Genomic DNA, 42,259 nt, shown 5'->3' with positions numbered 1-42,259 from the left:
CGCCATTTGCCCGGTGGCGCCGCCCCATTGCCCCCACCCGGCCGGCCCTTGCAACCGCGTGCAATGGGCCGTCGCCCACACGGCCTCGGCGGCGGCCTTGTCGATGCGGCCGCCGAGCGCCGAGAGCGCGGCTCGGGTCTCGGCGTCGTAGACCGAAAGCCGGCCACCGCGGTGGAAATTATGCTGCCCTGCCGGTGGCCCGTCGGCAGCGTCGATCCGGTAGAGCGCAACCAGAAAGCCGGCCAGCGAACGGGCGAACTCAGTAAGATCGGCAATCAGTCCACCAGCCGCCGGTCTGCCGCCAAGCCAGCGATAGACGGACCAAGGCCATGGATAGCCTTCCCCGGGCGCGCCTTTGGCCAGCGGCACGGGTATCGGCAGAGGCAGGTGAGGCGCCAAGCGGGGCAGCCAGCGATGCTCCTTCTCGACCTGGGCGACATAGGCGGCAGCGCTCGGCAGCCGCACCGACATGCTGTCGCCCAGCCGGAACGTGCGGTTGTCCCAGCCGCCAGGCTCGACCGTCTCTACCGGCAGGTCCGCCCATTTGGGGAACTGCGCGGCAATCAGCCGGCGAACAAGTGCGGCATCTATCGGCATGCCTGGCGTTCGTTCATCGGGCGGCATCGGGCTTGCTCCGGTCTTCTGAATAGCCGGCGGTCCATCTTTTTGTCGTCGCACTCTTGCGGCGCCAGTGATTCCCTTGCCGGCAAATTCTCTAAGCCTTGCGTTCCCAGCGCCGGTCAGGCGTTTGCTGCCAGTAGGTCACGGTGTGGCCGGCCTCCTTCATTGTCTTCCAGTGCGTGCGTGCCGCCTCTAGCTGGGCTGCATCGTGACCGTCGAACAGGAACACGGCGCGCTGGTAGCCGCCAAGCTCCGGCGGCACCGCCCCATCGACCAGGAAGCGTATCTGCGCCTGGTTCGGATTGTCAGGGCCGACGGTCAGAAGCACCGGCTGCTCGGCGGGATGGGCTTCGCGATCCGTTGCGTGGGCCAGGAATGAATCGTCCCGGAAAGTCCACAGATGCTGGTCCAGCGCGTCGCGCCGTTCCTCGGTGCCGGTCTGCACCACGGCACGCCAGCCGCGATCGATACTGCGCTCCAGGAGGCCGGGCAACGCATCCTCCAGCGTCGATTCGGTCAGGTGATAAAACAGAATCTCGGCCATGCGTTCAGTCTACATTGTCGGAGTCCCGCCCCAGCCGCTCATTGCTCGTAATGATCGCGCACCAGCCGGTCGAGCAGCCTGACGCCGAAGCCGGAAGCCCATGACTGGTTGATCTCGTTGGAAGGCGCGCCCATCGCGGTGCCGGCGATGTCGAGATGCGCCCAGGGCGTGTCCTTGACGAAGCGCTGCAGGAACTGCGCGGCGATAATGGCGCCGCCATGGCGGCCGCCGATGTTCTTCATGTCAGCATTCTTGGAATCGATCAGCTTGTCGTATTCGGCACCGAGCGGCATGCGCCACACCCGCTCCTGCGTCGCCTGTCCGGCCGCCGTCAACCGGTCCGCCAACTCGTCATTGTTGGAGAACAGGCCGGCATAATGCTGGCCGAGCGCGACCATGATGGCGCCGGTCAGCGTCGCCAGATTGATCATGAATTTCGGCTGGAAGCGGTCGTTGCAGTACCAGAGCGCATCGGCCAGTACCAGGCGGCCCTCGGCGTCGGTATTGAGCACTTCGATAGTCTGACCCGACATCGAGGTGACAATGTCGCCGGGTCGCTGAGCGTGGCCGTCGACGGCATTTTCAACCAGCCCGACAATGCCGACGACATTGACCTTCGCCTTGCGCGCGGCCAGCGCGTGCATCAGGCCGGTGACGGCAGCAGCGCCGCCCATGTCGCCCTTCATGTCCTCCATGCCCGACGCCGGCTTGATCGAATTGCCGCCGGTGTCGAAGGTGACGCCCTTGCCGACGAAGGCGACCGGGCTTTCCTTGGCCTTGCCGCCGTCCCACCGCATGACCGCGATGCGGGCGCCACGCGGCGAACCCTGCGCTACGCCCAGCAGCGAACCCATGCCGAGCTTCTTCATCTCCTTCTCGGCCAGGATCTCGACCGTGACGCCGAGCGCCTCCAGTTCGGCGATGCGGGCGGCGAATTCCACCGGTCCCAAAACATTGGCCGGTTCATTGACCAAATCGCGCGCCAGCAAGACGCCGTCGATCACCGCCGCTTCATCGGCGAAGGCCTTCTTTGCAGCTGCCGGATCGGCGGTGTGAATAGTCACCTTGACCGGCTTTTTTGGCTCGCGCCTGTCGTCACCATTGTTCTTTTTGGTCTTGTATTTGTCGAAGGAATAGCTGCGCAGCAGGATGCCCGCTGCAAGCTGAACGGCTTGCCTGCCGCTGACGGCCGCACCGGGAAGATCGAGCACGACGGCCACTTCGGTTGCCTTGCGAAAGGATGCGGCAATCGTGCCGCCGAGCTTCAGCCAGGCGTAATCATCGAGATTGGAGCTCTTGCCGGCACCGACCGCCACCAGCCGCTCGATCGATGTCCCTTCCGGTGCCAGCACTTCGACCAGGCTGGCGAATTTGCCGGTGAAGTCGGCGACCGGAAAAGCCCGCTCGAGGGTCTTTGCCGGATCGCAAGCCCTGGCGGCATCGCTGAGGCCGCCCTCGTCGGTCACCAGAACGAAAACGCTGCCTTTTTTGGGCGCGGCGAATTTGGCAAAGGCGATCGAGGGTCTCGAATTCATCATGTCCTGCTTTCGGGGAAGTGAGTTGGATTATTGCGAGAAACGTTCGTCAGTGAGCGGCGGGTTGAAACAGCTCGATAACATTGCCCGATGGATCTTCGAGCAGCGTCTGGGAACCGCCGACGCCCGTTATGATATCGTTGCGAAAGACAAGTCCAGCACTCTTGAGGCGCGCAACCTCTTCTTTCAGGTCCGGCACCACCAACAGGATGCGATTCCAACCTCCCGGCACCGGCTGCCGGCCATCCGGCATCGCCCGTGCACCCGAACTGCCGGGGCCGCTTAGAAGGAGCCGTAAAGCGCCGCGTGTCACGGAAGCAAAAGCCGGTCGCGCGTCCTGTTCAACAGCGAAGCCCAGATGTCCACAGTAGAAGTCGATCGAGGCGGCGACATCATCGACCATGTAGCGAATGCTGACTGGCGTCATGACCATTGACCTTTCGGTTCGAGCACCTTTCAACAAGGCGTGTCTATTGCGGGCGGAACAGTCGGCATAGTCCGGCTCATCATCGCTGCTTGACAATCCGCGCCGCTATCGCTCTGGCCTGAATGCGGGCGTTAGCGAAACAACCGCGAATGCTCGGCCGCATGCCGGTAAACCACAGACCGGGCAATTTCGGATCGGCATCGCCGCCGTTGAAAAGCGGAACGCCCTTGCCGTCGAGAACGCCGAGCTTGCCGAACATCTGCTCCAGACCGGTGCGATAGCCGGTCGCCGCAATGACGATATCGGGCGTGATCGACCTGCCGTCATTCAATACGATGCCGTCGTGGGTAAATTCCCGCAATGGTGGCACCACCACGATCGTGCCTGCCTTTATGGCGCGAACCGCGCCGTCATCGGCTGCGATCGCGGTGTAGTCGGCGCTCAGACGGCTCGCACCGCCTATGGGAGCCGGCGGAAGCCCAAATTTCGTCAGGTCGCCGAAAACCAGGCGCTGGGTTGTCGCCATCACCGCATCGGCCAGCCGCACCGGCAAGCTCGCCATCAACGGTGAAAGCCTGTGGACGGCGACCTTGCCGATGCGTTTCGGCAGCAGCGACGGGCCGTTGCGGGCCGACAGCCAGATGCCTTGGGCATCTGCATTCGCAAGATGGTTGAGTGCGTCGAACCCCGAATTGCCGGCTCCGACGACCAGCACCCTTTTGCCGACGTAGTCCTTCGCCTCGCCAAAATCGGCCGAATGGATAATCCGGCCTGCAAAATCCTTCATGCCTTTCCACGCAGGAATAAACGGCTGCCGATCGCGCCCGGTGGCGACGACGACATGACGCGCCAGACGACGTCCGGCGTTCGTCCGCACGGTCCAGTGATCGCCGTCGAACGTGATCTCTTCAACGGCAACGCCGAATGCGACCGGCAGACCATGCGCCTGGCTGAAATCGTTCAGATGGCGAATGACGGCCGATTTATGCGGAAAAGCCGGGGTGCCTGCGGGATAGCCGATGCCGGGCAGCGTCGAGAGATCGCGATGCGTATTGAGGTGCAGCCGCTGGTGCCGCCGATGCCAGGGTTCAGCAAGCCGGCTCTCCTTTTCCAGGACGAGCGTCGGTACGCCGGCCTTCATCAAGGCGTGGGCGGCGGCAAGGCCGGCCGCGCCGGCGCCGACCACGATCGCGCCGTCAAAGACGGTTTCCCGACCGGTTTGACCGCGCAATTTTTCCGCTTCCATGCTGGGACTCAACAGATCCTGACCCGTCTTATCACGCCGCGGCGGTCGCGACCGGCGCGACATTTGGTCGTTTTGCCGCATTTGACAAGACTTTGGCCGAAATCGCTCCCATATGCGATATCGAACCATCCACGATTCGTCGCGGCACGGCCCCGCTTCCCGCCGCAACCTGTTGTTAACCAACAATGTTCGCCCTTTCTTATCCATTGCCGCCGACACTCCGGCCCAGCGGAATTTGCGATCCGGGACAGAACCCAGATCGAACCGCCAAACTGAGCCAGTTGTGCAGCCGGCGCCGGACGACTACCTTGTTCCAAGGCATGATGCCGTTCGAAATCGCCGAGAAAAGCCTTCATGAAGGTCGTTGAACGTTACATCATGCGCCGTGCTTTCGCGGTATTCGCGCTGGCGCTCGTCTGGACGCTGGCGATCGTCTGGACGACTCAGGTGCTCGCCCGCATCGACCTCGTCACCGATAGCGGTCAGTCGGCCCTCACCTTCTTCGAAGTCGCAGCGCTGATCATCCCGACGATCGTTCCGATCGTCGTGCCGTTCGCCCTGGTGGTCGCGGTCGCCCAGATCCTCAGCGTGATGAATTCGGATTCGGAGCTGGCCGTCATCAATGCCGCCGGCGCTTCACGCTGGACCATCGTCAGGCCGATCATGCTTCTGGCACTTGCAGCCAGCGTTTTTTCCTTCGCCGTCGACAATGGCGTCGACCCTTACGCACGGCAGAAGAACCGCGAGTTGATTGCGTCATCGCGTGCCGATCTGTTGTCGTTGATCATCCAGGAAGGCACCTTCCGCAAGATCGACGACGGCCTGTTCCTGCAGGTTGGCGAACGGCTTCCCGACAACCGCCTCGGCGGCATCTTCGTCGCCGATTCGCGCGAAGAAGGCGTCAATCTCATCTACTACGCCAAGACCGGCAGCATCATCGAACGCGGCGACGAGAAGGTGCTGATGATGAATGACGGCGTCATCCATCGCAAAACCATGACCGGCGACCTCTCGGTGATCCGGTTCACCTCCTACGCCTTCGACTTGTCCGCTTTCATGTCGGCATCATCTGACATCCTGCTTTTGCCGAAGGACCGGACGACCCAGTATCTGCTCAATCCCAGTCCGAACGACAAGATGTACCAGCAAAAGCCGAACAGGTACCTGGCCGAGCTCAACCAGCGTTTTTCCGAGTGGTCCTATTCGCTCGTCTTCGCGCTGATCGCGCTCGCCGTTGCCGGAGATGCGCGCTCGCATCGCGAGGCGCGTGTGCACCCGCTGATCACGGCAATCGCGATCGCGCTGTTCGTGCGCTGGCTCGGGTTCTTTGCCGCCGGCAAGGCCGACAAGGTGCCGCAATATGCCTATATGGTCTACGGCGTCCCGATCGTGGCATCGGCGATCGCCATCTGGTTCATTGTTTCCAACCGGACCATGGAACTGCCGGTTGCCTGGGCCGATTGGATAACCAATCTTGCCGGCCGCTTCAGTGACGGCTGGAGCGCCATCAAGCTCCGTTTTGCCGGGCGTGGCGCATCCGGACAGGGAGCCGGCTGATGGGCTGGACTCTGGGTCGGTACTTCTTCTTTCGCTATGTGACGATCACCATCTGGTTCTTCATCGGCCTCTTGGCGCTGGTGTTCCTGATCGATTTCACCGAGCTTTCCGGCCGCACGACCGGCGTGCCGGGCTTCACCTACGCAACTGCGTTCGCCATTTCGGGGCTCAGGATGCCGATGATCATGCTGCAGACGGTGCCGTTCGTCGGCCTGTTCTCGGCGATGGCGACGTTGGTGTCGCTCAACCGCAAATACGAATTGGTCATTGCCCGTTCCGCCGGGGTTTCCGCATGGCAATTCCTGCTGCCGTGCTGCATCGGGGCGCTGCTGTTTGGAGCCTTGTCGGTCGGCGTCATCAATCCGGTAGCCGCGCACGCCTATTCCTGGTCCGAGGAGATCGAGACCCAGCTCCGTTCGGGCAAGTCGAACAGCGTCTCGGCCGATGCTGCGCCCTGGATCAGGCAGAAAACCAACGCCGGCGACACCATCATCGGCGCGCGCGCCATTCTCAATCAAGGCCTGGAGATGGCCGACGCGGTCTTCTTCAGCTTCAGCCCGCAAGGCGACATCATCGAGCGCAAGGATGCGGCGCGCGCCTTTTTGCGGGACGGCTACTGGGAATTGCAGGACGTCAAGGTGTTCCGGGACGGTACCATCCAGTCGTTACCCAGCGATCGGCTGCCGACCAATCTCAAGCCGGAATTCGTGCAAGAGCGGTTGGCGCGCCCTGAGACCATTCCCTTCTACGATCTGCCCGGCAAGATCGAAGTGGCCCGCTCCTTCGGCCTCAAGGCAAATGCCTTCGCCATGCAGTTCAATTCCCTGATTGCGCTGCCCTTCCTGCTTGTCGCGATGACGCTGATTGCGGCAACGGTATCAATGCGATTTGCGAGGATGGGGCAGTCGGCAACGATGATTCTGGGTGGCATCGTGGCCGGGTTTCTGCTTTATGTCGTTTCGGTGCTGGTCAAGGCATTCGGCGTAGCGGGATTCGTACCCACGGCCGTAGCGGCTTGGGTCCCGGTTGTCGTGGCTATGTTCTTCGGGGTGACATTCCTGCTATACAAGGAAGACGGCTAGTGAGGGAGGCGGTTTTGCGCAGCCATAGGCACGCCGGTTTGGCACGCCTCTCTGCGGCGAGCGCCTTGGCATGCCTGCTTGCCAGCGCCGCCCCGGTTGCTCCGGCTTTCGCCCAGGACGTCAGTGAGCTGGCAACGAAGGTTCCGAGCGGCACGCAGATGCTGTTGGCAGCCGATACGCTGGTCTACGACAACGACAAGCAGACAGTGACGGCCGTCGGTGGCGTCCAGATCGACTACGGCGGCAACCGTCTCGTCGCCCAGCGGGTCGAATACAACCGCAACACCAAACGCCTCGTCGCCAGCGGCAATGTCGAACTCGTCAATAGCGACGGCACCAAAATCTATTCGCAACATGCCGACATCACTGACGATTTCGCCGACGGCTTCGTCAACGCGCTGCGGGTCGAGACCATAGACAAGGCGTATTTCGCCGCCGAAAGCGCGGAGCGCATGGGCGGCGTGCTGACGACGTTCCACAATGGCGTCTACACCGCCTGCGAGCCGTGCGAGGACAAGCCCGACAAAGCGCCGACCTGGCGTATCAAGGCCAGGAAGATCATCTGGAACGGCGAGAAGAAGACGGTTCGCTTCGAGAACTCGAATTTCGAGTTCTTCGGCTTTCCGCTGGCCTATCTGCCGGCTTTCGAGATCGCCGACCCAACGGTCAAGCGCAAGAGCGGCTTCCTGATCCCCGGCGTCGCCTACAAGAGCGATCTCGGCGTCGGTGTTAAAGTCCCCTATTATTTCGCGCTCTCGCCGACCTACGATCTCACTGTCACTGGCAGCGGCTATACCAAGCAAGGTTTCCTCGGTGAGGCCGAGTGGAGGCAGCGCTTCAACAACGGTCAGTACAGCCTGAAGATTGCGGGCATCCGGCAGGAGAATCCCGACGCCTTCATCGACGACAATGGCCACAACGTGAATTCGGGTACCGAAGGCGACCCGAACAGGTTCCGCGGCATGATGGGCACCCAGGGCCAGTTCGCCATCAACCCGCGCTGGGACTTCGGCTGGGACATCCTGCTGCAGAGCGACAAGAATTTCGCGCGCACCTACGACATCGATGGCTTCAACGATAGCGTGCACCGCTCCGAGGTGTACCTGACGGGGCTCAACGATCGCAATTACTTCGACGTGCGCGCCATGCACTTCGAGGTTCAGGAAGACACGCTCGCCAGCGATCCGACTGCACGCGCCGCCAAGCAGCCCTGGGTGCTACCCTCGCTCGACTACGCCTATATCCCCGACATGCCGGTGGCCGGCGGGCAGCTGTCGTTCGACGTCAACGCGCGGGTCATTGACCGCGACAGGCTCGATACGGCTCTTGCAAATTCGGGCATCCCTTCGTCCGTCAACAACGTTCGCGGCATCGACGGTCAATCCGGGCGCCTTACCGCGGAAGCCGAATGGAAGCGCACCTTCACCACCGATGGCGGGCTGCTGCTGACACCGCTCCTGGCGCTGCGGGGCGACGCCGGCTACGTCAACGCCTCCTCGGCCTCGCTCGACGCCGTCAACCAGATGGCGACCAATCTCGGCGTCGAGGACGATATGCGTTCATCGCTTGCCCGCTACATGGCGACCGCCGGCCTTGAGATGCGCTGGCCGGTGCTGTTTTCGATGACCAGTTCCAGCCATGTCTTCGAACCGATGGCGCAGGTATTCATGCGTCCGAACGAGCAATATGTCGGCGGGCTGGCGGTCCCCAACGAGGACGCCCAGAGCTTCGTCTTCGACGCCACGACGCTGTTCGAGCGCGACAAATTCTCGGGCTATGACCGCATGGAAGGCGGCACACGCGCCAATGTCGGGCTGCGCTATTCCGGCGCATATGACAATGGCTGGGGCACCAATGCGGTGTTCGGCCAATCCTACCAGCTGGGCGGCCAGAACTCGTTCGGCACGCCGGACCTGGTCAATGTCGGCGCCTATTCAGGCCTTGAAACTGCAACCTCCGACTATGTCGGCCTTGTCGGCTTCAACAGCCCCAGCGGGTTTTCCGGCTCGGTCAGCGGCCGTTTCGACGAGCAAAGCTTCGAGATCCGCCGCGCTGAGGTAAAGGCCGCCTTTTCAGGCCTGCCGGTATCGCTGAGCGCCAAATACGCCTTCATCCAGGCGCAGCCACTCTATGGCTTCTCAACCGATCGCCATGAGGTTACGCTCGGCGCCTCGACACATCTTGCCGAGAATTGGCGCGTCTTTGGCACCGGCACATATGATCTGGAGCAGAGCGTTCTGGTCAAGGACGGGGTCGGCTTTGCCTATAGTGATTCGTGCTTTACCTATTTGATGACGTTTTCGGAAAGACGTGACCTGAACACCAAGGAAGTATCGCAGAACGTCGGCTTCAACCTGTCGTTCCGCACGCTCGGCGATTTCGGCTCGTCGCAACGCTCCATCGACACCATTCAATAACGGGCAGCGGTCGGCAACGGGGCGGCTGGCGGACGACATTGTTTCGCCGCATAGAGCAGGCACGAATTTTGACGGCCTGAACTGGGATAGGTTCGGCTGAATCGGGATGGAATTGGGATGCTTTCGATGAGGAAATACCTCTTTTCGGCAGGGTTCGCGCTGCTGGTGGCGTTCTCGACCACCGCGGTGACACGGCCAGTTTTCGCCACCGAGATCAAATACGTCGTCAACAATATACCGATCACCACCGGCGACATCCAGCATCGGGCCGCTTTCCTGCGCCTGCAGCACAGAAAGGGCGATGCCGGCCAGGAAATGATCGACCAGACGCTGCGCCTGGCCGAAGCCCGGCGGCTCGGCATCCGCATCAGCGACGAGCAGGTCGATGCCGCTTATCAGCGTTTCGCCACCAGCAACAAGATGCCGCTCAAGCAGCTTGACGGCGCGATGGCGCAATCCGGCGTCACCAAGGAGCATTTCAAGGACTTTATCCGGGCGCAGATGGCCTGGAACCAGGCGCTGACGGCGCGTCACCGTTCTAGCGACGGCGGCGGCGCCATGAGCGAGCAGGACCTCGTCAAGCGCATGCTCGAAAAAGGCGGCAGCAAACCGAGCGCCACAGAGTACATGCTGCAGCAGGTCATCTTCGTGGTGCCGGCGGCCGAGCGCAGCGCGACGCTGGCCAAGCGCAAACGCGAAGCCGACGCTATGCGCGCCCGCTTCAACGGCTGCAACACCACGCGCGAATTCGCCAAGGGCCTGATCGATGTCACCGTTCGCGATCTCGGCCGGGTGCTGGCGCCGCAATTGCCGGCGGACTGGGCCGAGCAGATAAAGGCTACAAAGGTCGGCGGCGCCACCACGACGCGCGAAACCGACCGCGGTGTCGAATTCATCGGCATCTGCTCGTCGCGCGAAGTGTCAGACGACAAAGCCGCGCAGATGGTGTTCCAGAGTGAAGGTTCGAGCGACAAGAACGCCGACGAACTCTCGAAGAAATATGTCGAGGAGTTGCGGAAGAAAGCCCGCATAATCGAGCGCTGAAGTCGACGCGCCGTGGCTGACGCAGAGCTTCCGCTGGCGTTGAGCGTCGGCGATCCGTCCGGCGTGGGGCCGGACATCGCCATCGCTGCTTGGCAGGCCCGCGAAAGCGCTGGCGTTCCGTCATTTTATCTCCTTGCCGATCCGGCACTGATTGCCGCGCGAGCGCACAGGCTCGGCACCGATATCGCGATTGCCGAGACGACGCCGGCGTTAGCGCCGGGGGTGTTTTCGCGCGCGCTGCCGGTGGTGGCGCTTGCTGCCCGTTTCGTCGACAGTCCCGGCCGCCCGGATCCAGCCAACGCCGCCGGCATCATCGAGGCGATCGACCGCGCAGTTGCCGACTGCCTGGCCGGCCGCGCCGCCGCAGTCGTCACCTGCCCCATTGCCAAGAAGCCGCTCTACGACGCCGGCTTTCGCTTTCCCGGCCACACCGAATATCTGGCGCATCTGGCATCGCTTCACACCGGCACCGAAGTGATACCGGTGATGCTGCTTGCCGGACCGGACCTGCGCACCGTGCCGGTCACCATCCACATCGCGCTGGCCGAGGTGCCGAAAGCGCTGACCACGGACCTTATCGTCGCCACCGGCCGCATCACCGCCGCCGACCTTGCGAACCGCTTCGGAATTGCCAAGCCGCGGCTCGCCATTGCCGGCCTCAACCCGCATGCCGGCGAAGGCGGCACCATGGGCACCGAAGACGAGCGGATCGTGCGCCCGGCGGTCGACCGGCTGAGGCAGGAAGGGATCGACGCCTTCGGGCCGTTGCCGGCCGACACGCTGTTTCATGCTCGCGCCCGCGCCGGCTACGACGTGGCGCTCTGTATGTATCACGACCAGGCGCTGATCCCGGCCAAGGCGCTGGCGTTTGACGAGGCGGTCAACGTCACGCTCGGCCTGCCCTTCGTCCGCACCTCGCCCGACCACGGCACCGCCTTCGATATCGCCGGCAAGGGCATCGCCCGTGCCGGCAGCCTGATTGCAGCGCTGAAACTCGCTCGCGTTCTTGCCGATACCGGGAAAAGGCCGTAGGCCCTGAGCCCAATCAGCCAAATTCGACGGCCTTAACCGATGAGCCCGCCTGATGAGCCCAGCCCGATGAGCATAGACGGCCTGCCGCCACTGCGCGAGGTGATCGAGCGCCATGGGCTGCAGGCGAAAAAGGCGCTGGGCCAGAATTTTCTGCTCGACCTTAACCTGACAAGCAAGATTGCGCGAACCGCCGGCGACCTGAGCGACGTTACGGTTATCGAGGTCGGTCCCGGTCCGGGCGGGCTGACCCGGGCCCTGCTCCTCAACGGCGCCCGGCGGGTCGTCGCCATCGAGCGCGACGAGCGCTGCCTGGCGGCCCTGGCCGAGATCTCGAACCACTATCCGGGCCGGCTAGAGATCGTAGCCGGCGATGCGCTGAAAACCGATTTTGCAGCGCTTGCTAAAGGGGAAAGCGGCGGGCCGACGAAAATCGTCGCCAACCTGCCCTACAATATCGGCACCGAATTGCTGATCCGCTGGCTGACCGTCACCGAGTGGCCGCCCTTCTACACATCGATGACACTGATGTTCCAGCGCGAGGTCGCCGAACGCATTGCAGCCAGCCCCGGAAGCGATGCCTATGGTCGGCTCGGCGTGCTGGCAGGCTGGCGGACGGAGGCGAGGATTGCCTTCGACGTGCCGCCGCAGGCGTTCACGCCGCCACCCAAGGTGACGTCCTCGGTGGTGCATCTGGTGCCGCGCGCCAGCCCCTTGCCGGCAGAGGTGAAACGGCTCAGCCGCGTCACCGAAGCGGCGTTTGGCCAGCGCCGGAAAATGCTGCGGCAGAGCGTGAAAAGCCTCGGCGGCGAGGCGCTGCTTGCCCATGCCGGCATCGATCCGACCAGGCGCGCCGAGACGCTGAGCGTCGAGGAGTTCGTTCGCCTGACCAACGCGGTGTGATGCCGGGACGCGTCTGCGTGGAATTTCCGCTCTCACGGCATAGATAGCCGGACAAACCTGCCCGGAGACAAGCAATGGCCGCCTATGTCATTTCCGACGTCACGATCCGCGACGCAGAGGCGATCGAAGCTTATCGCATCCGCGCGGCTGCCCCCATCGCCCAGCACGGCGGGCGCTATCTGGTACGCGGTGGCAAGGTGGAAATGTTGGAAGGCGACTGGTCTCCCGGGCCGCTGATCATCGTCGAATTCCCCGACATGGACACGGCGCGGCGCTGGTATCGCTCGGCCGAATACGCCGCTGCATTGGAGCTGCGCGACGCCGCGCTCAGCCGCAATCTGATCCTGGTCGAGGGGATAGCGCGTTGATCAATCCGTCTTCTCGTCGAGCAGCCCCGAGACGAAATCGAACAGGCCGGGCCGGCGATCGCGTCTGAGCCGTTCGGCGGTGACGATGCCGCGCACCTCGGCGAAAGCGCGGTCGAGATCGTCGTTGACGATGACGAAATCATATTCCTTCCAGTGCTCGATCTCGTTGCGGGCGTTCTTGAGCCGCGTCTCGATCACCGCTTCCTGGTCCTCGGCGCGACGCTTCAGCCGCGCCTTCAATTCCTTCATCGATGGCGGCAGGATGAATATCGAGACGATGTCGGCGCGCATCTTCTCCTTGAGCTGCTGAGCGCCTTGCCAGTCGATGTCGAACAGCATGTCGCGGCCTTCGGCCAGCGCCTGTTCAGCCGGCTCGCGCGGCGTCGCGTAGCAATTGCCGTGCACCTCCGCCCATTCGAGCAGCGCATCGGAATCGCGCAGCCGCTCGAACTCGCGCATGGTACGGAAATGGTAATGGACGCCCTCGATCTCGCTGCCGCGGCGTGGCCGCGTGGTGACCGAGACCGACAATTCCAGGCTGGAATCGCTCTCCAGCAGATTGCGCGCAATCGTCGACTTGCCGGCGCCTGACGGCGACGACAAGACCAGCATCAGCCCGCGGCGCCGAATGCGGGAACCCACATCCCTAGCGGTCATGGGGCTTGGCAGTCATGTGGCTTGGCATCGGGATCATTCCAGATTCTGGACCTGTTCGCGAAACTGGTCGACGACCGCCTTCAGTTCCAGCCCGATGGCGGTGACCGCGGCAGCATTCGACTTGGAACACAGCGTATTCGATTCGCGGTTGAATTCCTGTGCCAAGAAATCGAGCTTGCGGCCGATGGCGCCGCCGCCGCCGAGCAGCGCCCGGCCTGACGCCACATGTGTCTTCAGCCGGTCGATCTCCTCGCGTATGTCGGCCTTGGTGGCCAGGAACGCCGCTTCCATATGCAGCCGGCTGGCGTCCAGGTTGGCAGACGCGTCCATCAACAGGCGGATCTGCTCGGCGAGCCTTTCGCGGATCGTGGCCGGTTCGCGTGATGGATCGGCCTCGGCCCGCAGCGTCAGCGCCTCGATGGCATCGATATGGCCGGACAGCAGGGAACGAAGTGCCGCACCTTCGCCCTGGCGCGCCTGGTGCAGCCCGTTCAGTGCTGCTTCCAGCGCCGACAGTATTGCGGTATCGAGCGCACTGCGCGCCTCTTCGGTTTCGATGGTTTCGGGAATGTCGAGGACGCCGCGCAGCGCAAGCAGGCCGTCGGCCGCCGCAGGGGCTACTCCGAACTGCTCCTGCAGCCGCTTGGCCAAGCCCGCCAGATCCTTCAGGAAAGCCTCGTTGACCACGGGTTGCGCTTGCGCGCCGGCGGCGCGGCCAATGGTCAGCGTCATCTGGAAATTGCCGCGCGCAAAACGCTTCTGCACCGTCTGCCGGACGGCCGGCTCCAACCGGTCGAAACCTTGCGGCAGCCGCAGCCTGACCTCGACGCTTTTGCCGTTGACGGACTTGGCTTCCCAGGCAATCGAAGTGCCGTCGTGTTCGGCGACACTGCGCGCAAAACCGGTCATGCTCTGCAAGTTCATGTAGCCGTGCGTCCCTTTGCCGAATGCCCCTCAAGCCGGAGCGATTTTCTCCGGACAGGACCATGTGAATTTCAATGCCATGGCAGCCCTTGCACATCCACCCGGATATGCACAGGGCCAAACTGATGGCGTCCGGCCCTACTGGGCGGCGGTGGGGCCTGCATCGTCAACGATGGCTCCCGCCGGCGTGTCGGCTCCGGTATTGGTTGCTCCGGCCTTGGCGGCGTCCTGCGCCTGCTTTTTCAGCAGTGCCCGGTAGCGAGCGACATTCTCGTTATGCTCATCGAGCGTCGAGGCAAAGACGTGCCCGCCGCTGCCGTCGGCGACGAAGTAGAGATCGCTGGTCTTCGACGGATTGGCGACAGCCTCCAGCGCCGCACGGCCGGGATTGGCGATCGGCGTCGGCGGTAACCCGTTGATCAGATAGGTGTTGTAGGGCGTCGGCTTCTGGATGTCCGACTGATAGATCGGGCGGTCGATGGGTTTGCCTTTGCCGCCGAACAGGCCGTAGATGATGGTCGGGTCCGACTGCAGCCGCATACCCTTGGCCAGCCGGTTGAGGAAGACGGCGGCTACGCGCGAGCGTTCATCGCCCTTGCCGGTCTCCTTCTCGACGATAGAGGCCAGGGTGACAAAATCCTCAACGTTGGCGATCGGCAGATCCGGCGCTCGGCGTTGCCAGACCTCGTCGACCAGCTTCTTCTGGTCGGCCAGAAGCTTGTCGACCATCTGCTGGCGTGTTGCGCCGCGGGTGAAACGCAGCGTGTCGGTGGCGAGGCTGCCCTCAGGTGGAGTGGTCGACGGCATATCGCCGGTCAGCGCGTCCTGCTCGGCGATCCGTTGCAGCGCCTGCTCGACCGTCAGCCCCTCGGGGATGGTCAGCGAATACATCACCGACTTGCCGCTCTTCAGCAGTTCCATGATATCGTGCATCGACGCCTGCGGCTTGATCTCGTATTCGCCGGCCTTCAGGGCGGAATCATTGCCGAAGGCGCGCACGCCAAGGCGGAAAATGCGGGCGTCGCTGATCAGCCCTCGCCGCTCAAGCTGGTCGGCGATCTCCTGGACGCCGCTATTCGGCTTGACCAGGAAAGTGTCGCCATTGGCCGACGGGCCGGGCTCGTTGAACTCCTGCTTGCCGAAATACAGCGCAACGCCTGCCGCCAGCACCATCAGCATCACCGAAGAGATGACGAAGTTCATGAACACGACGAACTGGCTGCGCGAGGCACGCGAGCGCTTCGGCGGCGGCGTGCCGGCCTCGGGCCGCAACGCCTCGCTGGCCGTCTTCGGCACGATCGGGCCGGGCGTGGGCGTTGCTGGCCGTTGCCCGAATTCCCCGTTATCGGCCGGATTTGTGTTCATAGCGCCCTACCATTTGATCTTGCGACGAATCCCCTCGGGCAGAGTAGGGGCGAATATGGCAAAATTGACGGCAGACGGAAACCGGCAGAGCGGTCAGCCATTGTAGCGCTGGAAGACGAGCGAGGCGTTGGTGCCACCGAAGCCGAAGGAGTTGGACAGCGCCACGTCTATCTGCCGGGCCCGCGGCTTGTGCGGCACCAGGTCGATCGCCGTTTCGCGCTCCGGATTGTCAAGATTGATGGTCGGCGGCGCGATGTTGTCGCGAATGGCGAGGATCGAAAAGATCGCCTCGGCAGCACCAGCCGCGCCCAGCAGGTGGCCAATCGACGATTTGGTCGACGACATCGATATCTTCGAGGCGGCGTTGCCGACCAGCCGCTCGACGGCGCCGAGTTCGATCGTATCGGCCATGGTCGAGGTGCCGTGCGCGTTGATGTAGTCGACATCGGCCGGCGTCAGCTTCGCCCGGTTCAGCGCCGCGGTCATGCAACGGAAAGCGCCGTCGCCGTCCTCGGCAGGCGCGGTGATGTGATAGGCGTCGCCGGTCAGACCGTAGCCGGTGACCTCGGCATAGATCTTGGCGCCGCGGGCCTTGGCGTGTTCGAGCTCCTCGAGCACGACAACACCGGCGCCCTCGCCCATGACGAAGCCGTCGCGATCGCGATCATAGGGGCGTGAGGCCGTTTGTGGCGCATCGTTGCGCTCGGTGGAGAGCGCGCGGCAAGCGGCGAACCCGGCGACCGACAGTCTCGTCACCGGCGCTTCGGCGCCGCCTGCGACCATAACGTCGGCATCGCCCCAGATGATCAGCCGGGCGGCATCGCCGATGGCGTGCGCACCGGTCGAGCAAGCGGTGACGACGGCATGGTTGGGGCCTTTCAGCCCATGCCGGATCGAGACCTGACCGGAGACGAGGTTGATGATCTGGCCAGGGATGAAGAATGGGCTGATGCGGCGCGGACCGCGTTCCTTGAGGATCATCGCATTCTCGGCGATGCCTTCGATGCCGCCGATGCCCGAACCGATCAGCACGCCGGTGGCGCACTGTTCCTCATGCGTCTTCGGCTGCCAGCCGGAATCCTTGAGTGCTTCGTCGGCGGCCGCGATCCCGTACAGAATGAAGTCGCCGATCTTGCGCAGTTCCTTCGGCTCGAGAACGGCTTCAGGATTGAAAGTGGCATTGGAGCCGTCACCGCGCGGAATGACGTGGGCGACCTTGCAGGCAAGGTCTTCCACCTCGAATTCGGTGATGCGCTTGGCTGCGCTGCGGCCGGTCAGAAGCTCCTTCCAGCTGTGCTCGAAGCCCATGCCGAACGGCGAAAGCAGCCCAAGGCCCGTGACGACGACACGCCTCATCGCAGGTCCTCCCCGGTGATGACTGCAAATAGCGTCAGGCGGAGGCCTTGTCGATGTATTTCACCGCATCGCCAACAGTCAGGATGGTCTCGGCGGCGTCGTCCGGGATTTCGACACCGAACTCTTCTTCGAACGCCATGACAAGTTCGACCGTGTCGAGGCTGTCCGCGCCCAGATCATCGATGAAGCTCGCCTGCTCCGTCACCTTGTCGGCATCGACGCCAAGGTGCTCGATGACGATCTTCTTGACGCGCTCTGCGGTGTCACTCATTTGGGCATCCTCGTCTTTTGGTTGTCTGTCTTCGTTAGCGGGCAGAATGCCGCTAATCAAGCTGAAAGATGGTCCTGCCGGAAACGCAGCGGAACAGGACCGGTTTTTGCCCGAACCGCCGGGTTGCGGGCGGCATTACACGAAAAATCCCGTGCATCCAAGACGGAATGAAGCGTTTTCCCAAGTGTTAGATCATTGCCATGCCGCCATTCACATGAATGGTCTGGCCGGTGACGTAGGCTGCCTCGTTGGAAGCTAGGTAGGCGACGGCAGAGGCGACTTCGGCGCCCGTGCCCATGCGCCGGGTCGGGATCGCCGCCATGATCGCCTCTTTCTGCTTGTCGTTGAGCTTGGCGGTCATCGCCGATTCGATGAAGCCCGGGGCGACGCAGTTGACGGTGATATTGCGGGTGGCGATCTCCTGCGCCAGCGATTTGGAAAAGCCGATCATACCGGCTTTGGAGGCGCAATAGTTGGTCTGGCCGGGATTACCCATGACGCCAACCACTGAAGTGATGTTGATGATGCGGCCATGGCGGCGCCGCATCATCGGATGGGTAAGCTCGCGGGTCAGCCGGAACACGGCGGTCAGGTTGACCTCGAGCACGCTATCCCAGTCGGCGTCAGCCATGCGCACGAACAACCCGTCCTTGGTGATGCCGGCATTGTTGACGAGGATGTCGACGCCTTCGAGGTCAGCTTCCGCCTTCTGGCCGAGCGCCTTGACGTCGTCGCGGTTGGAAAGATTGGCCGGGAAAAGCTTGACCCGGTCGCCCAGTTCGGCGGCCAGCGCCTCCAATTTCTCGATACGTGTGCCATGCAGGCCGACGATGGCGCCCTGGCCGTACAGCACGCGGGCGATCGCCTCGCCTATACCTCCCGATGCGCCGGTGACGAGCGCCTTGCGGCCGGTCAATTCGAACATGCTTTATCCTCTTCCCAAATCGTACTGGCCAATCATACGGGCCGGTGAGTTCGGCTATCTGTAAACGTTGCCGCGGTGGCCTATGGTTACCACCAGAATGACGAGCCGGTTATCCTGCACATCGCAAATGATGCGATAATCCCCGACGCGATATCTCCAAAAGGTTGCGAGCGGGCCCTTCAGCGGTTTGCCGAGTTCACGCGGGTTGTCGAGAACGGCAATGCGGTTTTCAATAAAATCACGGATACGGTGACGTGTCTGCGGATCCAGTTTTTCGACAAATTTTCGCGCCGAGTGGGCGTATTCAAGCGTCCAGGCCACGCCAGAAGTCCTCGGCTCTCATGACGTCTTCTTCACCACGCCTGATCCGCTCAACGACTTCGGCAGCCAGGTAGTAATCCTCCAAGTCCTCCAGACCACGTTCAATGAGCTCGCGCAGATAGTAGGCCTTGCTGCGACCAGTCTTGGCCGCGAGAAAATCCAGGCGCTGCTCGACTTCAGGAGAAAGGCGGATCGATGTGGGCATGCCGCACCTTGTTGCGATACATGTATTCATGTAGCGGCAAGCACTGATGAATTCAAGCTACGTGGTCACCCAAGGCGGCAAGTGCCGTCTCGACCTCCGCCGCCGATCCGATGCTGCTGGTGGCAATGTCGCGGTTGATGCGGCGGGCCAGCCCCGACAGCACCTTGCCGGCGCCCACTTCGTAAAGCGTCACAACGCCGTTGCTGCCGAACCACTCCACCGTTTCGCGCCAGCGCACGCGCCCGATCACCTGTTCGACGAGTCGGCGGGCGATCTCGTCGGGATCGCTCGTCGGGGTCACCGTAACATTGGAGACCAGCGGCACGACCGGCGCACTCTTCGTCACGGCGGCCAGCGCCTCCCGCATGATCTCGGCCGCAGGCTTCATCAATGCCGAATGGAAGGGCGCCGAGACCTGCAGCATCAGCGCCCGCTTGGCGCCCTTCTCCGTGCATAGCCTCGCCGCCAGTTCGACCGCTGGCCTGGCGCCGGAGATCACCAGCTGGCCGCCGCCATTGTCATTGGCGATCTGGCAAACCAAGGCTTGTGCGGGATCTTTGGCGGCGCCCTGGGCGGCCTCTGCGCAAGCGGCTTCGACGTCGGCCTGTTCCAGCCCGATGATCGCCGCCATGGCGCCCTCGCCGGCCGGCACAGCCGCCTGCATGGCATTGCCGCGGATGCGCAACAGCCGGGCGGCGTCGGCGACCGAAACGAAACCTGCGGCCGCAAGTGCCGAATATTCGCCGAGCGAGTGGCCGGCGACATAGGTGACCTTGCCGTTCAGGGAGAAGCCGCGCGCCTCCAGCGCCCGGATTGCGGCAAGCGACACCGCCATCAGCGCCGGCTGGGCGTTGGCGGTCAGCGTCAGCGTCTCTTCCGGGCCTTCCCAGATCAGCTTCGATAGGTTTTCGCCGAGCGCGTCGTCAACTTCCTCGAAGATCCGCCGCGATTCCACAAAGATATCGGCGAGGTCCTTGCCCATGCCGACAGCCTGGCTGCCCTGCCCCGGAAAGGTGAATGCGATGGCCATCGGCGGCTCCCAGCTGCTGGTTCACGTTGCCTGTGACGCAAGGCGTGCGGCCAAGTCAAGTCCAACCTTGATCGCGTAATATCGGCCGAGTGCCTGTTTCGGCAGGCTTTTTGGCGATCACTCATGATGAAAACCGCTCACGATTTGTTTGCTGGCTCTTCTTATTTCCGCCACAGGCGCTAGGCTTTGCGTGACAGTTCGATGACAATCGAGTGACGCTTTTGTTGCGGGCCGGGGAACTATTGAAGTGGCAAAGACCAAGCAGAGCGCAGCCGAGGCGGCGCCCCAGTTTCTTGAAGGCGATCCGTCGACCGGCTATCTGCCGGCGCGCAAATGGCCTGTCATCCGCTATGGCCTTATCAGCTTGCTGGCTGCGGCCATCCTTGTGTTTGCCATCGAACTGATCGTGCGCGGCAACTTTGCCGGCACCATTGATTTCTTTCTGCAGCCTTTCAAACCCGGCTGGACCACGATCATCATTTTTGCGCTGATCCTCATCGGCCTCGACGCCGTGCTCGGCCGCAGTCATCAGAGCCTGATGATCGTCGCGCCGCTGACATTGTCGCTGGCGTTCGTCGGCCACCAGAAGTCGCTGTATCTCGGCGATCCGCTCTATCCGACCGATTTCCTTTATTCCCGGCAGATCGTGGCACTGATGCCGCTTCTGGTACGCGATCGCCCGGGAACCGCCATTGCCCTGGCGATCGGCATCGTCGGCGGGCTGTCGCTGCTCGTCTATGGCTGGCGGCTATGGCGCCGCCGCGTTCCGGCGCTCAGCCACAAGGGCCGCCTTGCCCGGCTGACGCTGACAGTACCGCTGATCGCCTTCTTCGTTTCCATCATGGACTATGCCACTTTCTCGTGGACGCGCGACCGGCTGCAGATCATCCCGATCATGTGGGACCAGAAGGAAAACTATGCCTCAAACGGTTTTGCGCTCGCCTTCGCGCTTAACGTTCCGATGGCGCATGTCTCGGCGCCGCCCGGCTATTCCGACAAGGCGATCGAAGCGATCGGCAAACCGCAGGTGACCGCCTCGGTACCTGCCGAGAAGCCCGACATCATCGTCGTCATGAGCGAATCCTTCTGGGATCCGACCAAGCTGCCTGGCGTCACCATCACACCCGACCCTATCCCCAATGTGCGGGCACTGCGCACGGGTTACATGTTCTCGCCCGAGTTCGGCGGCATGACGGCCAACATCGAGTTCGAGGCCCTGACCGGCTTTTCCAACGCCTTCCTGCCGGCGGGCAGCATTCCCTACCAGCAATATGTGCGGACACCGACTCCCTCGCTGGCGACCTTCCTGAAAAGTCAGGGCTACCGGGCGCGCGCCATCCATCCCGGCACCAATTGGTTCTGGAACCGGGGGGCCGTCTATGCCGATTTCGGCTTCAACGACTTCAAGTCCGAGGAGACGTTGCCGCCCATGCAGAAGCGCGGACCGCTCGCGTCGGACGCTGCGATGACCGACGAGATCATCCACGAAGCCGATACCAGCGCCGAGCCGGTGTTCTTTTTCGCCGTCAGCCTGCAGAACCACGGGCCGTATGAGCCGTATCGCTATAACAATCCGACCCACAAGGTGCAGGCGCCGATCAGCCAATGGGCGCGTGAATCGCTGTTGAGCTATGCCGAAGGCTCTTCCGACGCGGACCGCGGCCTCGAGCGGCTGATCGAATGGGCGAAGAAACGCGAGCGGCCGACCGTCATCGCGTTCTTCGGCGACCATCTGCCGCCGCTTGGGCCGGTCTACGTCGAGACCGGCTTCCTGAAGGACAATGTTGCGCCGCGCAAGGAGGCGGCCGACCAGATGCTGCTGCACCACCAGACGCCGCTGATCGTCTGGTCGAATCGCAGCGGCCCGGCCGAGGATCTAGGCGCCGTCAGCCCGTCCTTCCTGCCCTACCATATCCTGAAGACAGCCGGCATCAGCCATCCCTATTACACCGGCTTCCTCGGACAGTTGCGAGAGCGCTACCGCGTTATCGACCGCAATTTGCTTTTGGCACCGGGGGGCGACGCCACCCCCGATTGGTCGCGTCAGAAAGAGATCGATCCGGCAATCCGCGACTTCCGTCTGCTGCAATACGACATGATGTTCGGCAAGCGCCATGCGGCGCCCGATTTCTTCCCCGAAACCACAGGCAAAGTGCCTGCACACACGAGTTGAGCAGCGGCGGCGGGAGAGCGGCCGACGTCGTTCAGTTCGTCAAGTGCAGCTGCGAAATCGAGCTTCCGATTTTCAGGAAGACGCTTTCGAGCTGACTGACGTCGTTGGTCGGGTAATAATCCGACGGCGACGATGCGCAGGCCTCGTAGAGCTTGCGGTTGGCTGCGGTGTCGGCCTGCAGCAGCACTGTGAAGATCTGCACGTCCTGCTTCTTCAATGTGTTGCATACATTGGTTGTCCAATCGTCGACATTGCGCGCAGCCGCGGTCTGGTCGCTGGATCCAAACCGACCCGAGGCCAGGAATCCGTAGGAGCCATAGTCCGACTTCTGCGGCGTATCCTTCGCGCCATAGACAACATTCTCGCCGTCGGTGAGCAGCAGCACCGTTTTGGTCGTGCCTGACGCCCTGAACGGCGCGCCGTCGCTGTAAGGCGGTTCCGGCGAGAGCACCCGCATCCCCCATGACAAGCCTTCCGAAACATTGGTCCCCGAGCCGTTCCATTCGATCATCTCACCGACGGCCTTCCGCAATTTGTCGAAATCATCGGTCAGCGGCACTATCGGCGTCGGACAGGCCCGGTTTGGGCCGATAGTCAGTGGGCCTCTCTTGTCGTTGATCAGCTTCATCGTCGAAACACTGTACTTCGCCATGTCGCTGGTGAGGCCGGGAAGCAGGGTGACGACGGTATCGTCGAGATAGGAATTGTTGTAGCCGGTCGCTGAATTGCCGTAGGAGCTGTTTGGATTTCTAGCGTTACCTGGATCGTCCGGCGCGAAATAAGGTACGAACAGGGTGTCCGGTTTGTTTTGGTCGGGCGAAATGTCGGAAACATTGTTGGTTCCTGGCCGCGCTTCGACGCAGCCTCTCCACTCGACGCCCAATTGCTTGAACAGATCCATATGGTTGACGCGCTTGCCGCCGACCGAGGGGAAATTGGCGCCGTTGTTCGGCGATTTGCCGGCCATGTCGATCCAGGCCGGATCGTAGTCCTCGCCCTTGACGTTGACCGCGGTGACGAACGGCACCACCGCGACACGTACGCTGCGCGTCGGCGACTTCGCCGCTTCGAGCATATCGATCAGGGCCGTCGCCGCCGTCCGCAATGCGCCGATGCGATCGTTGCTGGCCATCGACCCGGTATTGTCGAGCACCAGCACGACTTCGAGCTGATTGGTCGATTCGACGGCGCTGGCATCGACGGTGATGCGCTTGTCGTTGCCGAACAGGAAGGCGAAGTTCAAATTGACGTCCGCCGTGGCGACAGCCTTGGTCTGGATGTAATTGAGGCCCCTTTCCACGGTAAGCGTCGCTTCGGCGTTCCTCAACTCGCTGTGGCCGGCGACATTGGTCTGGAAGTAGCGGTCGAAGACGTCCTTGCGCGAAGCCTCGATGTCGCCGAGATGCGAAGATGCAAGGTTCGCGGAATCGAGCGCATTCTGCAAGCTGACCTTGGCCCTCATCAAGGTGGACACGTCCACGGCAAAGGCGACGGCGGTCAGAACCGCAGGCAGCCCGAACGCCAGCATCAGGGCAAAGTTGCCGCTCTTCGAACGGCAGAATTTGTCGAAAAGCATTTTTGTCCCCAAACCGCCTTGGTGCCGAACTCGCGCAGACTGTTTGCTTTTGCATCCGCATGATGAACGACGGGTTGCCGCCACGCCCGCCGATGCTGGAACTTCGCATGGTGGTTAAGGTCCGGTTTCAGGAGATCCGTAAGCCTTGCCGTCGAGGCCCGTGGCGCTCTGGGACGTTAGGGCCGTTTGCTCCGTGGTTTGGCCTTGCTTTGCGGTCAAATTCCTGTATAGACGCCCGCAATCTGCCGGTCCTTGCTGGGGGCTGAACGGAGGGCCGGAGGTTTTTCGAAACCTTCGCGTGAAGCCAGAAGCGCTTCCGCCTCCCGTGTCTCCGCTCTCGACCGTCTCGTCATGCTCCTTTCTTCCCCGCCTTCGCAAGGATTGCGGGTCAGAGAAGTTGCAGAGGCTTTTGCCGCCGGGAACCGGGAGAGAAACGAAGAAAGGCACAAACACTATGGCTCTATACGAACATGTGTTTCTTGCCCGGCAGGACCTCTCGCAGCAGCAGGTCGATGCGCTTGTCGAACAGTACAAGGGCGTCATCACCGCGAATGGCGGGTCCGTCGGCCGGGTCGAGAACTGGGGACTGAAGTCCCTCACCTACCGGGTCAACAAGAACCGGAAGGCATATTATACACTCATGGACATCACCTGCCCGCCGGCCGCGCTCAATGAAATGGAGCGCCAGATGGGCCTGTCCGAGGACGTGCTGCGTTTCCTGACCATCAAGGTCGATGCGCATGAGGAAGGTCCGTCGGCAATGATGCAGAAGCGCGAAGAGCGCTCGGAACGCGGCGGCTTCGGCGACCGCGACCGTGGCGATCGTGGCCCGCGCTCATTCGGCGACCGCGATCGCGGTGACCGTGGTGATCGTCCGCCGCGCAGCTTCGGCGATGGCGGTGCCGATCGTGGCCCGCGCCGTCCGCGCGAAGGCTTTGAAGGAGCCGCAGAATAATGGTCGACATCAACCAGATCCCAACCCGGCGCCCCTTCCACCGTCGCCGCAAGACTTGCCCGTTCTCCGGCGCCAACGCGCCGAAGATCGACTACAAGGACGTGCGGCTTCTGCAGCGCTACATCTCCGAGCGCGGCAAGATCGTGCCATCGCGTATCACCGCCGTCAGCCAGAAGAAGCAGCGCGAACTCGCCAAGGCGATCAAGCGCGCCCGCTTCCTCGGCCTGCTGCCCTACGTGGTCCGCTAACACTGATTAGTTGACCATGATCTTATCCGAAAACCGGTTTCCACTTTTCGGGATCATGGTCTAGCCAGCGGGCGGTTCGCCGCCCGCTTTTCACCGGCCACGACGGGCGTAGCCGGATCGAACACCAAATCCCGGGTTGGATTTCGACAAGAGATCCTAACTGCCGCGACAGGCAGGACAGCGACACAGGCGGCGACGCCCCAGCTTCCTGACCTGTTCCAGACAACTCGGCGCCGATCCTGAGGATAGCGCCCAAGCGAAGGAACAAAACCATGGAAGTCATTCTTCTCGAACGCGTTTCCCGCCTCGGCCAGATGGGCGATACCGTCAAGGTCAAGGACGGGTTCGCCCGCAATTTCCTGCTGCCGCAAGGCAAGGCGCTGCGCGCCAACGAAGCTAACAAGAAGAAGTTCGAGGGACAGAGGGCCCAGCTTGAAGCCCGCAACCTGGAGCGCAAGTCCGAAGCCGCGCAGATTGCAGAAAAGCTCGACGGCAAGAGCTTCATCGCCGTGCGCTCGGCCGGCGAAACCGGTCAGCTTTATGGTTCGGTCTCGACGCGCGACATCGCCGAGCTGGTGACGGCGGAAGGTTTTTCGGTCAACCGCAACCAGATCCTGCTCAACCAGCCAATCAAGACCATCGGCGTCACCAATGTGGCGATCGCGCTGCACCCGGAAGTCGAGGTTACCATCACGCTCAACATTGCCCGCACGGCCGACGAAGCCGAGCGCCAGGCCAAGGGCGAAACACTGACCACCGCCGAAGCCATCTACGGCGAGGACATCAACGATAATGCGCGGCCGGAAAACTTCTTCGATCCGAATGCGGAGTTCGAAGGCGGCGAAGACAACGGCTGATCGTCATTCGTCGGCATTCGCCGGCTAATCGCTATTCTGGACCAATGCCCGGGCCTCGTACCCGGGCATTTTTATGCCAAATGGAACTTTTCGAACCCCTATATCTTGATGCAGAATAGGACAGCATGTCTGGCCGAGAGGGGACAATTGGTCATGAATATTCTGCTGAAACGCGTTCTCGACCGCCTGGTCCGCACAGGCAATCTCAAGGTGACAGGGCCGCAAGGCTCGATGGTGACTTTCGGTGACGGCAGCGGCGAGCCGGTGCACATGCACATCAAGACAAGGCATGCCGAGCGCGCAATAACCTTCGATCCGATGCTGGCGGTGCCGGAAGCCTACATGGACGGTGAACTCGACATTCTCGAGGGCGGCGTGCTGGGGGTGATGCGGATTGCCTTCCAGAACATGGGCAGCGGCGGTATCGATGCCACCTGGTCGAAGGCGATCGAAGGTCTGCGCCACGCCTTCCGGCGCCTGCAGCAGATCAACACGGCGTCGCGGGCGCGCCGCAACGTGCAGCGCCATTACGATCTGTCGGGCGACCTCTACCGCCTCTTCCTCGATGAGGACATGCAATATTCCTGCGCCTATTTCGAGCAGCCGGACATGACGCTCGACGAGGCCCAAGCAGCCAAGAAGCGCCATATCGCCGCCAAGCTCAGGCTGAAGGCGGGCCAGACGGTTCTTGATATCGGCTCCGGCTGGGGTGGGCTTGGGCTCTATCTAGCCAAGGCGTTCGACGTCGACGTACAGGGCGTGACGCTGTCGACCGAGCAGCACGGCGTCGCCACCGACCGCGCCCATGCGCAAGGCCTGCAAAACCGGGTGCATTTCGACATCAAGGACTATCGCGAACTCAATGAACGTTTCGACCGCATCGTCTCGGTCGGCATGTTCGAGCATGTCGGGGTCAATCATTTCCGCACCTTCTTCGACAAGTCGGCGACGCTGCTGAAGCCGGACGGCGTCATGCTGCTGCACACGATCGGCCGCTCCGGCGTGCCGTGGGCAACCAGCGCCTTCATCCGCAAGTACATCTTCCCGGGCGGCTACATCCCGTCGCTATCCGAAGTGATGCCGGCCATCGAAAAATCGGGGCTCGTCGTCACCGACATCGAGGTTCTGCGGCTGCATTATGCCGAGACGCTGAAGCATTGGGGCGAGCGCTTCGCGGCCAACCGCGACAAGGCCAGGGCGATTTATGACGAGCGCTTCTGCCGCATGTGGGAGTTCTATCTTGCCGCCTCGGAAGCTGCCTTCCGCTGGCAGGATCTGGTGATCTTCCAGATCCAGATTGCCAAGAAGAACGACACGCTGCCGATGACGCGCGACTACATGGCCAGTTGCGAGAAGGCGCTGGAGATGCGCGATCTTGGACGTCGCGAAAAGGCTCCGGTTGCCAAGCCCACTCGCCGCCGCAAGGTGGCGGATCCGGAGTAGACTGCCGGCATCACGCCATCGCCACTTGCCATTGCCGGCCGGCACTCTGAAAAGGGTCCCGTCAAACGCGGGACCCTTTTTCATGACCTACCTCCTCTACGTCGCCGCCGCACTTGCCGAGATCGCCGGCTGCTTTTCGTTCTGGGCGTGGTGGCGGCTGGACAAGTCGCCGCTGTGGTTGGCGCCCGGTCTCGTCTCGCTCGTGCTATTCGCGTGGCTGCTGGCGCTGGTCGACACCAGCGCGGCGGGCCGGGCCTACGCCGCCTATGGCGGCATCTACATTGCCGCCTCGCTGGCCTGGCTGTGGCTGGCGGAAGGCGTGCACCCCGACCGCTGGGATCTTGCCGGTGCCGCGATCTGCATCGTTGGCGCCTCGGTCATTCTGCTCGCACCTCGGACTGCCTAAGCGATGGAACTGCCCGTCCCGCTTAGACAAGGCGTCGACCGCCTTCTCGAACAGGTGCCTTTGCCGATGCTTAAGCAAGCGGCAAAGACGCTGTCGGACCGCTACCGCGCAGAGTTGCGCGACGGTCGCCTGCACATGGCCGAAGACATGGCGGTGAAGGCCTATCTGGCAACGCGGCTACCGGCGACCTATGCGGCCGTTCGCGCCAGCCTCGATGCGGTGGGCGAGTCTCGGCCCGACTATGCTCCGAAGACCTTGCTCGATGTCGGCGCCGGCCCTGGCACGGTGCTTTGGGCCACAATCAATCTCTGGCCGGATCTCGAACAGGCGGTGCTGCTCGAGGCCGGCGCCGCGGTACGAAGGGTCGGCGAAGCACTTGCCGCGGATGCGATCACGGCCAGGACCGCCTGGCGGACCGGCGACATCACCATCGACCTGGTCGATCTGGAGCCGGCCCAGCTGGTGACTTCAGCCTATGTGCTGGATGAGATCGCGCCGGCATCGCTGGCAAAACTCGTCGACCGGCTCTGGCAGCTGACCGCAGACACGCTGCTGGTGGTCGAGCCGGGCACGCCGGCCGGCTGGCAGCGTATTCTTGCCGTGCGGCGGCAGTTGATCGAGGCGGGCGCGCACGTGCTTGCGCCCTGCCCGCATGAGGCGCCCTGCCCGCTCGTTGCCCCCGACTGGTGCCATTTCGCCCGCCGCGTCGCCCGCTCGCGCCTGCACCGTCTGGCCAAGGATGCCGAGGTGCCGTGGGAGGACGAGAAATTCATCTTTGTCGCGGCCTCCCGCCATCCGGCCGCTCCGCCTCGAGCGCGAGTGATCGCACCGCCGAAGTCGGGGTCCGGCAAGGTCTTGCTGAAGCTTTGCGAACAGGATGGGGGTGCTGCCGAGCGACTGTTCACCAAGCGCGACGGCGAGACGTTCAAGGCCGCGCGGCGACTGGATTGGGGTGATGCCTTGCCGGAATGACCGGCAGCTATTTTCCTGTTTTGTTCTCGCCCGAGAACGGCTAGGCTCGCCATCTTGATTCGAGTCAATCGAGATTCTTTCCACCGAAAGATCCTGGCTGTGAATCGCGGGCATCAAAGTTGGTTGGTTGGGGACTGATGCAGATAAGTCATCACCGACTTGTCTCGTTCTGATATCGAGAGACGGGGATCAGGACCGGGGACATCATGGCAGAGGCAGCACGAAAATTCGGCGTGGCGGAAACACCGCTCTATCGCGAGGCGCCGAACAATATCGAGGCCGAGCAGGCGCTGCTCGGCGCCATACTGGTCAACAACGATGCCTTCTACCGCGTCTCCGACTTCCTGAAGCCCGGCCATTTCTACGAGCCGCTGCATAGAAAGATCTTCGAGGTCGCTGCCGAGCTCATCCGCATGGGCAAGATCGCGACGCCGATCACGCTGAAGACCTTCCTGCCGGCCGACGAGAAGGTCGGCGACATGACGGTGGCGCAATATGTCGTGCGGTTGGCGGTCGAGGCCGTCACCGTCGTCAACGCCACCGACTATGGCCGCGCCATCTACGATCTGGCGACGCGGCGCGCGCTAATCACTGTCGGCGAGGACATGGTCAACATCGCCTATGACGCGCCGGTCGACATGTCGCCCTCCGACCAGATCGAGGATGCCGAGCGGCGCCTGTTCGAATTGGCCGAAACCGGCCGCTACGATGGCGGCTTCGAGAGCTTCACCGATGCCGTCAAGACCGCCGTCGACATGGCCAATGCGGCTTATATGCGCGACGGGCATTTGTCGGGCGTTGCTACCGGCTTGCGCGATCTCGACCGCCGCATGGGCGGCCTGCAGTCGTCCGACCTGATCATCATTGCCGGCCGCCCCGGCATGGGCAAGACCTCGCTCGCCACCAATATCGCCTTCAACATCGCCGAGGCCTATGTCCCGGCGCAGCAGGCGGACGGCTCGTTCAAGGCGGCCAATGGCGGCGTCGTCGGCTTCTTTTCGCTCGAAATGTCATCCGAACAGCTGGCCACCCGCATTATTTCCGAACAGACGGAAATCCCGTCGTCGAAAATCCGGCGCGGCGAGATCAGCGAGATGGATTTCGAAAAGCTGGTCGCCTGCTCGCAGACAATGCAGAAAATCCCGCTGTTCATCGACCAGACCGGCGGCATTTCCATCGCTCAGCTGTCGGCCCGCGCGCGTCGCCTGAAGCGCCAGCGCGGCCTCGACGTCATCGTTATCGACTATATCCAGCTGATGCAGGGATCGAGCGCGAAATCCTCGCAAAACCGCGTCCAGGAAATCACCGAGATCACCACCGGCCTCAAGGCACTAGCCAAGGAGCTGGCGGTGCCGATCATCGCGCTGTCGCAGCTGTCGCGCCAGGTCGAGAGCCGCGACGACAAGCGCCCGCAGCTTTCGGATCTGCGCGAATCGGGCTCCATCGAGCAGGACGCCGACGTGGTGCTGTTCGTCTACCGCGAGGAATATTATCTGAAGAACCGCGAGCCGAAGCCGGGCACCGACGAATACATCAAATGGGAACACGAGATGAACGAGATGCGCGGCAAGGCCGAGGTCATCGTCGCCAAACAGCGCCACGGCCCAACGGGATCGGTCAGCCTCGCCTTCCAGGGCGAATTCACCCGCTTCTCGGACCTCGCCGAGGAGCATCATTTGCCGGACCGGTTCGAGTAGGCATTGTCGCGGAGCAGCCGATTGGACTTTAGCGATATCTACCAAAGGATAAAATTCGAAGAGTATGACATCTCCGAGGATGAACGCGCGCAACTCACTGAATATTTGAGATCTGCCGGGTCAATTTCTCGCACGGAATCGCACGCCGGTTTGCTGGTGTTCTGCTACTCAAGCGAACCGACGCCCGAGAACGTTGAATTGGTGAGGAAATTCCTTGCCAAGCATGTCGAAGACTATTCGCGAAGCGCGGCAGTGACCGGCCTCTATCGGATTTGGAAGCTGGGAACGACTCGCGACATCGATAATCTTCTGGGCCTTTTGGCACTTTGGTCAGGGGACTCTCGGCAGAGTACGTCTGTCGCTGCGATCGGGTGTGCATTCCTTCTCATGCATCGGCTTCAGGACCGCCGCCTCTCGTTAGCGCTCAGGCGATTGTTCGAAACGCTGCATGAAGCAGTCAGGCGAGACAATGATTTGGCGGTAAATTTGTTCATCTATGCATGTTGGTCGGCATACGACAATTGGGCTCAGAGCAACGGCCAGCGCCGCACTCATTTCGATACAGTCGAAAATGCTTTGCCGATTTACTGGGATCGTTCCAAATACCTCTTGGAACCAATAAACTGATGGCCAAATCCCGTATCCAGTTCATCTGCCAGAATTGCGGTTCGGTGCATCAGCGCTGGGCCGGCAAATGCGATGCCTGCGGCGAGTGGAACACGCTGGTCGAGGAAGGCACGTCAGGCGGCATAGGTTCCGGCCCGGCCAATACGCGCAATGCACGCAAGGGCCGCGCGGTGGTGCTGACCAGCCTCTCCGGCGACATCGAGGACGCGCCGCGCATCGTCTCCGGCATCGGCGAACTCGACCGCGCCACCGGCGGCGGCTTCGTGCGCGGCTCGGCGCTGCTGGTCGGCGGCGATCCCGGCATCGGCAAGTCGACGCTGCTCACCCAGGCCGCGGCCGCGCTAGCGGCAAAGGGCCACCGCATCGTCTATGTCTCGGGCGAAGAGGCGGTCGCGCAGATCAGGCTGCGCGCCCAGCGGCTCGGCGTCGCCGACACCCCGGTCGAACTCGCCGCCGAAACCAATGTCGAGGACATCCTCGCCACCATCGCCGATGGCAAGCGGCCGGATCTTGTCATTCTCGATTCGATCCAGACGCTGTGGACCGATATGGCCGATTCGGCGCCCGGCACGGTGACCCAGGTGCGTGCCGCCGCCCAGGCGATGATCCGCTACGCAAAATCCACAGGGGCGGCGATCGTTCTGGTCGGCCACGTCACCAAGGAGGGCCAGATCGCCGGACCGCGCGTCGTCGAGCACATGGTCGACGCGGTGCTCTATTTCGAGGGCGAAGGCGGCCACCACTACCGCATCCTGCGCACGGTCAAGAATCGCTTCGGGCCAACCGATGAGATCGGTGTCTTCGAAATGTCGGATAAGGGCTTGCGGGAAGTCGCCAATCCGTCCGAGCTTTTCCTCGGTGAGCGCCATGCGAAGTCGCCCGGTGCCGCGGTTTTCGCCGGCATGGAAGGCACACGGCCGGTGCTGGTCGAGATCCAGGCGCTGGTGGCGCCATCGACGCTGGGCACACCGCGCCGCGCCGTCGTCGGCTGGGACGGTGCCCGGCTGTCGATGATCCTGGCGGTTCTGGAAGCCCATTGCGGCGTCCGCTTCGGCACGCACGACGTCTATCTCAACGTTGCCGGCGGCTACCGCATTTCGGAGCCGGCGGCCGACCTGGCAGTGGCGGCGGCACTGGTTTCCTCGCTCACCGGTCTTGCCCTTCCCGCCGATTGCGTCTATTTCGGCGAAATCAGCCTGTCGGGTGCGGTGAGGCCGGTTGCGCATGCGCAGCAGCGCCTCAAGGAAGCCGAAAAGCTGGGTTTCGGACGCGCGGTTCTGCCCTTGGGCAGCGAGGAACTTGTTGGTGGTAATGCGGTCGGGGGGATCGGAGCCAGCGCTTTCCAGCCCACCGAGCTTGCCGATCTCGTGGCGCGAATAGCCGGCTCTAGGCGCAGCCGCGCCGACGAGCAAGAGTGATGCGGCTCGTCGGGCCGTGAAAAAGAGATCGGAGTGGGGCGAAAAACATGCCGATTACGCTGCTTGACGGAATTCTCGTCGGCTTCACCCTGGTCTCGGCGATGCTCGCTATGGTTCGCGGCTTTTCTCGCGAGATCCTGTCGATCATCTCCTGGGCAGCCGCCGCGGCCGCCGCCTTCTTCTTCTACAAGCCGGTGCTGCCTTACATTCAGCCCTATGTTGACAACGAAAAGGCCGCCATGGCGGCGGCCGCCGGTATCGTCTTCATTGTCGCGCTGATCGTCGTTTCGGTCATCACCATGAAGCTCGCCGACTGGATCATCGATTCCAGGATCGGCGCGCTCGATCGTACACTTGGCTTCCTCTATGGCGCGGCGCGCGGCATCCTGGTCGTCGCTGTCGCGCTGCTTTTCTTCAATTGGCTGGCCGGCGCCAAGGCTCCAGGCTGGATTGCCAACGCCAAGTCAAAGCCATTGCTCGAATCGATCGGCGCCAAGCTCGAAAGCCTGCTGCCCGAGGATCCGGAAAATGCCATCCTCAACAAGCTCAATCCGAATCAGCCGGCCACCGAGACGCCTCTGGCCCCCGACGCGCCTGCAGCGGAAGCCCCTGCCGCCGGCGACGACGCCACTGCTCCGGCACCCGACGACAGCGATGCGCCGCCGGCCGACAATGCGCCCGCGACGCCGGCACCTGCAAACCCGGCGCCGGCAAACTGATTTCGACGGACTTGCCAGGCTCAAGACTGTCGATCATGTGAACGCCGCACGACGTGCGTTGCTTTCGATGCGCTATGACCTTATATGGCGACTTTAGCGGAGCTTGAGCCCCAATGGCAGCCTCAGTGGCAGACGCAGACGACGTGCTTTCCGCCGAAGCCGATGACCATTTCCACGACGAATGCGGCGTGTTCGGCATTTTCGGCCGGCAGGACGCCGCAGCCATCGTAACGCTCGGTCTGCATGCGTTGCAGCATCGAGGCCAGGAAGCGGCCGGCATCGTTTCCTATGACGGCACCCAATTCCATGTCGAACGCCATGTCGGCCTGATCGGCGACACCTTTACTAAGCAGCGTGTCATCGACAGCCTGCAAGGCAACCGTGCTATCGGCCACACACGCTATGCCACCACCGGCGGCGCCGGTCTGCGCAATATCCAGCCTTTCTTCGCCGAACTTGCCGATGGCGGCTTTGCCGTCGCCCATAACGGCAATCTCACCAACGCCATGACCGTTCAGCGCGCCCTGCAGAAGCAAGGCGCCATCTTCTCTTCCACCTCCGACACCGAAACGCTCCTGCACCTGGTTGCCACCAGCAAGGAGCGCGACCTGAATTCGCGCTTCATCGATGCGGTGCGCCAAGTCGAAGGCGCCTTCTCGCTGGTGGCGATGACGTCCAAGAAGATGATCGGGTGCCGCGACCCGCTCGGCATCCGCCCGCTGGTGCTCGGCGATCTCGACGGCGCCTGGATTCTCGCCTCCGAGACCTGCGCGCTCGATATTATCGGTGCGCGTTTCGTGCGCGACCTGAAGCCCGGCGAAATGGTCGTCGTCACCAGCAAGGGCATCGAAAGCCTTTTCCCGTTCGAGCCGCAGAAGACCCGCTTCTGCATCTTCGAATATGTCTATTTCGCGCGACCGGATTCGTCGGTCGAAGGCCGCAACGTCTATGAAGTGCGCAAGCGCATCGGCGCCGAGCTGGCGCAGGAAAGTCCGGTCGAGGCCGACATCGTCGTGCCGGTGCCGGATTCGGGTACGCCGGCGGCGATCGGCTTTTCGCAGGCCGCGGGCATTCCGTTCGAGCTCGGCATCATCCGCAATCACTATGTTGGCCGCACCTTCATCCAGCCCGGCGATTCGATCCGCCACATGGGTGTCAAGCTCAAGCACAACGCCAACCGCCGCATGATCGAAGGCAAGCGCGTGGTGCTGGTGGACGATTCGATCGTGCGCGGCACCACCAGCCAGAAGATCGTCCAGATGGTGCGCGATGCCGGCGCCAAGGAAGTGCATATGCGCATCGCTTCGCCGCCGACGCGCGCCTCCTGCTTTTACGGCGTCGACACACCGGAAAAGTCGAAGCTGCTGGCGTCGCGAATGTCGGTGGAGGAGATGGCCGAGTTCATCCGCGTCGATTCGCTCGGCTTCCTGTCGATCGACGGGCTCTACCGCGCCGTCGGCGAGGCCGGCCGCGACAACGAGCAGCCGCAATTCTGCGACGCCTGCTTCACCGGCCAGTATCCGACCCGGCTTGCCGACTTCGAAGGCTCCGACAATGTGCGCACGCTGTCACTGTTAGCGGCCGGCGGGTCGTAGGCCTTGCCGGTCCGTTTGTCTGCCTCCCCTTAGCCCCTCACGGCGGTTTCACCTTGCCTGTCGGAATCCATCGTATGAGCCTTGACCTCTCCGGCCGCGTTGCGGTCGTCACCGGCGCCTCGCGCGGCATCGGCTATTTCATCGCCAGGGAGCTTGCCGCGGCCGGTGCGCATGTGATTGCGGTTGCCCGCACCGTCGGCGGGTTGGAAGAACTCGACGACCAGATCAAGGCAGGTGGCGGACAGGCGACGCTGGTACCGCTCGATCTTGCCGACATGGCGGGGATCGACCGGCTGGGCGGCGCCATCCACGAGCGCTGGGGCAAGCTCGACATACTGGTCGCCAACGCCGCCGTGCTCGGCGTCATCGCCCCGATCGGCCATGTCGAGGCCAAGACCTTCGAGAAGGTGATGACCATCAACGTCACAGCAACATGGCGGCTGATCCGCTCGGTCGACCCGCTGCTCAGGCTTTCCGATGCCGGCCGTGCTATCGTGCTGAGCTCCAGCCTTGCCCACTCCGCACGCGCCTTCTGGGCGCCTTATGCGGCGTCGAAGGCGGCGGTCGAGGCCATGACGCGTTCATGGGCGCATGAGACCGAAAACCTGCCGCTCAGGGTCAATGCCGCCGATCCCGGGGCAACGCGCACCGCGATGCGGGCGCAGGCCGTACCCGGCGAGGATCCTGAAACACTGCCGCACCCTTCGGAGATCGCCAAGCGAATCGTGCCGCTGGCCAGCCCTACGCTCAACGAGACCGGGCTGATCTTCCAGGCCAAGCACAATCGCTTTGTCGCCTACCGGCAGCCGGAGTAGCCACACATCGCATTTTGCCGGAAGAATTGCGCCGGCACCAACGTTGTTCGGGTGCCACAATTCGAGAAACGGAGGACCAAATGCGGAGACTGCTTCTCTTGACTGCCACCGCGCTGCTTGCAGTGATCGGCGCCGCGTCGTCGCAGGAGGCAACGATGAGCTTTTTCGTCACCAGCGTCGGCTCCGGCAAAGGCGCCGATCTCGGCGGTCTCGCCGGCGCCGACGCCCATTGTAGTTCACTGGCCGAAGCCGCGGGCGTTACCGGCAAGACATGGCGCGCCTATCTCTCGACCAGCGATACCGATGCACGCGACCGTATCGGCAAAGGCCCGTGGTTCAACGCCAAGGGCGTCAAGATCGCCGATGATGTCGCTTCCCTGCATAGCGATGCCAACGCCATCACCAAACAGACGGCACTCGACGAAAAGGGCCAAATGGTCAACGGCCGCGGCGACACGCCCAACCGGCACGACGTGTTGACCGGCTCCAAGCCGGATGGCACGAAAATAGCCGACCAGACCTGCGGCGACTGGACGCTGAGCGGAGCAGAAGGTGTGGCGATGATGGGTCATCACGATCGTACCGGCCTCGATGATTCGGCAGCCGCCAAATCGTGGAATTCCTCGCATGCGTCACGCGGTGGCTGCAGCCAGGAAGCGCTGAAGGGCACCGGCGGCGACGGCCTGTTCTATTGTTTTGCGGCGAACTGAACCAAAAAAACGACCCGACATCACGTGGCTGTGATACCGTGGCTTAACGCCGCGCTTTGGCCCAGCTTTCGCCCCTGGGCCGGAGTTGCTAGGATCGTGCGACTCCCAAAACAAGCAGAGCGAGGAAATACTCATGGCGGCACCGAGCGTAGCGTTAGTCTGGTATCTGGTGATCGCCGGCCCGCAAGGCGGCATGGTCGTGCTGCCCAGCACATTCGACACCCGCGAACAGTGCGCCTTCGCCATAACCGAATACCAGAAGCAACCGACGCCGGCCGGCTGGTCGGTGCAGTGCGTGCCGAGCGCCTCGCCCTTCGCCGACGAGGGCGACGCCGAGGAGCCGTCGGCGCAGTAGGACAGCGTGATCTCCCCACTTGAGGGGGAGATCGTCAGCGTCGCGCGCTTACCGTCAGCTCCGGCTTCTGGCTGATGGTCTGCAACACGACGCAGTAGCGCTCGGTCAGCTTGAGCAGCGCATCGATGCGCTCCTGCGGCTCGTCGGTGTCGAGGCTAAATGTCAGCCGGATGGCGCGGAAGCCAACCGGCGCATCCTTTGCCACGCCAAGCGTGCCGCGAAAGTCCAGGTCGCCTTCGGCTTCCACCGTGGCGGCCCCAAGCTTGAATTCCAGCGCCGTCGCTACCGCCTTCAGCGTGACGCCGGCGCAAGCCACCAGTGCCTCCAGCAGCATGTCGCCGGAGCAGAGTTCGAGCCCGGTGCCGCCGGTCGCCGGATGCAGCCCGGCAATGGCGATCGCCCTGCCTGTCTCGACCTTGCAGGCGATCGATTGGTCGTCGATCGAGCCTTTGGCGCGGAGAGTAATCAGCGCGCGCGAGGCGTCGTCGCGATAGGCCACCTTCAGCGGCGCCTGCATGGCCTTCAATGCGATCGCGTCCATTTCGTTTCTCTCCCATAGTTGCCTGGCTTCGCTGCCTAAGGCGATGCCGCCTGCCCAAACGCAAGTCCCCGCTGGCGTAGCGCTTGGCAGGGTTTCGCCGGTATAGCCTGACGATACGGGGAGCATCCAACGCCATCACACCGTCTCTCGCAACACATTCGTAAGGCCGCCGGACATATGGCCGATATCGCCATCGTGAAAACCCGCGAACGGGCTCTTGCCGGAATCCTGTTCACCGGGGCTGCCTACCTGCTGTTTTCGATGCAGGACGCCTCAAGCTGACACTATGGTGTCAGGAAGGGCAGCGTAGGCTGGTGAGATGACGGGATCGCTGGACATGCCATGCACAGTGGAAAGCGCCCGCGAGCGTACCCTCGGCATCATCCTGGTCTCGGCATCGGCGGCCGTCTTCGGCCTCACCGGCGTGCTGACCAAATTGATCCATGCCGACCCCCTGACCATTACCTGCTGGCGCGGCTTCGTCGGCTCGATCCTGATCAGCCTCTATGTCCTATGGCGCCGCCAGCGCTCCGGCGGTCGCGACAGCTTGCGGCTCGGCTGGCGAGGCTGGCTGCTGGCGATCGAGGGCGCGCTCGCAAGCATCGCCTTTATCTCGGCGTTCAAGTTCACCTTTGTCGCCAATGTCGCGATCATCTATGCCACGGCCCCGTTCGTCACCGCGCTGCTGGCCCTCCTGTTGGTCCGCGAGCCGTTCCGGCTGCAGACGCTTGCCGCCGCCGCTGTGTCATTATGCGGTGTGGCAATCATGGTCTGGTCCGGCTTCGGCACCGGCCATTTGTTCGGCGACGGGCTGGCGCTGCTGATGACGATCGGCAGCGCGCTCTACATGATCATGGTGCGCGCCTTCCGCGACACGCCGGTGGTGTGGGCGGGTGCGGTGTCGGCATTCGTTTTGTTCGTGCTCGGCTGGTTCGTCGCCGATCCGCTGGCTGTCTCGGCCAGGGACGCTGTGCTTCTGGCCACCTTCGGCGCCTCGTTCGCGCTGGCTTCGATCCTGTGGACGGAGGGCACCCGGCTTATTCCGGCGGCCGAGTCCGGATTGCTGGGTTCAGCTGAAGTGCCATTCGCGATTCTGTTTGCCTTCCTGTTCCTGGCGGAGATCCCGCCGGCAGCCAGCATGGTCGGTGGCGCCATCGTGCTTTGCGCGGTGTTCGCTCACGCCGGCCGCGACTGGCTGATGGCCAGGCAGCGCGCAGCGGATGCATGACCAATCCTCGCCGCGTCCGAGCGCGAGTTGGTGGTCCGATCACGAGAAATCCGGTCCTGAAAATTAATTTGAAAAGTCATGGAACCATCATAGGGCTCAGGCATTATGGCTGCGACGGGCCACCCCAAGTCCCCCCAAACCCCTCGGCCCGTCCTACTCAGAAGCCGACCGCAAGGTCGGCTTTTTCTTTGCTGGCTCAATTGGCCAAGGCCAGGTTGCCGCTGAACAACGCTGCCAGATCCTGCGCCGGCCGGTCGGCATCCTCACGCAAGCGGACGGCGAATTCGGCGACCGGCACCGGCGGCAGATCAAGATCGCGCGGCGCCTCGGCGATGCCGGAATGAGCGAAGCGCGCCGTCCTCAACGTCAAGGCGATGCCGGCGTGCACCGCCGTGCGCAGGCCGGCAAGGCTGGCACTGCCGGCAGCAATGCGGTAGCGACGGCCGGCCGCATCGAGTGCACTGGTCGCCGCTTCGCGAAACCCGCAATGGGGATCGAGCAACGCCAAGGGCAGTTCGTCGTGGCGGGTGGCCAGCCCGTTCTGTGAGCAAAGCCAGATCATTGGTTCCTTGAGCACACCGACTTCGTCCCGTGTCGGCACCTGCCGCATGGCAATGGCCAGATCAAGGGTGCCGGCCTGCAAAGCCTGCGCCAGTTCGGCGGAACGGCCGACGCGCAGTTCGATCCTGACGCGCGGATGGCTGACAGCAAAAGCCCTGAGAAGCTGCGGCAAGCCGCTGTCGGCGAAATCCTGCGTGGTGCCGATGGCGACGCGCCCGTCGGCGTGCGCGCCTTTGAGGGCCAGCCACGCCTCGCGGTGCGCGGCAAGGATGCGACGCGCGTGAACGATCAGATCCTCGCCTGCCGGCGTCAGGCCGCGCCCTCGCCCCTGCGGCACCAGCAGCGGTTCGCCGACAACATCCTCCAGCCGCTGCATCTGCGCGGTCACTGCGGACGGCGAGCGACCGACGATCGACGCGGCCCGCGCCAGGGAACCGCCATCGACGAAAGCGAGGAAAGTCTTGAGGAGGTCGGGATCGAACAACTGCATAATTCGATGCTATCAAAGTGTTTATCAAAAACAATTCTATTTTTTTGATCAAAGGACGATGGCATGATTTTCTCGACGGCGAAGAGGCGCCGCTTGAAACCGAGGAGAAGAAACATGCCGATCATCAATGTCAGCGTTACCGGCAAGCCCGATGCCGCTTTGTCCGCCGCCATTGCCAGGGAAGTGACCGAACTGACAGCCACGCATCTGCGCAAGGACGCCACGATCACAGCTGTTGCCATTTCCTATCGCGACCCCGAGCACTGGTTCGCCGGCGGCAAGTCGCTGGCCGAGCATGGCACCAACACGGCCTGGCTCGACATCAAGGTTGTCGACGGTACCAACACCAAGCTCGAACTGGAGGCGTATCTGCAGGCAATTTTCGCGGCATTCGGCCGGCTGCTGGGTAAGGTGCATGAGGAAAGCTACGCCCTCGTGCATGAAGTGCCTGCGGCCGCCTATGGCTTTGGCGGCAAGACGCAGGAATTCCGCTTCATCAGCGGAAGGATGAAAGCGGCGTAGCTGCGATAAGCAGCCGAGCCGAATCAACATAGGCGAATCAAACATAGGAGAGAGGGAAAAATGGAGCCGCATTGACGTTGATCCAACTTCGGCTAGGTTCTCACCCGAAGCGGCCGGTGAAGAGCCGCGACGTGAGATCGTTGGGAGATGCGGCGATGATCCTGACACTGGCGCTGCTTGCGGGTCTTGTCGCGGCCTGGCTGCTGATCGGCGTGGTGGAGAAGTTCCGCCTCGGCCTGCGTTTGAGCCAGGCGCTGCTCTACGTGCCGTTCAAGCTCGCCTACCGGATCAGCGACGACCGCATCAAGATTGCGCGCAGGTCGGTGGCCCCGGTCATCTATGTCATCTGGCATCAGTCACGCATCGAGCCGGCGCTGATGCTGTCGCTGCTGCCGGAGGATACGCTGCACATCCTCGACCAGGCTTCGGCCAGATCGCCGTGGCTGGAGCCGTGGCGCGAGCTCGGCCGCACCATCGCCTTCAACGCCGAGCATGTCTTCGTCAGCCGCAGATTGGTGCGGGTGCTGAAGGGCAAGGGCCGGCTCGCCGTTTACCTGCCGGATGCGGTCGAGCCAGACGTCAAGTCGTTTCGGTTGTTTCGCGCCATCACCCGTATCGCCATGCAGGCCGACGCCCGTATCGTGCCGGTCTTCGTTGCCGGCGCACGCAGCCTGCCGGCCTCGCTGACGCCGGCGGACAAGGCGCCGCGCCATTGGTTTCCGCAGCTGTCGATCAGCGCGCTGGAGCCGATGACCATCGCCGAGCTGGTGGCGCGGAACCCAGATCAGGCCTCCAACACCAATGCGCTGTTTGATCGCTTCGCCGAGGCCAGGCTTTTCGGCAGTGATCTCGACCGAGGGCTGTTCCTCGCCATGCGCGATGCGGCCGACCGTGTTGGCGCTTCGCACCCAATAATCGAGGACGTCATTAGCGGTGCCCTGAGCTACCGGAAAGTGTTCATCGGCGCCAGGGTTTTGGGCCGACGGTTCGAGGCAATAACAGCGCCGGGCGAAGCGGTTGGGCTGCTCCTGCCCAACGCCAATGGCGTCGTGCTGTCGTTCGTCGGACTTTTGTCGGCTGCGCGGGTGGCAGCAATGATCAACTATACCGCCGGCCCGGCCAGCGTCACCGCCGCCGTCCGCACGGCGATGATCCGAACCGTGGTCTCCTCACGCGCCTTTGTCGAAAAGGCCAACCTCGCCGACATCGTCGAGGCGGTGGAAAAGGGCGGGGCGAAACTGCTGTGGCTGGAGGATGTCCGCGCAAGCGTGACCGTGCTGGACAAGGCCGCAGCCGCCTTGCTGTGGCGCTGGCCGTTGCAGCGCCAGGACGCAGCCAAGCCGGCGGTGATCCTGTTCACCTCCGGCTCGGAAGGCACGCCCAAGGCCGTGGTGCTGTCGCACCGGAACCTTCTTGCCAATGCGATGCAGGCGGAAGCTCGCATCACCATCTCGCCGGCCGATATCCTGCTCAACGTGCTGCCGGTGTTCCACTCGTTCGGGCTGACCGGCGGCACCATCCTGCCGCTGGTCACCGGAGTAAAGCTGTTCCTCTACCCGTCACCGCTCCACTACAAACTTATTCCGGAGGTGGCGCGCAAGGTCCGGCCGACGGTGATGTTCGGCACCGACACGTTCCTCGCCAACTATGCCCGCACCGCCAAGGACGGCGATTTTTCCAGCCTGCGCTTCGTCGTGGCCGGTGCCGAGGCGGTGAAGCCGGAGACGCGCCGGGTTTACCGCGAGCGCTTCCAGGCCGAGATCATCGAAGGTTTTGGTTTGACCGAGGCCGCACCAGTGGTTGCCGTCAACACCGCCATCCACGGCCGCGACGGAACGGTCGGGCGGCTGCTGCCGGCCATGCGCATGAAACTCGAACCGGTCGAAGGCATCAGCGACGCCGGCCGGCTGTGGCTCGACGGGCCGAACCTGATGATGGGCTACATGACCGGCGACCGGCCGGGCGAGTTGCAGCCGCTCGAAGGCTGGCACGATACCGGCGATATCGTTTCGGTCGATCGCGAAGGCTTCATCACCATTCGCGGCCGCGCCAAGCGCTTCGCCAAGATAGCCGGCGAGATGGTATCGCTTGGCGCGGTCGAGATGCTGGTGCAGTCGCTGTGGCCGGAAGAGCATCACGCCGTGGTGGCAGTGCCGGACAAGCGGCGCGGCGAGCGCCTCGTTCTGGTCACCACGGCCGACAATGCCGATCCCGACGAATTGCGCGAATTCGGCAAAAGAGCCGGGGCGGCCGAACTGATGGTGCCGAACGACATCGTCAAGGTCGAGGAGATCCCGGTACTGGGCTCCGGCAAGACCGACTATGTCTCGACTAGAAAGCTGGCGCTCGAGAGGCTGGGACTGAGCGCAGCCGCCTGAGGCTTGCTGTCGAAAATTCTAAAGCGCGTCGCGTTCGACCGGCCTTGTGCGACGCGCTTTAGATTCTTGTTTTTATGCATGTCGTTATCGCAAAACCGCTGCACACTTTTGCGCGAATGCATTAGAGGACTACCACCGACAACAGC

General features: G+C 62.9%; 43 protein-coding genes (1 of these 43 running past the window's edge). 25 read left to right on the top strand and 18 right to left on the bottom strand.

Annotated features, from left to right (window positions below; all coding sequences use genetic code 11):
• The 5 genes from NKI41_RS19560 to NKI41_RS19540 form a co-directional block, all read right to left on the bottom strand.
• A partial coding sequence (locus NKI41_RS19560; RefSeq protein ID WP_352684619.1) for a phosphotransferase occupies positions 1 to 624 on the bottom strand: 624 nt, incomplete at its 3' end.
• 91 nt (positions 625 to 715) lie between these two features.
• Positions 716 to 1,165 carry a DNA polymerase III subunit chi gene (locus NKI41_RS19555; RefSeq protein ID WP_023719810.1) on the bottom strand — a complete coding sequence of 150 codons (450 nt, stop codon included), beginning with the start codon at positions 1,163 to 1,165 and terminating at the stop codon, positions 716 to 718.
• A 38-nt stretch (positions 1,166 to 1,203) separates the two neighbouring features.
• On the bottom strand, positions 1,204 to 2,700 hold the full coding sequence (locus NKI41_RS19550; RefSeq protein ID WP_352567432.1) for a leucyl aminopeptidase: 1,497 nt from the start codon (positions 2,698 to 2,700) through the stop codon (positions 1,204 to 1,206).
• A gap of 49 nt (positions 2,701 to 2,749) precedes the next feature.
• Positions 2,750 to 3,133, bottom strand: coding sequence for a VOC family protein (locus NKI41_RS19545; protein ID WP_352471101.1), 384 nt, complete (start codon positions 3,131 to 3,133; stop codon positions 2,750 to 2,752).
• Between the two features lie 73 nt (positions 3,134 to 3,206).
• Positions 3,207 to 4,373, bottom strand: coding sequence for a flavin-containing monooxygenase (locus NKI41_RS19540; RefSeq protein WP_352684618.1), 1,167 nt, complete (start codon positions 4,371 to 4,373; stop codon positions 3,207 to 3,209).
• Between the two features lie 354 nt (positions 4,374 to 4,727).
• Here NKI41_RS19540 and lptF point away from each other — a divergent pair, with 354 nt between their 5' ends.
• The 7 genes from lptF to NKI41_RS19505 all read left to right on the top strand — a co-directional run bounded on the left by lptF (position 4,728) and on the right by NKI41_RS19505 (position 12,773).
• Positions 4,728 to 5,930, top strand: a complete 1,203-nt coding sequence (gene lptF, locus NKI41_RS19535; RefSeq protein WP_352471099.1) for an LPS export ABC transporter permease LptF — start codon at positions 4,728 to 4,730, stop codon at positions 5,928 to 5,930.
• The gene (gene lptG, locus NKI41_RS19530; RefSeq protein WP_023677695.1) at positions 5,927 to 7,012 is read left to right on the top strand and encodes an LPS export ABC transporter permease LptG; all 1,086 of its coding nucleotides are present in this window, start codon (positions 5,927 to 5,929) and stop codon (positions 7,010 to 7,012) included. The genes lptF and lptG overlap by 4 nt, the downstream gene beginning before the upstream one ends.
• Positions 7,012 to 9,429, top strand: a complete 2,418-nt coding sequence (locus NKI41_RS19525; protein ID WP_352542725.1) for an LPS-assembly protein LptD — start codon at positions 7,012 to 7,014, stop codon at positions 9,427 to 9,429. Before lptG ends, NKI41_RS19525 begins: the two co-directional genes overlap by 1 nt.
• A 117-nt stretch (positions 9,430 to 9,546) precedes the next feature.
• Complete coding sequence (locus NKI41_RS19520) at positions 9,547 to 10,473, top strand: peptidylprolyl isomerase (RefSeq protein ID WP_352453231.1); 927 nt, start codon at positions 9,547 to 9,549, stop codon at positions 10,471 to 10,473.
• 12 nt (positions 10,474 to 10,485) lie between these two features.
• On the top strand, positions 10,486 to 11,505 hold the full coding sequence (gene pdxA, locus NKI41_RS19515) for a 4-hydroxythreonine-4-phosphate dehydrogenase PdxA (RefSeq protein WP_352471098.1): 1,020 nt from the start codon (positions 10,486 to 10,488) through the stop codon (positions 11,503 to 11,505).
• Positions 11,506 to 11,571: 66 nt separating this feature from the next.
• A complete protein-coding gene (rsmA, locus tag NKI41_RS19510) occupies positions 11,572 to 12,405 on the top strand; it encodes a 16S rRNA (adenine(1518)-N(6)/adenine(1519)-N(6))-dimethyltransferase RsmA (protein ID WP_352684615.1) in 834 nt (277 codons plus the stop codon).
• Between the two features lie 74 nt (positions 12,406 to 12,479).
• Positions 12,480 to 12,773, top strand: coding sequence for a DUF1330 domain-containing protein (locus tag NKI41_RS19505; RefSeq protein ID WP_352471096.1), 294 nt, complete (start codon positions 12,480 to 12,482; stop codon positions 12,771 to 12,773).
• Here NKI41_RS19505 and gmk read toward each other — a convergent pair whose 3' ends face one another.
• The 9 genes from gmk to fabD form a co-directional block, all read right to left on the bottom strand.
• Positions 12,774 to 13,430: a guanylate kinase gene (gene gmk, locus NKI41_RS19500; protein WP_023677701.1), complete on the bottom strand. Its 657-nt coding sequence runs from the start codon at positions 13,428 to 13,430 to the stop codon at positions 12,774 to 12,776.
• Positions 13,431 to 13,463: 33 nt separating this feature from the next.
• The gene (locus NKI41_RS19495; RefSeq protein WP_352471095.1) at positions 13,464 to 14,354 is read right to left on the bottom strand and encodes a YicC/YloC family endoribonuclease; all 891 of its coding nucleotides are present in this window, start codon (positions 14,352 to 14,354) and stop codon (positions 13,464 to 13,466) included.
• Between the two features lie 138 nt (positions 14,355 to 14,492).
• Entirely contained in the window at positions 14,493 to 15,719 is a 1,227-nt protein-coding gene (gene mltG / locus NKI41_RS19490; protein ID WP_352471094.1) for an endolytic transglycosylase MltG, read from the bottom strand.
• A 93-nt stretch (positions 15,720 to 15,812) separates the two neighbouring features.
• Entirely contained in the window at positions 15,813 to 17,075 is a 1,263-nt protein-coding gene (gene fabF / locus NKI41_RS19485; RefSeq protein ID WP_352454402.1) for a beta-ketoacyl-ACP synthase II, read from the bottom strand.
• Between the two features lie 34 nt (positions 17,076 to 17,109).
• Positions 17,110 to 17,346: an acyl carrier protein gene (locus NKI41_RS19480; RefSeq protein WP_006203723.1), complete on the bottom strand. Its 237-nt coding sequence runs from the start codon at positions 17,344 to 17,346 to the stop codon at positions 17,110 to 17,112.
• Positions 17,347 to 17,533: 187 nt separating this feature from the next.
• A complete protein-coding gene (gene fabG / locus NKI41_RS19475) occupies positions 17,534 to 18,271 on the bottom strand; it encodes a 3-oxoacyl-[acyl-carrier-protein] reductase (protein ID WP_352684612.1) in 738 nt (245 codons plus the stop codon).
• Positions 18,272 to 18,325: 54 nt separating this feature from the next.
• Positions 18,326 to 18,592 (bottom strand): type II toxin-antitoxin system RelE family toxin, encoded by a 267-nt coding sequence (locus tag NKI41_RS19470; RefSeq protein ID WP_352471092.1) that lies wholly within the window; start codon positions 18,590 to 18,592, stop codon positions 18,326 to 18,328.
• Positions 18,576 to 18,797 (bottom strand): type II toxin-antitoxin system RelB family antitoxin, encoded by a 222-nt coding sequence (gene relB, locus NKI41_RS19465; protein ID WP_352467166.1) that lies wholly within the window; start codon positions 18,795 to 18,797, stop codon positions 18,576 to 18,578. The genes NKI41_RS19470 and relB overlap by 17 nt, the downstream gene beginning before the upstream one ends.
• A 52-nt stretch (positions 18,798 to 18,849) precedes the next feature.
• Positions 18,850 to 19,827, bottom strand: coding sequence for an ACP S-malonyltransferase (gene fabD, locus NKI41_RS19460; protein ID WP_352684610.1), 978 nt, complete (start codon positions 19,825 to 19,827; stop codon positions 18,850 to 18,852).
• Positions 19,828 to 20,074: 247 nt separating this feature from the next.
• Here fabD and NKI41_RS19455 point away from each other — a divergent pair, with 247 nt between their 5' ends.
• A complete protein-coding gene (locus tag NKI41_RS19455; protein WP_352684608.1) occupies positions 20,075 to 22,000 on the top strand; it encodes an LTA synthase family protein in 1,926 nt (641 codons plus the stop codon).
• 31 nt (positions 22,001 to 22,031) lie between these two features.
• Here NKI41_RS19455 and NKI41_RS19450 read toward each other — a convergent pair whose 3' ends face one another.
• On the bottom strand, positions 22,032 to 23,576 hold the full coding sequence (locus NKI41_RS19450; protein WP_352684606.1) for a pilus assembly protein TadG-related protein: 1,545 nt from the start codon (positions 23,574 to 23,576) through the stop codon (positions 22,032 to 22,034).
• A gap of 454 nt (positions 23,577 to 24,030) precedes the next feature.
• Here NKI41_RS19450 and rpsF point away from each other — a divergent pair, with 454 nt between their 5' ends.
• The 14 genes from rpsF (at position 24,031) to NKI41_RS19380 (ending at position 36,393) form a co-directional block, all read left to right on the top strand.
• A complete protein-coding gene (rpsF, locus tag NKI41_RS19445; protein WP_292663863.1) occupies positions 24,031 to 24,531 on the top strand; it encodes a 30S ribosomal protein S6 in 501 nt (166 codons plus the stop codon).
• Positions 24,531 to 24,779: a 30S ribosomal protein S18 gene (gene rpsR / locus NKI41_RS19440; protein ID WP_006203718.1), complete on the top strand. Its 249-nt coding sequence runs from the start codon at positions 24,531 to 24,533 to the stop codon at positions 24,777 to 24,779. Before rpsF ends, rpsR begins: the two co-directional genes overlap by 1 nt.
• A gap of 272 nt (positions 24,780 to 25,051) precedes the next feature.
• Positions 25,052 to 25,636, top strand: a complete 585-nt coding sequence (gene rplI, locus NKI41_RS19435) for a 50S ribosomal protein L9 (RefSeq protein ID WP_254820243.1) — start codon at positions 25,052 to 25,054, stop codon at positions 25,634 to 25,636.
• 153 nt (positions 25,637 to 25,789) lie between these two features.
• A complete protein-coding gene (locus tag NKI41_RS19430; protein WP_352471088.1) occupies positions 25,790 to 27,079 on the top strand; it encodes a cyclopropane fatty acid synthase in 1,290 nt (429 codons plus the stop codon).
• Between the two features lie 82 nt (positions 27,080 to 27,161).
• Positions 27,162 to 27,485 carry a YnfA family protein gene (locus NKI41_RS19425; protein ID WP_352467171.1) on the top strand — a complete coding sequence of 108 codons (324 nt, stop codon included), beginning with the start codon at positions 27,162 to 27,164 and terminating at the stop codon, positions 27,483 to 27,485.
• Between the two features lie 3 nt (positions 27,486 to 27,488).
• Positions 27,489 to 28,457 carry a small ribosomal subunit Rsm22 family protein gene (locus tag NKI41_RS19420; protein ID WP_352684603.1) on the top strand — a complete coding sequence of 323 codons (969 nt, stop codon included), beginning with the start codon at positions 27,489 to 27,491 and terminating at the stop codon, positions 28,455 to 28,457.
• Between the two features lie 206 nt (positions 28,458 to 28,663).
• The gene (locus NKI41_RS19415; protein WP_023677714.1) at positions 28,664 to 30,154 is read left to right on the top strand and encodes a replicative DNA helicase; all 1,491 of its coding nucleotides are present in this window, start codon (positions 28,664 to 28,666) and stop codon (positions 30,152 to 30,154) included.
• A gap of 21 nt (positions 30,155 to 30,175) precedes the next feature.
• Positions 30,176 to 30,781, top strand: coding sequence for a hypothetical protein (locus tag NKI41_RS19410; RefSeq protein ID WP_352453217.1), 606 nt, complete (start codon positions 30,176 to 30,178; stop codon positions 30,779 to 30,781).
• Positions 30,781 to 32,199 carry a DNA repair protein RadA gene (radA, locus tag NKI41_RS19405; protein ID WP_352471084.1) on the top strand — a complete coding sequence of 473 codons (1,419 nt, stop codon included), beginning with the start codon at positions 30,781 to 30,783 and terminating at the stop codon, positions 32,197 to 32,199. Before NKI41_RS19410 ends, radA begins: the two co-directional genes overlap by 1 nt.
• A gap of 47 nt (positions 32,200 to 32,246) precedes the next feature.
• Complete coding sequence (locus tag NKI41_RS19400; protein ID WP_023677716.1) at positions 32,247 to 32,918, top strand: CvpA family protein; 672 nt, start codon at positions 32,247 to 32,249, stop codon at positions 32,916 to 32,918.
• Between the two features lie 125 nt (positions 32,919 to 33,043).
• Entirely contained in the window at positions 33,044 to 34,513 is a 1,470-nt protein-coding gene (purF, locus tag NKI41_RS19395; RefSeq protein ID WP_023677717.1) for an amidophosphoribosyltransferase, read from the top strand.
• Positions 34,514 to 34,587: 74 nt separating this feature from the next.
• Positions 34,588 to 35,328 (top strand): SDR family NAD(P)-dependent oxidoreductase, encoded by a 741-nt coding sequence (locus NKI41_RS19390; protein ID WP_352684599.1) that lies wholly within the window; start codon positions 34,588 to 34,590, stop codon positions 35,326 to 35,328.
• Between the two features lie 80 nt (positions 35,329 to 35,408).
• Positions 35,409 to 36,038, top strand: coding sequence for a hypothetical protein (locus NKI41_RS19385; RefSeq protein ID WP_352684597.1), 630 nt, complete (start codon positions 35,409 to 35,411; stop codon positions 36,036 to 36,038).
• 133 nt (positions 36,039 to 36,171) lie between these two features.
• Positions 36,172 to 36,393 carry a hypothetical protein gene (locus tag NKI41_RS19380; RefSeq protein WP_254820234.1) on the top strand — a complete coding sequence of 74 codons (222 nt, stop codon included), beginning with the start codon at positions 36,172 to 36,174 and terminating at the stop codon, positions 36,391 to 36,393.
• Between the two features lie 34 nt (positions 36,394 to 36,427).
• On the opposite strand, the gene NKI41_RS19375 is transcribed toward NKI41_RS19380, so the two are convergent.
• Positions 36,428 to 36,934, bottom strand: a complete 507-nt coding sequence (locus NKI41_RS19375; RefSeq protein WP_352684594.1) for an OsmC family protein — start codon at positions 36,932 to 36,934, stop codon at positions 36,428 to 36,430.
• Between the two features lie 319 nt (positions 36,935 to 37,253).
• Here NKI41_RS19375 and NKI41_RS19370 point away from each other — a divergent pair, with 319 nt between their 5' ends.
• Positions 37,254 to 38,162: a DMT family transporter gene (locus tag NKI41_RS19370; protein WP_502901220.1), complete on the top strand. Its 909-nt coding sequence runs from the start codon at positions 37,254 to 37,256 to the stop codon at positions 38,160 to 38,162.
• Between the two features lie 196 nt (positions 38,163 to 38,358).
• Here the strand turns inward: NKI41_RS19370 and NKI41_RS19365 are convergent, their stop codons facing one another.
• Positions 38,359 to 39,213: a LysR substrate-binding domain-containing protein gene (locus NKI41_RS19365; RefSeq protein ID WP_352684592.1), complete on the bottom strand. Its 855-nt coding sequence runs from the start codon at positions 39,211 to 39,213 to the stop codon at positions 38,359 to 38,361.
• A 114-nt stretch (positions 39,214 to 39,327) separates the two neighbouring features.
• Here NKI41_RS19365 and NKI41_RS19360 point away from each other — a divergent pair, with 114 nt between their 5' ends.
• Together NKI41_RS19360 and NKI41_RS19355 are read left to right on the top strand one after the other, a co-directional pair.
• Complete coding sequence (locus NKI41_RS19360) at positions 39,328 to 39,735, top strand: tautomerase family protein (protein WP_352684590.1); 408 nt, start codon at positions 39,328 to 39,330, stop codon at positions 39,733 to 39,735.
• A 155-nt stretch (positions 39,736 to 39,890) separates the two neighbouring features.
• Complete coding sequence (locus tag NKI41_RS19355) at positions 39,891 to 42,113, top strand: AMP-binding protein (protein ID WP_352684588.1); 2,223 nt, start codon at positions 39,891 to 39,893, stop codon at positions 42,111 to 42,113.
• 121 nt (positions 42,114 to 42,234) lie between these two features.
• On the opposite strand, the gene NKI41_RS19350 is transcribed toward NKI41_RS19355, so the two are convergent.
• Positions 42,235 to 42,259: the 3' end of a hypothetical protein gene (locus NKI41_RS19350; RefSeq protein ID WP_352471079.1), read on the bottom strand. The gene runs 239 nt beyond the window's last position; only the last 25 of its 264 coding nucleotides appear in the window; its start codon lies beyond the right edge, outside the window — the gene reads right to left on this strand; the stop codon is at positions 42,235 to 42,237.

This window comes from Mesorhizobium sp. M0601, from assembly GCF_040320845.1.
In the GTDB taxonomy this organism is placed as follows: Bacteria; Pseudomonadota; Alphaproteobacteria; order Rhizobiales; family Rhizobiaceae; genus Mesorhizobium.
Note: the sequence above shows the minus strand (reverse complement) of the source record. Positions and strands in the feature narration are given on the sequence as shown.

What these genes read in the sequence shown, in the direction of transcription:
- rpsF (WP_292663863.1), top strand. Translation starts at nt 24,031, where the DNA reads ATGGCTCTATACGAACATGTGTTTCTTGCCCGGCAGGACCTCTCGCAG.
- NKI41_RS19375 (WP_352684594.1), bottom strand. Translation starts at nt 36,934, where the DNA reads ATGGACGCGATCGCATTGAAGGCCATGCAGGCGCCGCTGAAGGTGGCC.
- NKI41_RS19360 (WP_352684590.1), top strand. Translation starts at nt 39,328, where the DNA reads ATGCCGATCATCAATGTCAGCGTTACCGGCAAGCCCGATGCCGCTTTG.
- NKI41_RS19480 (WP_006203723.1), bottom strand. Translation starts at nt 17,346, where the DNA reads ATGAGTGACACCGCAGAGCGCGTCAAGAAGATCGTCATCGAGCACCTT.
- mltG (WP_352471094.1), bottom strand. Translation starts at nt 15,719, where the DNA reads ATGAACACAAATCCGGCCGATAACGGGGAATTCGGGCAACGGCCAGCA.
- fabF (WP_352454402.1), bottom strand. Translation starts at nt 17,075, where the DNA reads ATGAGGCGTGTCGTCGTCACGGGCCTTGGGCTGCTTTCGCCGTTCGGC.
- NKI41_RS19550 (WP_352567432.1), bottom strand. Translation starts at nt 2,700, where the DNA reads ATGAATTCGAGACCCTCGATCGCCTTTGCCAAATTCGCCGCGCCCAAA.
- NKI41_RS19520 (WP_352453231.1), top strand. Translation starts at nt 9,547, where the DNA reads ATGCTTTCGATGAGGAAATACCTCTTTTCGGCAGGGTTCGCGCTGCTG.
- NKI41_RS19385 (WP_352684597.1), top strand. Translation starts at nt 35,409, where the DNA reads ATGCGGAGACTGCTTCTCTTGACTGCCACCGCGCTGCTTGCAGTGATC.
- NKI41_RS19540 (WP_352684618.1), bottom strand. Translation starts at nt 4,373, where the DNA reads ATGGAAGCGGAAAAATTGCGCGGTCAAACCGGTCGGGAAACCGTCTTT.
- NKI41_RS19390 (WP_352684599.1), top strand. Translation starts at nt 34,588, where the DNA reads ATGAGCCTTGACCTCTCCGGCCGCGTTGCGGTCGTCACCGGCGCCTCG.
- gmk (WP_023677701.1), bottom strand. Translation starts at nt 13,430, where the DNA reads ATGACCGCTAGGGATGTGGGTTCCCGCATTCGGCGCCGCGGGCTGATG.
- NKI41_RS19555 (WP_023719810.1), bottom strand. Translation starts at nt 1,165, where the DNA reads ATGGCCGAGATTCTGTTTTATCACCTGACCGAATCGACGCTGGAGGAT.
- NKI41_RS19505 (WP_352471096.1), top strand. Translation starts at nt 12,480, where the DNA reads ATGGCCGCCTATGTCATTTCCGACGTCACGATCCGCGACGCAGAGGCG.
- relB (WP_352467166.1), bottom strand. Translation starts at nt 18,797, where the DNA reads ATGCCCACATCGATCCGCCTTTCTCCTGAAGTCGAGCAGCGCCTGGAT.
- NKI41_RS19370 (WP_502901220.1), top strand. Translation starts at nt 37,254, where the DNA reads ATGACGGGATCGCTGGACATGCCATGCACAGTGGAAAGCGCCCGCGAG.
- NKI41_RS19545 (WP_352471101.1), bottom strand. Translation starts at nt 3,133, where the DNA reads ATGGTCATGACGCCAGTCAGCATTCGCTACATGGTCGATGATGTCGCC.
- fabG (WP_352684612.1), bottom strand. Translation starts at nt 18,271, where the DNA reads ATGTTCGAATTGACCGGCCGCAAGGCGCTCGTCACCGGCGCATCGGGA.
- NKI41_RS19365 (WP_352684592.1), bottom strand. Translation starts at nt 39,213, where the DNA reads ATGCAGTTGTTCGATCCCGACCTCCTCAAGACTTTCCTCGCTTTCGTC.
- rpsR (WP_006203718.1), top strand. Translation starts at nt 24,531, where the DNA reads ATGGTCGACATCAACCAGATCCCAACCCGGCGCCCCTTCCACCGTCGC.
- NKI41_RS19380 (WP_254820234.1), top strand. Translation starts at nt 36,172, where the DNA reads ATGGCGGCACCGAGCGTAGCGTTAGTCTGGTATCTGGTGATCGCCGGC.
- NKI41_RS19425 (WP_352467171.1), top strand. Translation starts at nt 27,162, where the DNA reads ATGACCTACCTCCTCTACGTCGCCGCCGCACTTGCCGAGATCGCCGGC.
- NKI41_RS19430 (WP_352471088.1), top strand. Translation starts at nt 25,790, where the DNA reads ATGAATATTCTGCTGAAACGCGTTCTCGACCGCCTGGTCCGCACAGGC.
- radA (WP_352471084.1), top strand. Translation starts at nt 30,781, where the DNA reads ATGGCCAAATCCCGTATCCAGTTCATCTGCCAGAATTGCGGTTCGGTG.
- NKI41_RS19450 (WP_352684606.1), bottom strand. Translation starts at nt 23,576, where the DNA reads ATGCTTTTCGACAAATTCTGCCGTTCGAAGAGCGGCAACTTTGCCCTG.
- NKI41_RS19420 (WP_352684603.1), top strand. Translation starts at nt 27,489, where the DNA reads ATGGAACTGCCCGTCCCGCTTAGACAAGGCGTCGACCGCCTTCTCGAA.
- NKI41_RS19400 (WP_023677716.1), top strand. Translation starts at nt 32,247, where the DNA reads ATGCCGATTACGCTGCTTGACGGAATTCTCGTCGGCTTCACCCTGGTC.
- rplI (WP_254820243.1), top strand. Translation starts at nt 25,052, where the DNA reads ATGGAAGTCATTCTTCTCGAACGCGTTTCCCGCCTCGGCCAGATGGGC.
- NKI41_RS19415 (WP_023677714.1), top strand. Translation starts at nt 28,664, where the DNA reads ATGGCAGAGGCAGCACGAAAATTCGGCGTGGCGGAAACACCGCTCTAT.
- rsmA (WP_352684615.1), top strand. Translation starts at nt 11,572, where the DNA reads ATGAGCATAGACGGCCTGCCGCCACTGCGCGAGGTGATCGAGCGCCAT.
- NKI41_RS19355 (WP_352684588.1), top strand. Translation starts at nt 39,891, where the DNA reads ATGATCCTGACACTGGCGCTGCTTGCGGGTCTTGTCGCGGCCTGGCTG.
- fabD (WP_352684610.1), bottom strand. Translation starts at nt 19,827, where the DNA reads ATGGCCATCGCATTCACCTTTCCGGGGCAGGGCAGCCAGGCTGTCGGC.
- NKI41_RS19495 (WP_352471095.1), bottom strand. Translation starts at nt 14,354, where the DNA reads ATGAACTTGCAGAGCATGACCGGTTTTGCGCGCAGTGTCGCCGAACAC.
- lptF (WP_352471099.1), top strand. Translation starts at nt 4,728, where the DNA reads ATGAAGGTCGTTGAACGTTACATCATGCGCCGTGCTTTCGCGGTATTC.